Genomic DNA, 57,671 nt, shown 5'->3' on the forward strand with positions numbered 1-57,671 from the left:
AAAAACGGTCTGCCTGATTGAGTGGGAGGATACGGTGGCGATCCGCAAGCGCAGCAGCAAGGGATTGCTGGCGTCCCTCTACGAATATGTCAATCTGGACGGAAAAAAGAGTGCGGAGGAGGCAGCGAAAGAACTGGGAATCGCGGAGGCGGATATCAGGGAAACCGAGGATCTGCCGGATGCAGTCCACATTTTTTCCCATGTTGAATGGCATATGTGTGGACGCAGAATCCGCCTGAAACGGGCATCCGGCTATCAGGATAAAACAGTTTTGATGGTGCGCCGGGCACAGCTGCAGGACCGTTATCCGATCCCCAATGCATTTCGCGTGTATACAAATATATTAATATGAAATACTGTTAGTGTGGGGGAGCAGGAGAAATGGCGATTATGAAAAAAATGCTTTTTATCATCAATCCGAGATCTGGCAAAGAACAGATTCGAAGTCGTCTTCTTGAAATTTTAGATAGTTTTGTAAAGGCGGGCTATGGACCGTCTGTTTATATTACGCAGGGCCCGAAGGATGCGGAGTATCAGGCGGCACGTGCGAAAACGAAGGAACTGGTCGTGTGCAGCGGCGGGGACGGTACGCTCAACGAGGTGGTATCGGGGCTGATGACGATCACCCCGGAAAAGCGTCCGGAGTTAGGGTATATCCCGTCGGGTTCCACGAATGATTTCGCATCCAGTCTGGGACTTCCGAAAAATATGCGGAAAGCGGCGCAGACAGCTGCGCTGGGAAAACCATTTTTGGTGGATGTCGGTATATTCGGCAAAAACCGGTATTTCGTCTATGTGGCGGCGTTCGGAGCATTTACGGAGGTATCCTATTCGACCCCGCAGGAGACGAAAAATATTTTGGGGCATCAGGCATATATGCTGGAAGCCATCAAGCGCCTGACAGGGCTTAAATCCTACCGGATGCGCCTTACATGGGAACATCTGGGGGAACAGAGAGAATTGGAAGAGGAATTTATTCTGGGAATGGTGACCAATACGACATCGATCGGAGGTTTTAAAGGACTGGTTGGTATGGACGTGGCGCTGGATGACGGGGAGTTTGAGGTGCTTCTGCTCCGGAAACCGCGCACGCCGTTTGACATTGCAAGCATTGCCTCCTATCTGATTCAGAGAGAGGGCGAAAATGAATGCGTATTCAAGTTCCGCACATCGAAACTGACGGTACAGTCGGAGGAACTGGTGGACTGGTCGCTGGACGGTGAGTTTGGCGGAAGCCAGACAGAGGTTGTGATTGAAAACAAACCCAGAGAGATCGCGATCCGGGTGCCTGAAGTTACTGTTCACGGGTAGGCACTTTTGGAACCGAAAGTGCCGTAAGAAAACGTGGTGGCAGCAGGAATTTGCCGTATTTAAATGCGAAGCCACGGCAAATTCCATTACTGTGCACGTATGCGTGAACAGTAATTGCCTAAATAGAAATAGATCGAAAAATTTCGAAAATTGTTGAAAAATAGAATTTAATCGTATATAATGTACTTTCGGGATATTGCAGGGAAAGGTGCAGGGAAATAAAAGCACACAAACAATCGAGGGACAATATCACGTTAGATATAAAGAAACTTCTAAGCGAAATAAATCGAAAGGACGTTAATTCGTGGAGAAAGAAAATTTTTTAGGTAAGTTAAGGAAACTGGTAGAGTTAGCAAAGTCCAAGCAGAACGCGCTGGACGTGACAGAGATCAATAACTTTTTTATGGGCGATAATCTGCAGACAGAGCAGATGGAGCAGATTTACAATTATCTGGAGCAGAATAATATTGATGTCATTCCGGAGGTGATCGATGATTCGATCCTCAAGGAAAATGATTCGATGCTCGATGATGATGTGGATGATGAATTCCTCAAGAACGAGGAAGAGGATATCGATCTGGATGCGATCGATCTGTTAGAGGGAATCGGCACGGAAGATCCGGTCCGCATGTACCTGAAAGAGATCGGTACTGTTCCGCTTCTGAGCGCGGAGGAGGAGATCCGCCTTGCAAAGCGCAAAGCAGAGGGTGATGTGAATGCAAAAGAGCGCCTGATTGAGGCAAACCTGCGCCTGGTTGTCAGCATTGCAAAGCGCTATACAGGACGCGGCATGAGCTTCCTGGATCTGGTTCAGGAAGGCAATCTGGGTCTTATTAAGGGCGTTGAGAAGTTTGATTATACAAAGGGTTATAAGTTAAGTACATATGCGACCTGGTGGATTCGTCAGTCTGTTACAAGGGCTCTGGCGGATCAGGCGAGAACTATCCGTGTCCCGGTGCATATGGTAGAGACGATCAACAAGATGTCCAAGATGCAGCGTAAGCTGACGCTGGAACTGGGCTATGAGCCGTCGGTGGCAGAGCTTTCCGAGGCGCTTGGCATGTCCGAGGATAAGGTCATGGAGATCATGCAGATCGCACGTGAGCCAGCTTCCCTGGAAACCCCGATCGGTGAGGAAGACGATTCCAATCTGGGTGATTTCGTAGCGGACGGTAACGTGGTAACGCCGGAAGGGAATGTAGAATCTGTTATGCTGCGTGAGCATATCGATGCATTGCTTGGAGACCTGAAGGAGAGAGAGCGTCAGGTTATTATTCTCCGGTTTGGTCTGGAGGACGGACATCCGAGAACCCTGGAAGAGGTCGGAAAAGCATTCAACGTAACGAGAGAGCGTATCCGCCAGATCGAGGCAAAAGCACTTCGTAAATTAAGAAATCCGGTCCGGAGCAAACGGATTCGCGATTTCCTGTAAGAGTTGTATCATTTTGATAAAAAGGGGAATTTGTTTGGAATTTCCTGAAAGGTTTAATAAAAAGATAAAGCAGTTTGTACCCGTCCGTGGGTACAGGCTGCTTTTTCAAGTTTTGAAGAATATGAATTATTGTGCATATCTTCATATGACGTCTAAGGATGGAAATGATGTTTGTCAGGAAAGAAGCGTTTCGGATAGAAGTATCGTGTGCTGGATGGAAAATGCACGGACAGATGGGAATTTATAGAAAGAGGAGAGAAAAATGTCGGAACCAATGAAAAATCCGCCAGCCAGAAAGACACAGACGGCGAAACGGAATTATCAGAAAGAAATGGAAAAAGTGCTGGATGCAGCAGTCCGGGACGGCAGAGTTCCGACTTTATTTCTCCACAGCTGTTGTGCGCCGTGCAGCAGCTACGTGCTGGAATATCTGTCGCAGTATTTTTCAATTACGGTGTTCTACTACAATCCGAATATTTCACCGAAGGAGGAATATGAGGCGCGCACGGAGGAGGTACAGCGGCTGATCCGGGAGCTTCCAGCGGTGCATCCGATCCGGTTTGTAGAAGGAAAATACGACCCGGAATGCTACTATGAGGCAGTCCGGGGGCATGAGAAGGATCCGGAGGGCGGCGAGCGCTGCGGTATTTGTTTTGAGATGCGCCTACGGGAAGCGGCGAAGCTGGCAGCCGAGGGCGGCTATGACTGGTTCACGACGACCCTCACGATTAGTCCGCTCAAAAATGCCGGGCGCCTCAATACGATCGGGCAGGCGATGGGAGAAGAGTATCATGTGGCATTTCTGCCGTCGGATTTCAAGAAAAAAGAGGGATATAAGCGCTCGATCGAGCTGTCGGCGCAGTATCATCTATACCGGCAGAATTACTGCGGATGCGTGTTCTCGAAGCGGGAGCGTGAAGAGCAGATGCAGAAGGAGAGGCAGGAAACATCGTGATTTGCGGGGCGATATGTTTGGTTGAAGATGAGTTTGTATGGATGATTGCCTGTAGCTGCGAAAGTATGAATCGGCTGTGAGGGGGAAAAGTGGTACTGTTCACAGGTAGGCACTTTTGGAACCGAAAGTGCCGTAAGAAAACGTGGTGGCAGCAGGAATTTGCCGTATTTAAATGCGAAGCCACGGCAAATTCCGTTACTGAGCACGTATGCGTGAACAGTAACAAAAAAGTTACAAGAAAAGATGGAAACAGAAAGGAAGAAACGCAATGTACCGCTTATGTATATTTGATTTGGATGGAACTCTTTTAAATACGGTTTATGCGCTGACTTATGTGACAAATTTAACATTGGATGCATTCGGACTGCGCCATGTTACACCGGAGGAAACGAAACGGATCGTGGGAAATGGATACCGGATGCAGATGAAGCGCGCGCTGGTGCTGGCGGGGGACGAGAAGCTGGTTCATTATGAAGCGTCGCTTCCGATTTATATGGAGAATTTCTCTAAATACTGCCTGAAAGACGTAGAGCCATATGACGGTATCCGGGAACTGCTGGCGTCGTTAAAAGAGATGGGTGTACATGTGGCTGTCCTTTCGAACAAGCCGCATGATCAGGCAATTGTGAATATTGAGACATTCTTTGGGAAAGGATATTTTGATGTGGTGCGCGGCGAGCAGGCGGGAACGCCGAAAAAACCGGCTCCAGACGGGGCGTTCGCCATTTGCCGGGAACTGGGTATAAAACAGGAAGAGTGTCTGTATCTGGGCGATACGAATACAGATATGGAAACTGGGCTGAATGCCGGAATGGACACGGTCGGCGTGCTCTGGGGCTTCCGTGACCGGGAAGAGCTGGAAGGCTGCCATCCGCAGTATATTGTGGCACATCCGTTGGAAGTAGCGGAGATTGTGAAGAAAAAGAATGAGTCACATGGAAGAATGGAGTAGTGTCTGTGTTTGTTCATAGCTGTGAAAAGAGAAATAGTTGTGAAAGAAAATGATATTTGAAATAGTAATTCGAAATGTTTATTGAAAAACATTTACTGAAATAGAAGAAGTTAAGGGTAAAAAAGAAATATGGTAAAACACAAGAATGGATTTAAATGTAAATGGATATCATGGATGCTTGCTTTTTTGATTGCCTTTTCCTGTGTTCTTACAGCGTGTACGCCACGGCGGGGAACTGCATCGTCTGATTCATCGTCGAATCCGTTAAAAGGGGCAGATGCGTCTGGTGATACGCGCTTAAACGTTGTGACGACGCTATTTCCGTATTACGATTTTCTCCGGCAGATTGCCGGGGATTCGATCCGGCTGACGATGGTTGTTCCGGCGGGCATGGACAGCCATTCGTTCGAGCCGACGCCGGCGGACATGATCACGATCCAGAATGCAGATCTGTTAGTCTGCAACGGCGGTACGATGGAACAGTGGCTTTCGCAGGTGCTTGATTCCTTCGGGGAAGGCACCGGACCGAAGCGCGTCGTGACGATGATGGACTGCGTGGATGTAGTGCAGGAGGAGATCGTCGAGGGCATGGAAGATGGAGAGGCGCACGATCATGGACATACGCATGTTCATGCGGATGGAACAGTTCATGCGGGTGATCACGATCATGAGTCGGAAGCTCATGCTCACAGTGAAGAAGAACATGAGCCAGAGGACCATGTTTACAGTGAAGAAGAACACGACACAGAAGAGCATATTCACAGCGAGGATGAGCATGATATGGAAGATGTGGCGGTTCATGATGAAGATCACGCTCAGGAGTATCTGGATGAGGACGATGGTCACGGCGTCGAGATTGAATATGACGAGCACATCTGGACATCCCCGGTCAATGCGAAAAAGCTGGCCGGCGTGCTGGCGGAGGTGCTGGAACAGGAAGATCCGGCGCACGCGGCTTCCTATGCAGAAAACTGCGCGTCCTATCAGGATAAATTGACGGAATTGGATGCAGAATTCAGAGAAGTTGTCTCCCATGCCAAGCGCCGTCTCGTCGTTTTCGGTGATAAATTTCCACTCCGGTACTTTTTCGATGAGTATGGGCTGGAATACAGGGCGGCATTTTCAGGATGCAGTACGGATACGGAGCCGAGTGCCAAGACCATCGCCTACCTGATCGATAAGGTGCGGGAGGAACAGATACCAGCCGTCTATTACCTGGAGCTTTCCAGCCCGCGCGTGGCGGAGATCATCGGGGAAGAGACGGGCGCGGAACCACTGTTGTTCCACTCCTGCCACAATGTGACGAGACACCAGTTTGATTCGGGTGTTACCTATCTGGAATTGATGGAGCAGAACGTAAAGAACTTGAAAAAGGGATTGTCATAAAAAGAATAGATGATTATGGGAAAAAGTCTTTAGCCATGGTGAATGTTTATGACAATAGAAGAGTAGAGCAGTAGTGAAAGGAATTATAGATGGGATTACTCTTAAAATGTGAGCATGTAGGTTTTGGTTATGAAAACCAGGATGCGGTGCTGGATGTGAACCTGGAGGTAAATGAGGGCGATTACATCTGCATTGTCGGGGAAAATGGTTCGGGAAAAAGTACCCTGATGAAGGGCATTCTGGGACTTTTAAAACCGACTTCGGGCAGGATTGAATATTCGGAAGAGTTAAAAAAAGCCGGTATTGGTTACCTGCCGCAGCAGACCGACGCGCAGAAGGACTTTCCAGCGACTGTGTTTGAGGTGGTTATTTCCGGGTGCCTGGGAAAACGCGGCAGCCGCCCGTTTTATTCGATGAAAGAAAGGAAAGAGGCGCGGGCAAATCTGGATCGTCTGGGAATCCGCGATCTGGAAAAAAGCTGTTTCAGAGAGCTTTCCGGCGGTCAGAAACAGCGTGTTCTGATCGCGCGGGCGCTCTGTGCGACGGATAAGCTGCTGATTCTCGATGAGCCGATCACGGGACTCGATCCGTCGGCGATTCTGGACTTTTACCAGCTGATCCGGAAACTGAATCAGGAAGAAAAGGTTGCAATCCTGATGGTTTCCCATGATATGGCAAATATTGTGCATCAGGGAGGAAAAATTTTGCAGATGCGGCAGAAGCCGCTGTTCTGGGGTACGATGAAAGAATATGTGAAGAGTGAGATTGCTCATTCTTTCCTGGGACGGGAAGAGCTGGCAACTCTGGGGCACAGATGCGGAGTGCCGATGCAGAAGGATGGAATCAGGAAGATGCAGAAGCCGGAAATGGGTTCGGAAACTGATTCTGAAACGAAACAGCATTTGAAAGACAGAAATGCGGAGAAGGAGGTGTAGAAGATGGGAATCATATCTGAAATGTTATCATACCCGTTTATGGTGCGGGCGCTGATCGGCGGTCTTTTAGTCTCTCTCTGCGCCTCTCTGCTGGGTGTCAGCCTGGTGCTGAAACGCTACTCAATGATTGGAGACGGTTTATCCCATGTTTCGTTCGGATCCCTTTCGATCGCACTGGCGGCAGGCTGGTCGCCTTTAAAGGTTTCGATTCCGGTGGTCGTGCTGGCGGCATTTTTCCTGCTGCGGATCACGGAACATGGAAAAGTAAAGAGTGACGCTGCGATTGCGATGATCTCGGCCAGTGCGCTTGCAATCGGTATTATCGTAACTTCCCTGACAACCGGTATGACGACCGATGTCAGCAGCTATATGTTTGGAAGCATTCTCGCGATGAGCCGGGAAGATGTCCAGTTTGCGGCGGTGCTTTCCATGGTGGTGCTTGGATTATATCTTTTTTGCTATAACAAAGTATTTGCGGTTACCTTTGATGAGAGCTTTGCCAAGGCGACCGGCGTCAATGTATCGCTCTATAACGTGCTGATAGCGGTTCTGACCGCGATCACGATCGTGATTGGAATGCGGATGATGGGCGCGATGCTGATCTCCAGTCTGATTATTTTCCCGGCTCTGACCTCCATGCGGGTGTTTAAGAGCTTCCGGGGGGTGGTCATCGCATCGGGGATTCTGTCGCTGATCTGTTTCTTTGGAGGAATGGTGCTGTCCTACACGTACTCAACACCGGCGGGCGCGAGCGTTGTTGTGGTGGATCTGGCGGCGTTTCTGCTCTTTTCACTGATACAGAGAGGGATAGCTGTTACTGCCCGCAAATAGGATGTTTGTTGTAGAACATACACATTCTGTATGCTCATGTTTCTGTTCACGGGTAGGCACTTTTGAAACCGAAAGTGCCGTAAGAAAACGTGGTGGCAGCAGGAATTTGCCGTATTGAAATGCGAAGCCACGGCAAATTCCGTTACTGGACATGTATGCGTGTACAGTAACATGCTCATGCGTTTGCCGCGATGATTTTCCGGGGAGTGGTTGACAAATAAAATGGCTTGCGGTTATAATAATATTCAGTTGCCGGAATGGGCAGATCGCCAGCAAAAGCTTGCGGAGTTGCTGGTCGGCGATAGAAAACGAAAATCGAATAGCTTGTCTAAGCGTTAAAGAGACTATAGGGTTTGTACTGTTTCTGAGATAAACAGTAAAGTCCGTAGTCTCTTTTTTATTTGATAAGAAATGCTTTGCAGAAGAACCCCAGGTGTTTTTTTTCTGCGAAGAATGTGTCAGAAACGCTCATGAAAAGTGAAAAATAAAAAAGGAATGGAGATGGAAAAATGGATCAGACCTACATGAAAGAAAAACCAGTTGTCCCGCTGCTGCTTTCGATGGGAATCCCGGTCATCATATCGATGATCGCCGGGGCACTCTACAATATCGTGGACAGCATTTTCGTGGCAATGATCAGTGAGGACGCGATGACGGCGGTTTCGCTTGTCTATCCGATCCAGAACCTCGCGCACGCAGCCGGGGTTGGGTTTGGCGTTGGTATCAATGCGATGGTGGCGAGACGCCTTGGCGAAGGAAAAACACGGATGGCGAACCAGACAGCATCGCAGGGAGTATTTTTAAGTGCCTTACATGGAATGATTTTAACGATTTTAGGAATGGCGGTGATTCCGTATTTCCTGCGGATGTTTACGAGCGATGAGGTAACGATTTCCTACGGACTGACGTATTTTTGCAATGTGTTTCTGTTTTCAACGATCGACACGATGGGAATGGCATATGAAAAGGTCTACCAGTCGGTTGGAAAGATGAAAATATCGATGGCAGCCGTCTTGATTGGATGCGTCGTCAATATCGTGCTGGACCCGATCTTTATCTTTGGATTAGGCCCCATGCCGGAACTGGGAATCCGCGGTGCGGCGTGGGCGACAGGAATCGGGCAGACGGCGTCGCTGCTGTTTTATTTGATTTTAAACCATGTGAAACCGTTAAATGTGGAGATTTCGCTGCGGGAAATGCGTCCGTCGAAGGAGATCTGCGGCGGTATGTATTCAGTCGGAATCGCGGCAACACTCAATATGGCGCTGACATCCCTGCTTCTGACGGCGCTCAATGCGATTCTGGCACCATTTTCGCAGGTATATATTCTGGTGCTGGGTGTTTACTACAAGCTGCAGGCACTGCTTTATCAGGGAGCCAGCGGCGTGGTGCAGGGAATGCGCCCGCTGATCGGTTACAATTACGGTGCAGGCGAGCAGGAGAGGGTGAAAAAGATCTTCCGCGCGGCCTTCATGATTGTTGGCATTATCATGACAGCGGGAACCCTGCTTGGCGAGCTGGTGCCGGATTTCCTGATGGGGCTGTTTACGCAGACGCCTTCGACGGTGGAGATCGGCAGAACGGCGCTCCGGCTCATCAGCCCGGGCTTTGTCATGTCAACGGTTTCCGTCATTGCTTCTGGCGCGTTTGAGGGACTTGGAATGGGACTTAAATCTCTGAAAATTTCCCTGATGCGCTATGCTGTGATTATCATTCCGATCGCATGTGTGCTCAGCCGGATCATCGGTCCTATCGGTGTCTGGCACGCGTTCTGGCTGGCAGAGCTTATCACGGCAGTGTATGCTGGGGCGAGCTGGAAGCGGACGATTACTGTGTCTTTATAGGGCGTTTTTGGTCTCAAAAAGGCTGCATATATGTGAGGCTAAAAAAGTTACTGTTCACACGCGCCCAGTAACGGGATTTTGCCGATGCTTGACTTTACTAGGTATTTGTGTAAAATAATAAGTGGCTGATCGGAACTTCGGCAGATTCGGGCGATGTAAAGCTATGCATTGCCGGGATGCCAGGTACCGGGCGGACAATGATTTACAGTCAGTACACATTTGTACAGAAAAGAAGGTAAGTAAAATGACAAAGATTGATATTATTTCCGGTTTCCTGGGTGCAGGAAAGACTACGTTTATTAAACAGCTTTTAAAAGAAGCAATTTCAGGCGAGAAAGTCGTTCTGATTGAAAATGAATTTGGACAGATCGGCATTGACGGCGGTTTTTTAAAAGACGCTGGCATCGAGATCCGTGAGATGAACTCCGGCTGTATCTGCTGCTCTCTGGTCGGCGATTTTGGACGTTCCCTCGAGGAAGTTCTGACCAAATATCAGCCGGATCGTGTTATCATCGAGCCGTCAGGCGTCGGCAAGCTGTCTGATGTTATGAATGCAGTAAAAAATGTAGCTTCTGAGATTGAGGTTATGTTAAACAGTGCGGTTACCGTGGTAGATGTCAACAAATGCCGTATGTATATGAAGAACTTCGGTGAGTTTTTCAACAACCAGATCGAAAATGCAGGCACGATCGTGTTAAGCCGTACCGATGTAGCGGATCCGAAGAAGGTACAGGGCGCGGTTGAGATGCTTCGCCAGCACAATGCAAAGGCAACCATCGTGACCACTCCATGCAGCGAGCTGACCGGCGCACAGCTTCTTGAGATGATCGAGCAGGAAGACGATATGGCAGAGGAGCTGATGAAAGAGGCAAGAGAGCATATGCATGAGCATCATCACCATCATGATCATGACGATGACTGCGATTGCGGCTGCCATGACCACGATCATGAGCATCACCACCATGACGATGACTGCGACTGTGGCTGCCATGATCATGATCACGAGCATCATCACCATGACGATGACTGCGATTGTGGCTGTCATGATCACGATCATGAGCACCATCATCATGACCATGATGATGACTGTGGCTGTCACGATCATGACCATGAGCATCATCATCACGACCATGATGACGAGTGTGGCTGTGGCTGCCATGACCACCACCACGATCACGAAGGACACCATCATGCAGATGATGTATTTACAAGCTGGGGCTTGGAGAATGTCGGCGTGATGAAGAAAGAAGATCTGCAGAAGATTCTGGATGATCTGGCTTATGGTGATAAATACGGCGAGGTTCTGCGTGCGAAAGGCATGGTTCCGAGTGAAGAAAAGGGCGTATGGCTGCATTTTGATATGGTTCCGGAGCAGGCTGAGATCCGTGAGGGAGCACCGGATTTTACCGGAAAGGTGTGCGTGATCGGTGCCGAGCTGGACGAAGAGGGTCTGAAGGCAGCGTTCAACGCGTAAATACAAGGAGAATGAACTATGAATGAAGATAAGATGCCGTTGTTTCTCATCAATGGTTTTCTGGAAGCTGGAAAAACCCAGTTTATTAAATTTACAATGCAGCAGGATTATTTCCAGACCGAAGGAAAAACACTTCTGATTGTCTGCGAAGAGGGCGAGGAAGAGTATGATGAGGAGCTTTTAAAGCAGACTCATACAGCGGTTGTCTATATAGAGGAAGCGGAAAAGCTGACGCCGGAATACCTACAGGATCTGGAGCTTCTTTACAATCCGGAGCGAGTTCTGATGGAGTGGAACGGTATGTGGAATCTGGATGCCCTGAAACTTCCGAACGATTGGGATCTGTATCAGCAGATTACGATCATCGATGGTTCCACATTTGATTTATACCTGCAGAACATGAAACCATTGATTGGTGCCATGGTCCGCAACACGGAAATGATTATCATGAACCGTTGCGACGAGATCGAGGATTTGGATGTATACCGCCGTACTTTAAAGGGCATGAACCCGCAGGTTCAGATCGTGTTTGAGGACGCAGAGGGCGAAATTGAGGAAGTGACCGAAGCGGATCTTCCATTTGATGTCAATGCCGAAGTGATCGAGATTCCGCCGGAGGCATATGGTATCTGGTATATTGATGCGATGGATAAACCGGACCGTTACCGTGGAAAGACCGTTGAATTTACCGGCATGGTACTGAAAACCCCGGATTTCCCGAAGAACAACTTTGTTCCTGGACGTATGGCGATGACCTGCTGCGAGGCAGATATGACGTTCTTAGGTTTCATGTGCAAGGCAAAAAATGCCCGTCTGCTTGAGACGAAAGACTGGGTCAAAGTACGTGCCCGCGTAGAATATGAGTATATGCCGGAGTATGAGGGCGAAGGTCCGATGCTTTATGCAGATTATGTGGAAAAGGCAGAGCCGATTGAGGAGATTGTGCAGTTCTAAGATTTGCAACGGAAAGCTGTGCTTGAAAGAAAAGGTGTGCCCCGGAGTGTGGAAGACTCCGGGGTTTTTAAAAAAGAAAGAGAAATCGAGCATTCGTTCGATTTCTCTTTCTTTTATTTAAAATTGGAGTACAGCTTTATCTTACTCCGTCATCTTCGGCACCGGAGTAGGTCTTGACCGGTCAAATACCTCGTTGACATCAAACAGGTCACTCAAATGATCGCCGCCGACTCCACTTTCCGGAAGGTCGTAATACATCCGGTAGCCGTCGAGGTTCCGACGCCCCTGTCGCATATAATCGTCGCCGATCTGGACGAAATACTGGGAGGAATCTACGTTACAGAAGTAACGGAATCCCTTGTTGTACAGGTACTGGAAGCGCTCGCTGCTTGTATCATACGGATGCCAGTCCCCAATATCGCTTCCAAACGGGAAGAGGATGATATCACACGGACCGGTCAGCGTTTCGACTTCATTTGCCCATTTATCGGTATCTTCACGGAATTTATCCATTGGGATCGTACCCATGTTGCGGTGTCCCCAGCTGTGGGAGGCAATTTCAAAACCGTCGTCGCGCAGGCACTGGACGACTTTTGCTGCGTTGGCGCGTTCTTCCTCAAAGTTGAAATCCGGGTGTTCCGCTTTGTACTCGTCAGTATTGTAGGCGGAATCGGTGCGGTAGCCCAGGATGCCATTGTAACCGGTAAAAGCAATGCACGCTTTTGCGCCGCGGTAGGAGAAATCCGGGTGCTCTTTGATGAAATCATCCAGTAACGGCACCAGATCATAGGAACCGACGGAAACAGAACCGTCGTCCATCTTCATCTCGTTCGTTGGCTTGCCATCCTCGCCGATAATCATACGGGAGGCAAAGCCATCTCCATCCATGTATTCGTAGTAGCAGACATCATCCTGTGACATGACGAACGGCTTCTTACCTTCCGGAAGCATGATATCGCCCTCCTGGAAATGCCTGGAACCGTCCTCTGCGGTCACCTCATACGCTACATCGTGCAGACGTACCAGAACGAAACCGCGCTCATACATCGACTGGAGAATCTTCATAAATTCATCCTTGGTCGTCATGACCTGATTATAACCCTTTTCGCGGCTGTCGCCGTCAAATGCTTTCGAGGTATCCATAATCAGTGTATGGAAGAATACATGCGTTACCTTGCGCGGATCAGCGCGCACCAGTGTTTCTTTGGTGGCGTTGTATTCGTCGATCGCTGCCGTCACGGACTCGTCAGATGCGTATGTACTGCTGGACAGGAGATTGATTGCCCCGTCATAGTCATAACCGTCTGCCAGAAGCTTTGCCTGAGCGATGACACCCTCGAGGCTGTCATCAGCAGGTGCAGATGCATTATCAAGGGAAATTACTCCAGTTTCAGAATCCGTTTCGGTTGCCGCTGGAACCGAAGATACATGTTCTGCCGGAGAGCGGCGCACCCAGAGGAACGCGGCAATTCCAAGCAGTACAATCAGAATGCCGATTAAAATTAAATACGGAAGTTTGGAGGAACCGCCGTGCCGTCGCCTGGAACGTCCGCCACGTGCAGAAAATCCAACGCTTCCAAGGGAGGAATTTCTTCTCATCATAGTTTTCACCTTTTGTTTATTCATATTTATCTGTCGTTTTTTGCGTCAGATAGTAATAACAGACCGAGAAAGTTTGCCACCGACTCGACACAGCAAGAAAGAGGGCGGAAAACGTTTTTATAAGCCTGTCTGTGTTCTTATAGTATACCATAAAAAGGAAAGGTGGTCTATGACAGTTTCTTACAATTCTCTTTGGCATAGGGACGGGCGGATATGCCATATCTTGAGAAGAGAGTATGTGCAGACGGAGGAAGATATGAATGAAAAATGTATCATGCAGGGAGAGGCGTGGTATTTGAAATGGAAGCGTGTGGAAAAATGGTGTTGGTTTGTGAAAAAGAAGCTGTTTCGGGAAAAAGAATGTATGTGTTGGGACGAAGGGGGCAGAGACAGGAGAAGAGAGTATTTAAACAAAAATGCTTGGAGAGGGCTGGCAGCGATTGGTGTAGCGGTTGTGCTTACGATGGGAGAATGTGTGTCAGGCATACAGCTTGGAATTGGTAAATTGGGGGGAAGTGGTATGCTCACATCTTACGCGGAGGAACTGTGGATTCCCGTTTCAGTAACCGCAGAGACAGCGCAGGCAGCAGAAAATGCCGCTGAGCTTCCCGTCCAGGCACCGGAGGCGATCCTTATGGAGGCCTCCACCGGAACTATTTTGTACGAAAAAAATGCGGACGAGGCGCGAAATCCAGCCAGCGTGACGAAGATTATGACGCTGCTTCTGATTTTTGATGCGTTACATTCGGGAAAAATTCATTTGCAAGATGAGGTCACGACCAGCGCCCATGCGAAATCCATGGGGGGATCCCAGGTGTTTTTGGAAGAAGGGGAGGTACAGACGGTCGAAACACTGATCAAGTGCATTGTCATTGCATCGGGAAATGATGCCAGTGTGGCAATGGCAGAGTATATCGGCGGCAGTGAGGAGGCATTTGTTGCGATGATGAACGAGCGGGCGAAAGGGCTTGGAATGGAGACAGCAAAGTTTGAGGATTGCTGCGGTTTGACGGCGTCTACGACGCACGCGATGTCGGCGCGCGACATTGCCCTCATGTCGCGGGAATTGATCACGAAGTATCCGGAAATTTTTCAGTATTCAACGATCTGGATGGAAAATATAACGCACCGGACCAAGCAGGGAGAGAAGGAATTTGGACTTTCCAATACGAATAAGCTGCTGAAAATGGTGACAAATTTTGAGGTGACGGGACTGAAAACAGGTTCTACATCGCTGGCAAAATATTGTCTGTCCGCAACCGGGCGGAAAGAAGGCGTTGATCTGATTGCCGTCATTCTGGCAGCACCGGATTATAAGGCGCGGTTTGCGGATGCGGTCACATTATTAAATTATGGGTTTGCAAATTGTCATCTTTACAAAGATGACAATCCGGGAGCTGTGCCGGAAACGACGGTGGCAGGCGGCATCCAGGAACAGGTTGCAGGGCGTCTGCGGGGAACCTTTTCTTACCTTTCGATGGGAGGAGAGAATCTGGATGGAATCGAAAAAGAGTGGATGATGGAAGAATCCTGCAAAGCGCCGGTTCGGGAAGGTGATGTGATCGGACATCTGGTCTACCGGCTGGATGGACGGGAATTGGGAAGTGTGGAGATAGAAGCGGCAGAAACGGTGGAGAAAGCGGGACTATGGGACTATTTTAAGAAGGTAATGGGAGTGTTTGCGGCATAAAAATAAAGAGCTGTCATGTTTGAATAGTGATACATGACAGCTTTTTTGTGTAATAGGAAATTCCTTGGAATTTCCTATTACACAAAAAGGCACTAACGTGCCAATGATGCGCACTCGCGCGAAGATGTAGGTTGTCGCAAGCGACCGCGCGAGACGCCCGGATGTGCCAAGGCACATTCTTTTTTGCTGGTTATTCATTCTGCAATCCAGCCGCTTTTTCAGAATACGTGGTCGTTACCAGTTTTTCATAAGGAATCCGTTCCTTGAGTTCACCTGCTTCTTCCAGAATATTTTCCAGAAGCTCAAAGCTGTCCCTGTGGAAAATGGTATCATTTTTCCAGGTGTCCTGCGCTTTGTAGCGTTCAACAATGTGGGCGATTGCCGCGCGGTCTGTTTCCGGAAACTGAGGTTGGATTGTCTCGGCGATTTCATCCGCACTGTGGGAGTTGACGTAAGCTAAGCCCTTCTGGATGGCATTCGTGAACGACTGGATAATTTCCGGATGCCTATTTAGATAGCTCTGCTTTGCACAGTAGGCGGTGTAGGGGACATAACCGGAATCGACGCCGAGCGAGGCGACAACGGTGCCATTTCCTTCGGTTTCAAGGGTGGTGGCGAAGGGCTCGAACTCGACCGTGTAATCCGCATCATTACTCGTAAACGCCGCCGCTGTCAGCCCGAAATTGATACTCTGATCGATGGTCAGGTCATTTTTTGGATCGATGCCATTTTTCTTTAAAATATACTCAAAGACCATTTCCGGCATTCCACCCGCGCGCCCGCCAAGCACCTTTTTGCCTTTCAGATCCTGCCAGGAAAAGTCTGGTTCGGCACTTCGTCCAACGAGAAAGTTTCCGGCACGCTGGGTCAGCTGGGCAAAATTGACAGCATAATCGGCGGAACCTTCCTGGTAGACATAGATACTTGCCTCTGAGCCCATGAATCCGATATCGGCATCCCCGGAGATGAGCGAGGTCATAACCTTGTCGGCACCGGCACCGTTTACGAGTGTCAGAGCGATGCCTTCATCCTTAAAATAGCCCAGCTCGATCGCGGCGTACTGCGGCGCATAAAAAATCGAGTGGGCTACCTCATTGAGTGTGACCGGTTCAAGCGCCCCGTCCGCCTCCTTCGCCTGTCCACACCCGGTCAGGGTGGTAAGCAGAGTGAGCACAGCCAGGGCAGCTGCAAATTTAGTTCGTTTCATGGTTGCCTCCTGCGGTTCGTTCATACTATTAAGATATGGGGAATACAGGAAGGTGTGAGCGGTCTGCTGATTTTTCTTTCTGTCTCCAGAGAAGTCCAATACAAAGCCCGACAAGCGACGGCAGAATCCATCCGAGGTTCAAATCAAACAGCGGAAGCGTATGTCTGGCAAATGCGATGACGGGTTCCAGATGTAGGGCAGACTGCATTTCGTACGGCAGAGCTGCTAAAAAGTCAAAGATGGAAGCTGCCCAGGAACAAATGGTAACGCAGACATAGACTTTTTTGTTATGCTGGAATGCATTTCCAAGCAGCGCGAGGAGAATCAGCGTGATGGCTGGCGGGTAAATCAGCATCAAAACAGGAACCGAGTAAGTGATGATAGCGGACAGTCCTATATTTGACACAATGAGTGAAAAAAGGGTAAAAACGACCGCCCATGCACGGTAGGAAAGGGCATGGGGAAACAGTTTCACAAAGGTTTCCGCACAGCTGGTTACAAGCCCGATGGAGGTCTTGAGGCAGGCGAATGTGATCGCGATGGCGAGGATCCAGGAGCCCATCCGTCCAAGGTAGTAGTCTGCAATCTGGGAGAGGGCAATGCCGCCGTTTTCTGAAAGTTCGAACTGTCCCAGTGACTGTACTCCAATCAGGATGGTAAGCAGATAGATAAATGCCATCAGAAGCCCAGCCAGCATACCGGAATGCAGAACCTCTTTTGCAATGGTTGAATCTTCCCGCACGCCCATCTGGCGGATAACCGAAATGACCACGATCCCGAATGCGAGTCCGGCAATCGCATCCATGGTTTCATAGCCCTGGGAGAGCGCGGAAAAGAAAGCTCCATTCTGATAAGAGGCATCGGGAACTGCCGCTGAAACCTCGATGCTCGGATGAAGCAGGGCAGTCACAATCAGAACGCCTAGAAACAGAAGAAACAGCGGATTGATGATTTTTCCGATCCAGAGCGTGATGCTGCCTGGACGAATGGAAAATACAAACACCAGCGCAAAGAAGATCAGCGAAAACAAAAACAGCATAGTCTGTTCGGAAAGCTGTGTTCCTAAAAGAGGTCTGACTCCGGCGGTAAAGGAGGTCGTAGCGCACCGCGGAATAGCGAAAAACGGTCCGATTGTCAGGTAGAGCAGACAGGTAAAGAAATAGCTATATCTGTGTCCGACGCGGCGGGACAGATCCTGAAGTCCCTCCGAATGTGTGCTTCCGATCGCGGCAACACCCAGGATCGGAATGCCGACGGCAGTCAGAATAAATCCAATCGCTGCCGGGAGAAACTGGCGTCCGGCAAGCTGACCGAGATGTACCGGAAAAATCAGATTTCCGGCGCCAAAGAACATGCCGAATAATGTTCCGGCAACTAAAAGCCGCTGCTTATGGGAAAGACAGGTCTGCGTCATAGATATTCACTCCTTTTACATGAGAATTGAAAGTTACTGTTCACGCATACGTGTCCAGTAACGGAATTTGCCGTGGCTTCGCATTTAAATACGGCAAATTCCTGCTGCCACCACGTTTTCTTACGGCACTTTCGGTTCCAAAAGTGCCTACCCGTGAACAGTAACAATTGAAAACTCTTTTCTAATCATCATTATAAAGCCTTCCTTGTGGTTTGTGAAAATCTAGTTTATAATAGAAATATGACAAAATGTAATATTCTAAAAGGAGGTGCGGCATGGATGCCAAAAAACTGGAAATATTGATGACGGCGGTAGATCTTGGAAGTTTTTCGAAAGCATCCGAGGTAGTTGGCTACACGCAGTCGGGGCTGACCCATCTGGTGGACAGCCTGGAGCGGGAGATTGGATTTCCGTTGATCCGCCGCAGTTACAGCGGCATCGCGCTGACGGAGGCGGGAGAAAACCTGTTGCCGGATATCCGCCAGTTTTTGCAGGCAAATGCCACCCTGGAAAATAAGATTCAGGCGGTGCGGGAACAGCAGGAGGAGTCGATCCGTGTGGCGGCATATGCGAGCATCGCGATGTACTGGATGCCGGAGATTTTATACCGGTTCCGCCGCCTCTGCCCGAAGGTGGACGTTGATCTCCGCATGGTCGATCATGCGCTGGAACCATTTGAATTATTACAGAGCGGAAAGACGGATGTCATTTTTGCGAGCAGACAGAAAGAACCGAAATGCGAGTGGATTCCGCTGTATCATGAACTTTTGTATGCGATTCTGCCAAAGCAGTATCCCTTAAATGGGCGCAAAGAATTTCCGCTGCGTGAATTTGAAGGAAAAGATTTCCTGATGCCTTACGGGCGGTTTGACATCGATGTACACGCCGCATTTGCAAAAGAGGGAGTCAGGGCAAAGGAGCAGTCTGTCTATGTGGATGATGAGACGGTGATCCGCATGGTGGGAAAAGGGCTGGGCATTTCAATGATGTCTGAACTGATGATCCGCGGAAATACTGAAGATGTCTACTGCGTTCCGGTTTCCCCGACCTGCATCCGGGAAATAGGAATGGGTATGAAGCCGGGGGCGGAGGAAAGTGAAAGCATTGCGAAGCTGACGAAATGTGTGATGCAGTTTGTGAGTACGTTAAATAAAGGAAGAAACGTCTCTTTGAAATAACCGGAATCAAAGTCCAAACAGTCCCAGCCTTGCCATTTTCCCGGTATAGAGTATATAATTATTAAGAAGAAACGACTGAGACTGCCGGCTTTTCGTTTTTTGGAAGAGCTGGTAGTTAGGTGTTTTCAGATATTGAAATATTCAGGAAAATCAGAAACATAAATACAGATAAATATATGGAAGGAATACACCGTGAGTATAAATAAAAACCTTTTTGACGCTCTCCCAATCGGCTTTTTCAACTGCCTGGCAAGCGGCAGCAGCAACCGCATTTATTCGGACTGTCTTCTGCTCATTTATCATGAGTATGATCGGGAGATTACCTACCGCATTGCCCGCAGCCGCATCCGGGATGCGCTTGCCATCTATCTTCTGGAAAATCACATTGATTATTTGGACGATGAGATGACAACCGACCGGAATTACAACCAGCTTGCCAATTCCGTGATCCGCAAATTCTGCTCGAAAGAGGTCGGATGGCTGGAGGAGGACACGGACGATGCGACGTATGAGAAGCATATCATGATGACGGAGCAGGGCGTCTTTCTGGCAGAATTTCTCCAGAAGATGATGAAGCCGGAGTGGGAAGAATTTTCAAGTTATATTTTCAATATTTATAATATTTTGCAGAATCCCGACCAGTGGGAACCGGATATCTATGTCAATGCGCTGCGCTCGGTCTACCGCAACGCGAAACAGCTCTCCGGTGCGCTCAAGCGCCTGGCGACCTTTATCAAAAAAATCATCGAGCGGATGGTGCGCGAGGAAAGCCTGGAAAGTCTGACCGAGAACGTCCTCGAATACTGTGAGGGCGATTTTATCCGCGAGTACGCGCGTCTGACGAAACAGCAGAATATTCATATGTACCGTTCCTTTATCCGGTCAAAGCTGGAAGCGATGCAGAACCGGCAGGAGCTGTTTGAGGGCCTGGTGGCGGGATGCGCGAAGGAAGAAGAACTGGAACACATTGAGGCGGAGAATAAGGTGCTGGATATGATCCAGACGATTCTGCAGTTTTTCTCAGTCGATTACGACGAGATCATGCGGGATATCAAGCATAAAATTAATATCTATTTACAGATTGCGATTGGACGCGCGAGATTTCTTCAAAACCGGGACAGCGATGTGCGCGGGCATGTCGAGCAGACGATCCGCGTGATTGCGGCGGAGATGAACACACTCGGTTGGAAGGAAGAACTGCCGGAGTCGATGAACGGGTTGTTTTTGCTGGAAAATAATGAGTTTATCGATACCGACTCGATCCGTTATCCGCGACGGGAGCAGATGATCCGCGAGGCAACCTATGCAAAGCTGGAAGAAATGACACAGGAGGACATCGATCGTGCGAGGGAGGCACAGGAGAGGGAGGCAGAGAACCCGTATTCGAAGGATAAGATGAAGAATTATCTGGAGGCACTTTTAGGAGATCGGACGGAGATATCCAGCGAGGAGGTTCCGATGAAGAGCAAGCGGGATCTTTTAAGCGCGCTCTCGGCGGTTGCATATGGTTCGGAAAATGGGTATGAGATACAGGCGGAGGATGGTTATCTGGAAACGCAGCAGATGCTTCTGCGGCGCTTTAAAATCGAACGCCGGAAGGAGAAATAAAACATGGGATTTGAAGAAATATGGAATGAATATACATCCTCTGAGAAGGACATGTTCCAGAAAAGTGTCAGGCGTCTTCTGAAGCAGACCTTTATCGTGCGCGACCGTGACGAGGACAGCAAAAAAGCGTACTATTTTGTCTCCAAGCGTTCGGAACCATTTTCAGCGTACCTGGGATATATCGGATACGATATTGTAATTGACCGGGAAAATGGTGTGATTATGCTGCAGAACTGCCGGGATCTCGGCGAGAATGGAAAACTGCAGATCAACCATGTGACACTCAAAAAGATGGAGAGTGTGGTTTTATGCTGCCTCTGGACTCTCTATGCGGACCGGGTGCGTTCTGGAAGTCTTTCGAAAAATATTGAGATTTCGGTGACCGATCTGCTCTATGAGATGGAAAAATACGGCATTCGGGATCAGATTGACAAGAGCAGTTTTGCATCGATTCTGACGCTGTTTACCAAATATCAGCTTCTGCAGGTGATTGGAAAGCTCGGCGAGGAGGACTGCCGGATCTGTCTTTATCCGTCGATGCAGTTTGTGCTGGAACCACAGGAGTTTGGCAAATTTGTGGAAAATGTCAACCGGCGGATGCAGGAAAAGTGGAGCCGTGAGGACGAATGGGAAACGGAGCTGACAAAAGAGGAGGAAGACGGCGATGAAGAATCAGACGATCATGAATAGGAAATCGGCGAAAAAACTTTTGATGGTCCAGTGGTCGCGTTTCCAGAATGTCTGTATCGAGCTGGAAGGTTCGACCCTGGTGACCGGTGTCAACGGAAGCGGAAAATCGACGGTGCTTGATGCGATGACCTATCTCCTGACGGGCAACACGCAGTTTAACAAGGCGGCGAAGGACCGAGACCGGACGGTGCTTGGCTATGTGCGCGGCGACACGCGCAGTAATGGCGAGGCGCGTTATTTGAGAAATGGCAGCATTGTCAGCTATATTGCGATGGAATTTTCCGATCCGACGCTGGGAGTGCCGCTCACGGTCGGAGTATGCATTGAGTCTCCAAGTGAGTCTGGCAAGCCGGTCAGCAGCTGGTTTATCTGTCCAGGGGCGGCGATTGACGATATCGATTTTACACGGATTGAGGGAAATGCACTCCGCATCACGCCGAAAAATGAGCTGACAGTGAATGGCGAGGCGATGAAGCTTTCCTCTTTTATGGGACGGGACCGCGGCACGGAGGCGGTACTCCGGGCGCTGGGACTCCGCGTGGACGCAGCCAAATACCGGACAAAGCTTCTGAAAATGATGGCATTTAACCCGGAAAATAATATCGACCAGTTTATTCAGGACTGTGTCCTGGAACCGGGAAAAGTCCAGTCGTTGGAGGAACTGCGCGAGCAGAAGCGCCAGTTTGAGCGCCTGCGGGAACTCTATGAGAGTCTCAGACAGGGCAAAATCCAGCTCGAAGAGGTTCTTCGCCAGAGTGACGAATACGAGAAGAAAAAGCGGGTACTCCGCATCCGGGAGCTGATGCTTTCGTACCAGGCGCTCCGGGAGAAGGAAGAGGAAGAAAAGCAGACGAAAAACCGTTATCAGGCTTTAAAAGACCAGTACGGGCGCCTGACCGAGCGGGCGGGAGAGCTCGCAAGACAGCAGGAAGCCGCACAGGAACGCCTGCGAATTGCAGAAAATAACGATATGGTCAAGGGAATGCAGGAAAGCCTGGATTCCCTGAAACGCCAGATCGAGGAAGCGGATCGTGAGAAAAAGAACTGGGAGGACAAGCTGGCGCAGATTTTGAAATTGAAGAAGAAGATAAGCGCGCTTATCAAGCTTCTGGAAGCAGATCTTCCGTCCTTATCCTCGGAAAACACCTATCTGGAGACACTGGAACAGGCGGATGGGGAGACGGCGAAGAAGCGGGAGGCGTTTGACGCATTCCGCGAGAAGGTGCACCGTCAGGACGGCATCTATGAGGAAAATAAGATCCACCTGCAGGATCAGTGTAAAGAGCGTGAAAAAGAGATAGGGGCGCTGCAGGAGAAGATCCGCCGTCTGGAATCGAATATCCTTGTGTTCCCGGCGGAGGTGGAAAATGCCCGGAATAAGATTCAGAGAGGGTTAGAAAAACAGGGTATCCAGACCGAGGTCCACATTTTTGCCGAATTGGTCCAGGAGGTGACCGCTCCGGAGTGGAGAAAGGCGGTTGAGACATTTCTGGGAAGAAAGCGTTTCTATATCATCGTGGACGGCGCGCACTGCCATAAGGCGATGCAGATTTTACAGAAAGAGCGGATCTATGATGGAAATGTCGTGATCACGGATAAGCTTCCGGAAACAGAGGCGGTGGAAGGTTCCGCGGCGGAGATTCTGCGGATCCCGAACGTCTATGCGAGACGTTACGCCAATTATCTGTTAAACGGCATTCATCTCTGTGAAAATCTGGAAGAGCTGCATGAATACCCGAAGGGCGGACTCATGCGGGATGGCATGCTGGCGAAGAGCTATGCGGTTGCGATGATGGATATGAGACGGACCGAGCTGTGTCTCGGCGCAGACGCGATCCGCTGCCAGCTGGAACAGTCCAGAAAAGAACTGGAAGAATTACAGGTGGTTCAGCGGGCCGATAAAGAGGCACTTTCACAGGTTATCAAATACCGTGATGCGATCAAGGAGATCGACTGGGACGGCGGACACTACGATTTCGGCGCGGCATATGGGCTGAAGGACTGCAAAAAGCGCAGGGACAGCCTGGTAAAGGACCGCGAGGAGATCGAGGCAAATCCGGACTTTACCGCAGTCCTGAAAGAACTGGAGACGGCGGGACGGCTGGCACGCGAGGCAAATGAGAGTGTGAACCAGAACCAGAGTGAGCTTGGCGGCTGTAAGAATGATTTAAAGGGCTGCGAAGGAACACTGAGCCGTATCAGCACGGAGATCTATTTATGCCAGAAGGCATATGAGGAAAAATGCCTTGTCAACATGGAACTCAAAGAGGCGATGCTGGAGGAATATAACCGCGAAAGCGAGAAGCGCGGCACGATCCGTGTGACGACACAGCTTTCCATCGACAAGAGCAAAAATATGCTGGCAGAGCGGGAGCGCCAGCTGGAGGACGCACAGCTGGCGTATTGCCGCCTGGCGGGAATCGACGTCGGAAAGCGCGGCATCGGTTACATCCCGTGGTACCGGGAAGAATATCGGAACCTGGCGCACGTCAAGGTGGAGGAAGCCCAGCAGAAGCTGCAGGAGCAGGCAGGACGGTTGGAGAGCGCGTTTATGAACGATTTCGTGGCGGAGATTGACGAGAATGTCCGCGAGGCAAAACGTGAGATGGACGCGATCAACCGCGAACTGCGCCATATGCCGTTTGGCAACGATACCTACAAGTTTGTGATGAAAGAAAAGCCAGACCGCGCTCTCTTCTTCCGCATCTGCAGGCGTCTGGAAAAATATATGAGTTCCCCGCAGGTCTATATGAATTCGGCGCGCGACGACGAGGAGATGGAGAATGATATTCAGGAGTTTATGAGTATCATTCTGGCGGAAGAAGATGAGTGGGAATACACGGATTACAGGAGATATTTCTCTTACGATATGGAGATCAGCAGCCGTCAGGGACAGACTGAGATCACGGCAGAGTTATCAAAAAAACAGGGTTCCGCCAGCAACGGCGAGAAGCAGACCCCGTATTTCATCATTCTGGCGGCGAGTCTTTTGCAGTGCTACCCGGCAAACACCTGCTGCGCCCGTCTGGCATTCATTGACGAGGCGTTCTCGGCATTGTCGAGAGAGCGGATCGAGCAGATGGTCCATTATTTCGAAGAAAATCACTTCCAGGTATTCTATGCAGCCCCGCCGGAGAAGATCAACAGTATCGGTCAGTTCATCGATTCAACTGTCAGCCTGATCGTGACAGGACGGTATACGAATGCGGTAGAAGGATTGGTGAAGCAGGCATAGGAAACGAGGAGAAAAAATGGCGGATCGGAAAGAGTGGAAAGAACAGCTTTTAAGTAAATTGCTGGATCAATACGAAAAAAGCGTCACCTACGCCGGTGAAAACAAGGTAAAACAAGTGTTTTCGGTCAAACCATCCGATATTTTCAAGGGCTACAACAAAGATTTTCTCCCGCCGGAACAGCTTTTCCAGGAAAAAGAATTTGAACGACTGATCCGTCAGATGGAATCGGGGGGACTTATTCATGTAGTTCCTCCGAATACTGGTATTCTCCGTCAGATCTGTGCCGTCCCGGAACGCTGGAAAGATTACTATACCTGCCTGAACCGGACGGAAAAGAATATTCTAAAAAAACGGCTGGAAGAGGTTTATCATCGCTTCCGTCAGTGCGATTTATTGGAGGCATATGGAAAAGAAAAGCTTCAGACACTGAAAAACAGCCGTGCGAGAAAGCTGGATGAAAAGAAGGTAGAAAAAGAGATAACCGAGGTAGAAGCTATCTGGAATCTGGTGCAATTTTTAAAAGAAAATCAGGAAAAGCAGAGAACTACGCTGGAGCGGGAAATGTCAGAGGCAGTTCTGCATGACAGTAAACAGTGGGAAAAGATATACCGGAAAAAGGTGTGTGGAATTTTGGAGCACACGGGGCGGTATGATGAACCGCTTGCGGAGCTGGAGGAAGAACGGGAGCGGCAGACGGCGCTTCTGGAGGAATTTTACATTTATTCCAATCCGGCGTATATCTATCTGAAAGGGGATGCGCGGATCTGCCTTGAAGACGGACGCGAACTTCGGATTTATCACGATCTGCCGATGTCGATCCCTTTTGAGACATTCCAGAAGGCAAAAAGCATCCAGATCCGGGATGCGGCGCTGATGACGGTGGAAAATCTGACCTCGTTTCATCGGCTGGAGCGGGAACATATATTTTACCTGTTTCTGAGTGGTTACCATACCCGCACGAAACAGGCGCTTTTGCAGCGGATCGCCAGAGAAAATCCGGGACTTTCCTGGTATCATTTTGGCGATCTCGATCCAGACGGTCTGGCGATCGCGGGACATCTGATCCGAAAGACGGGACTGCCGTTTCAGCTGTGCGCGATGGGTGTGCAGGAATTGCAGCGGTTTCAGACATATGCGAAGCCATTGGAAGCACCCGATCGGGCGAAGGCGGAAGCAATGATAAAACAGGGCAGCAGCTATGCGGGAATATTGCGGTATATGCTGGAGCACAACTGTAAATTGGAGCAGGAGATTATAAGCTGGCAGGAGACGAGATTGGAGAGTTTTCTGTAAAAAGAATCTTTTCGGTTCAATCCGGATTTTTATCTCAGTCGAGAAGACTCCCACCTCTTCAGGTGGTGAGTAATAGCAAATTTGTCTCAGTGGGAGTTGGGTCTCCGACTGAGATAAACGCTCCGCGAGGATGCGCAGTGATTCTGATAGGAATATGTCAGCTTCGCTGACCAGAATCACGCGCCAAGTCTCACGGACGTTCGACTTGAAATATGATAAAGACAAAGTGAAAGGAATGCAGTGTCTATGGAAAAACAGGAAAAAGCCTACAAAGGCGTCATCGAATATTTCAAGAACCGCATCATGGCGGGCGAGCTGCGTCCGGGGGAGAAGCTTCCTCCGGAGCGGGAGATTGCGCAGATGCTGGAAGTCAGCCGCAATTCCGTCCGGGAAGCGCTGCGGATCATGGATATGACGGGAGTGATTTCCTCCCAGCAGGGATCGGGGAATTACATCACTTGTGAATTTCAGAAAAGCATTGCGGAGACGATGGGGATGATGTTTGCTATGTCCCAGATTAATTATCAGCAGATCAGCCAGATCCGCTATGCGCTGGAACAGCAGGCGTTTGCCCTGGCGGTTGAACATGCGTCGGAGAGCCAGATGGAGGCGCTGGAAGAACTGGTAAAACGTCTTGACCGGAGCATGGACGAGCAGGAAAACGCCCGGATTGACAAACAGATCCATTTTACACTGGCGCTGGCGTCGGGAAATGTGCTGCTGCTCAATATTTTAGAGGCGTGTTCCGGCGTGATCGATACCTTCATCCGGAATATGCGCGCGGAAATTCTGCGGACAAAAGAGGCGAAAGAAGCGCTGAATCTCTGTCACCGGCAGATTGCGGAAGCGCTGCGGAACAAAGATAATGCAGCGGGGAAGGATGCACTGGACCGGCATTTCCGGATGATAGATGAAATTTTGGAAAAACATGAAAAAACGCATTCTATGTGAAAAGATAAACAATCGTTGACAACTAGAACGCAGCCCACTATACTAACGAATAAAGAAAATTGGTTCTACCAAAATTCTTTTTCTTTTCAATAAATTGGTAGAACCAATATGCGGATTAAAAATTCTTTAAAATTTGTGAGGACCAGAAGAGCATCCATCATTTAAAGATTTTTACAAAGCATCCATATGAAGGAGGAAACAGAATGAAGATTCTTGTCTGTATCAAACAGGTACCGGAAAGCAATAAAGTAGAAGTCGATCCGGTTACCGGCGTGCTGAAACGAGACGGCGCGGCTTCGAAGATGAACCCATACGATCTGTACGCGCTGGAGACGGCGTTCCGGATCCGGGAAGAAGTGGGCGGAAGTGTTCACGTCATTTCCATGGGACCGCCGCAGGCGCAGCAGGTGATCCGCGAGGCATTTGCGATGGGCGCGGATGGCGGAACGCTTTTATCGGATCGCAAATTTGGCGGTGCGGATGTACTGGCGACCAGCTATACACTTGCGCAGGGCATCAAGAGCTGCGGCGATTTTGACCTGATCCTCTGCGGCAAACAGACAACGGACGGCGACACCGCGCAGGTTGGTCCGGAGATCTCCGAGTGGCTGAATATCCCGAGCGTGGCAGATGTTGTCAAGATCAATCAGATTGATGAGGACGGCATCACTGTCAGCATGGATCTGCCGGAAGAGGTCGAGGTGGCGAAAGTGCAGTTCCCGTGTCTCTTAGCCGTTGACAAGGATATTTTCCAGCCAAGACTTCCTTCGTATGTCCGGAAAATGAACACGAAAGACCGTGAAATCCGGATTCTTTCCCTGGCGGATATGGATGATAAAGACGCGATGCACTATGGACTCAATGGTTCCCCGACGCAGGTTCAGCGCATTTTCCCACCGGCTGTCAATGACAAAAAGGAAATGTGGGACGGAAGCGGCGAAGAGCTGGCGGACCGGCTGTATCAGAAGATCGTGGATATGAAATTCGTGTAGGAGGTGGAATCATGGCTGAGTTAATCATACATCAGGACAAAATCCCGGATAATCAGGAACTTATCAAGCTCTGTCCGTTCGGGGCGATGGAAGAAAAAGACGGAAAGGTGACGATCAGCGCCGCCTGTAAAATGTGCCGTCTCTGCGTGAGAAAAGGTCCGAAGGGCGCGGTTGAATATGTAGAAGACGCGGTAAAACCGAGCGTCGATAAGAGTGCATGGAAGGGCATTGCCGTTTACGTAGATCACGTGGATGGAAAGGTGCATCCGGTTACATTGGAGCTTCTTGGAAAAGCGAGAGAACTTTCCAAGGTAACGGGACATCCGGTTTACGCCCTGTTTATGGGAAATGGAATCGATGCGGCTGCACACGAACTGCTTCATTATAATGTAGATAAAGTATTCGTCTATGATGCACCGGAACTGGCACGTTTCCAGATCGAGCCGTACACGGCTGTTTTTGAAAACTTCATCCAGACAGTAAAACCATCGTCTATTCTCGTCGGTGCGACCACGGTCGGCAGACAGCTGGCGCCGCGTGTGGCTGCCCGTATGAAGACAGGTCTGACCGCGGATTGTACGATCCTGGAAATGGATGAAAATACTGATTTATCCCAGATCCGACCGGCTTTTGGCGGCAATATCATGGCGCACATCAAGACCCCGAACCACCGCCCGCAGATGGCGACCGTGCGCTATAAGATCATGAACGCACCGGAGCGTGCCGAGAAAGAGAGCGGTGAGATTGTGGTCTGTACAATTGAGAAGGAAAAACTGCTTTCCCACGTGAGGGTTCTGGATATCGTAGAAAAGCCGAAGGAAACCTTTATCGAAAATGCTGACGTCCTGGTGGTAGCCGGACGAGGCGTGAAGAAGCCGGAAGATTTGAAAATGCTGGAAAAACTGGCAGATCTGCTGGGAGGTCAGCTTGCCTGCACCCGTCCAATGGTGGAAGCCGGATGGCTGGATGCCAAGTGCCAGATCGGTCTGAGTGGCCGTACGGTCCGCCCAAAACTCATCATCACCTGCGGCGTGTCCGGTGCGGTCCAGTTTACTGCCGGCATGAATCACGCGGAGACGATCGTCGCGATCAATAAAGATCCGAAAGCGCCGATTTTCAAGACGGCACATTACTGCCTGACTGGTGATCTCTATGAGATTCTCCCGAGACTGATTGAGAAGATTGAGATGGGAAGATAAAGATTCACAGGAAGGAGAGCAGGATATCATGGGAAATTACAAGAAAATAGATAAAGATGATATTTTATATATAAAAAACACAATTCAGGATGACGAGCGTGTCCTCGTAGGTGAAAATATCAACGAAGAGTACAGCCACGATGAGCTGAGCGGCACCAGCAGTTATCCGGATGTGGTGGTAAAGGCAAAATCAGCCGAAGAGATCGCGGCGATCATGAAATATGCATACGAAAATACGATTCCGGTGACACCGAGGGGCGCCGGAACGGGTCTGGTTGGTTCTTCGGTTCCGATGGAACATGGCATCATGATCGATACCACCCTGATGAACCAGATTCTCGAATTGGATGAGGAAAACCTGACGGTCACGGTGGAACCGGGCGTCCTTTTGATGGAATTGTCCGCCTATGTAGAAGATCACGATTTCTTCTACCCGCCGGATCCGGGTGAGAAATCAGCGACCATCGGCGGCAACATCAGCACGAATGCGGGCGGTATGCGTGCGGTCAAATACGGTGTGACGAGAGACTATGTCATGGGGCTGGAAGTGGTTCTGCCGGATGGCACGATCACTCAGTTTGGAGGCAAAGTCGTAAAGAATAGTTCAGGCTATGACTTGAAAGATCTGATTATTGGTTCCGAGGGAACGCTTGGCTTTATTACCAAGGCTATCTTAAAGCTTCTGCCGCTTCCGAAGCGTGTCATCAGCCTTCTGATCCCGTTCCCGACCCTGAAACAGGCGATCGACACCGTCCCGGTTATCATCAAATCTAAGACGATCCCGACCGCGATCGAGTTCATGCAGCGGGAAGTTATTGAAGACGCCGAGGAGTATTTAGGAAAAGCGTTCCCGGATAAACAGTCGGATGCGTATCTGCTTTTGAAATTTGATGGTAATTCTATCCAGGAGATCGAAGAAGCGTATGACAAGGTGGCCAAACTCTGCCTGGAACAGGGCGCACTGGACGTGCTGATTTCCGATACCCAGGAGCGTGAGGAATCCATCTGGAAAGCCAGAGGTGCTTTCCTGGAGGCAATCAAGGGATCCACGACTTACATGGATGAGGTCGATATGGTTGTTCCGAGAAGCCGCGTCAATGAGATGGTGACGTATCTGCACGATCTCCACAATGAGATTGATATCCGTATCAAGAGCTTCGGTCATGCGGGCGACGGAAATCTGCACGCGTACATCCTGAAAGACGATTTGAGTGATGAAGAGTGGGAAAAACGGATGTCTGCTGCAATGGAGAAGATCTATCAGAAAGCCCATGAACTCGAAGGTCAGGTGTCCGGCGAGCACGGCATCGGATATGCGAAAAAGCCGTATTTAAGAGAATCCCTGCCGGAGAAGAACCTGGATCTGATGAACGGAATCAAGAAAGTGTTTGATCCGAAGAATATTCTGAATCCGCATAAGGTGGCGCAGAGATAGAAGAAAATAACTGCATTGATATTTTTTTGAGCACCACGCGGTAAGTCTGATTCTAGGAACTGCAGAAGATTTTTGGCAGAAAAACAGAATAGAACAGCAGGTTTTTGAGAAAGCCACGATCTGAATCAAAGAGTTCAAATCGTGGCTTTTTATAGTTGTTGAACTATTTTATAGTTTATATCTATCGACCTATCTTTTCTTCTTCAACGCCTGCATCACCCGAACCAGCGGAATCGTCTTCCTGTAAATCCGTTTCCCACTCTTATTTTCCAAAAATTCCCGAAACGCGCCAATTGCTTTCAAATTCTGGCTCTCATCCGAATTTGAACGGGACCCCGCGCTTGCGTCAATCCCCTTTTTCGGCACCATATACCCGCCGTAGGAATCGCGGAACAGATAGAAATAATCGCGGTCCTCACCCAGCTTTTCAAATTCATTGTAAGCCAGTGTGCTTTCGCGGGTGTTTTTCGGAAGAGAATAGACTTCCAGATGATTTTCACGGAATTCATAGCGGGACGCCGGGAACGGCATGCCGCTTTTTTTGATCTGTTCGGCGAGCTTGTGGGCGGTGTGGTTGGCGGAGCTGTAGGTGCTGGTCGTCAGATAGCAGCCGTAGGCGGCTAAGAGGATGCCCCACCACTCGCTTAGATTGATGATACCTCCGGCGATGAACAGGATACTTAAGATCGTCCGCGTGATCCGGTTGGAAGCGCAGAAGAGATCGTACTGCATCCGGGACAGGGATTCGAAGGTTTTTTCGTTGTGGTGCATTTCTATTTTATAGTAAATCATGGTAAGCCCTTTCATATAAAAAATCAATCATCACCTATATAAAAACAGTATATAGAAGCATAGAAAATATCTTAAGAAGTAGTATACTGTTTCTTCCCTGTTTCCGCAACTGGATCTGTTAAAGCTGTAATGTTGATAAAAAATAAACAAGATTGTTACAAAAATATCACACAAAAATCGACTAAAATCGAGAAAAAATTATATAATTTCGACAAAATAGCTTGCCTAATCGTAAAATAAGTGTTAAAATTAGGTAAAAGATGAATAAAGGACCAAAAGCAGAGACGAAGAGATGCGCCATGGTTAGAAACAGCTGGAAAAGACTGTTTTTTAAAAATGGTGCTATTTTTTTGCCTAAATGCTGAAATGGTAATTTATTTAGAAAGTAGTAGAAACTGTTGATGAACCGGTCAGAAAGATGACTGGGGGAGGTTAAGAAAAAGGAGAGAAAACGTATGAGAAAAGTATTATCAGTAGTACTGGCAGCAACGATGGCGATGAGCCTGGCGGCCTGCGGCGGCAGCGGCGCAAAGACTGACACAAAGGCAGCAGACGCAGGAACGGCAGCAGGTGACGAGGCATCTGCAGATGATTACTACATCACCATCAAGTTTTCCAACGTATTTCAGCCGGCAGAGTGGAACTACAAAGCCAGCGAATATCTGGCAGACCTGGTAAAAGAGAAGACCGATGGTCATATCACTCTGGAGTATTACGGACAGAACCAGCTTGACTGCTACGCGGAGTCTGTAGCACAGGCACACAACGGCGCTGTCTGGATGGGTCTGGAGGAGCCGTCCTACTTTGCTGATTACATCGGCGATTATAACGTATTAGTTGGACCGATGCTTTACAAGAACAATGCAGAGTATAATGCAGTGATGGATTCTGATATTGTAAAAGATCTGAATGCAAAACTGGCAAGCGAGCACAACATCCACGTTCTGGATACACATTATTCGTTCGGATTCAGAAGCGTATGTACGAACAAGGTAGTTGAGAAACCGGCTGACTTAAATGGTCTGATCATGCGTTCGACCGAGTCTCCGCTGTTTGTTAAGACGATTACCTGTCTGGGTGCTACCCCGTCTGCAATGAGCTTTACGGAGTGCTTATCTGCTATGTCCAGTGGTGTTGTTGATGGTTTCGAAGGTTCCATCTCCACCCTGAAGGATACAGGTGCTTATGAGTACACCAAGAAAGTTGCAAACACGAACCACTTCATCGCAACCCGTTGGTTATTCATGGCTGAGGATGTATATCAGTCCATCCCGGAAAAATGGAGAAACATCCTGGATGAGTGCTGTGTAGAAGCTGGTAAGTGGGAGCAGGAAAATGCTGAGAACGACGAAGCTTCCATGATCGAGTTCCTGAAAGACAAAGGCGTTGAGTGGAACGATGTAGATATTGATGCATTCACAGAGGCTTGTGCTCCGGTTTATGACTGGATCGTAGACGAGTACGGCGCAGATCCGGAACTTCATCAGAAACTGGTTGATTTCCTGAATGACTACCGTGCAAAGAACGAATAATGTAGATTATTCCGAACAAATACAGTATTTTAAAGCAATTATGAAATGGTAAAACGTAACGGTTATCAGAACCGCTGCGGAGAAGAAAGTATATCTGCCCGGGCTGTCAGAACAAAGAAGATTGTCTGAGGTCCGGGCAGACTTCCGACAAACGTATAGTGCCGGAAATATGAAACTGCTGGTAACTGTTCAGTAGGTCTGCGCATTTACTGCGCTGACCGTACGAAAACATGGGCCAGCAGGCAAAAATCCCATTGCCGTAGGCAATTTTTAATGGATTTTTGCGCGTGACTGTGAAGGTACTGAACAGTTACAACTGCTGGGAAGATGGCTGTATGACAGAACAGTCGTCGGTTATGCAAAACTGACTGCCATTATGAATGCATGAGGATAGACTATGGAAAAGAAAAAAATCACACTGGGGTCGGTGCTGGTAAACCTGGATGCAATTATTACCTGCGTGACACTGACACTCTGTACAATCGTTGTAAACGCAAACGTCCTTATGCGCTATTTCCTGAAAAGACCGTTGTATTGGTCGGAAGAGGTCGCTACGGGGCTCTTCGTCTGGACCGTCTTTATTGGAAGCGCATATGCGTACCGTAAGCACGCACATCTGGGCGTAGACATCCTGATCAACATTCTTCCGGAGAAGATAAGAAAAGTTGTTAAGGTTATTATGGATCTTCTGGAGCTTGTTACTCTGATTATGCTGACCAGAACAAGCGTCCAGTATGTGATGAACACGATGGATAAGCTGACGAATACGCTGCGTGTTCCGAGCTGGTATATTTCCGGCGCGGTTCCGATCGGATTTGGGCTTTCACTGATTTTCTGTATTTACTTTTTGGTTAAGGATATTATCAAGGTATTTAAAGGGAAAGGGGGAAATAACTGATGGGACTCGAATTAATTGAACTCGTTCCGATTTTTATGGTATTTATTCTCTATTTCCTGGGAATGCCGATTGTATATGCACTGTTTGGTTCAACCTTCTTTTATTTTACATTTATTGATACAACCAGTAAAAACTGGCTGATCTTACAGAAGGTTATGACCTCTACACAGTCGTTCTCGATGTTAGCGATTCCATTTTTCGTTATGGCTGGTTCCGTCATGAACTACGGCGGCATCAGTGACAAGATGATGGATTTCGCGGAAGTGCTGACCGGTCATATGAAAGGCGGTCTGGCACAGGTAAACGTAGTACTTAGTATGCTGATGGGCGGATGCTCCGGTTCGGCCAACGCAGATTGTGCGATGCAGTCCAAGATGCTGGTTCCGGAGATGGAGAAGAGAGGTTACTCCAAGGCGTTCTCCGCAGCGATCACAGCGGCTTCCTCGGCTGCTACACCGGTTATTCCGCCGGGAGTAAACCTGATCGTTTTTACACTGATTGCACAGATTTCCCTGGGTCGTACGTTTGCGGCTGGTTATATTCCGGGTATTCTGATGGCAATCTCGATGATGATCGTTGTTTCGATTATTGCACATAAGAGAAACTACCCGACCACCCGTGAAAAATTCCCGTCTCTGAAAGAGATCGTGAAACAGGGTATTACCTCTTTCTGGGGTCTGTTCTTCCCATTTGGTATCATCCTGGGAATGCGTTTTGGCATGTTTACCCCGTCTGAGGGCGGTGCGGTAGCCGTTCTTTACTGTATTATTATCGGACGTTTCGTTTACAAGAAACTATCCCTGAAAGAGCATCTGGTTCCGATCCTGCTTGACAGTATCGCCGGTACTTCCAGCGTTGTCCTGATCATGGTTGCAGCGAATGTATTCGGTTACTACATGACCTGGATTAACCTGCCGAGAGTCGTGGCAACTGGTATGTTAAGCCTGACAACCAACAAGTGGCTGTTCCTTATGGCATGCAACGTAATTCTTCTGATTATGGGTATGTTCCTGGAAGGCGGCGCGGCGCTGATGATTATTACACCTCTGCTGCTTCCGGTTGCAAGACAGCTTGGAATCAATGATTACCACTTTGGACTGGTAGCGATCGTTAACATCATGATCGGTGGTATTACACCTCCGTTCGGTTCGATGATGTTCACGACCTGTGGTATCACGGGATGTCCGATCAGTGAGTTCCTGAAGGAAGTATGGCCATTTATCGTGTCCCTTCTGGTTGTTCTTCTGCTTCTGACTTTCTGCCCGTTCTTAATTACATGTGTACCAGATCTTCTGTACGGCGCAGCATAGAAACAGATTGACAAAACGTTAATAAATTGGATATAATAAAGCCTGTGAGATTAAGAGCAGAAAGGCAAACGTAGAAATACGGATGCTTTCTGCTCTTTTTTGTTCCATAAAAGATACCGGTATCGGTCATGGAAGAGTCTTGTGGAGCGAAAAAGAGCTGTGTTCTAGAAGCTTTACGGGCTTGCAGAGGGAGAAAAAATGGCAGTTTGGAAATGGATTGTGGAGACAGCGGCGACCTGGACAGCGGTCGGCATCTGGATTCGTCTGCTGTTTTCGCTGGCAGTGGGAATGTTCATTGGAATTGACCGTGGTTTGAAACGGCGCGGTGCGGGCATCAAGACGCATGTGCTGGTCTGCCTGGGTTCAGCGCTTGTCATGCTGACGAGTGAATATATGTTCCGGACATTTCCGTCCGCGAAAGCGGACATGGCGCGGATGGGCGCACAGGTTATCAGCGGCATCGGATTTTTAGGAGTCGGCACGATCATGGTAACCGGGCGCAATCAGGTGCGTGGATTGACTACAGCGGCGTGTCTCTGGGTCTGCGCCTGTGAAGGACTGGCAGCCGGTATCGGATTTGTGGACGGTGCGGTTTACGGTCTGATTCTGATTGCGGTTACCTTGAAGCTCCTGACACGTGTGGATACAATGATTCATGAGCATGCAAAGGTGTTCGATTTCTATCTGGAATTTACCAGCAGCCGGTGTGTTGGGGCGTTCATGGATACCATGCGTTCTAAGAATGTGAAAATCGTGTCTTTTGATATTGCCAAGAATAAGTTAAAGGGCGAGGGTCCCTCCGCGACGATGTCGGTGGAAGTGCAGGACAAGTCGCTTCGAAAAACACTTCTGAGCGATATTCAGGCGATGGAGGAGATCCGGTTTGCAGAGGAGCTGTAGCAGCTAAAGGGTTCAGATGGGCTTACGCACGAAATGCAGCAGAAATAGGATGAATTGTCTAAACAAACAGGATAGTTGAAACGAGAACAAGAAAACATTTAGTATAAATAATGGAGGATCACAGTATGAACGGAAATACATACGACGTAGTGATTATCGGAGGTGGCGTCATCGGCAGCAGCATCGCCAGAGCGCTTTCGAAATATGAGTGCCGCACCGTGCTTCTGGAAAAAGAAGAGGATGTCTGCTCCGGCACATCGAAGGCAAACAGTGCTATCGTCCATGCGGGCTATGACGCAAAGACAGGTTCTTTAAAAGCAAAGCTCAATGTAAAAGGCAACGCCATGATGGGAGATTTATCCAAAGAACTCGATTTTGATTTCAAGCGGAATTCCTCCCTGGTACTCTGCTTCGCGCAGGAGGACCTCCCGGCGCTGCAGGCACTCTATGAGAGAGGCGTGGCAAACGGTGTGCCGGATATTTCCATTCTGACCGGCGATGAGGTCCGCAAGATGGAGCCGAACGTCAGCGGGGAGGTTGTGGCAGCGCTCTATGCACCGACTGGCGGCATCGTATGTCCATTTGGTCTGACGATCGCGCTGGCAGAGAATGCCTGTGATAACGGCGTTGAATTTGTATTCAACACAAAAGCAGAAAAAGTTGAAAAAACGACAGAAGGATACCGTGTGATAACCAACAACGGTGTCTTCGAGACAAAATATGTCGTGAACGCAGCCGGCGTGTATTCTGACGAGATCCACAACATGGTTTCGGAAAAGAAGCTTCACATTGTGCCGCGCCGCGGCGAGTACTGCCTGCTCGATAAAGAGGCAGGCAACCACGTATCAGCGACTGTCTTCCAGCTTCCGGGCAAGTATGGCAAGGGAATCCTCGTCAGCCCGACGATTCACGGAAATCTCTTAGTCGGACCGACCGCGGTGGATCAGGAAGATAAGGACGGAACCTACACGACCGCCGAGGGACTGGCAGAGGCATGTGAGAAGGCAGCCAAGAGTGTCAACAACATTCCGTTCCGTCAGGTCATCACTTCCTTCTCCGGCCTGCGTGCCCATGAGGACGGCGATGATTTCATCATCGGTGAGGCGGAGGACGCACCGGGCTTCTTTGATGCAGCCGGAATCGAGTCTCCGGGACTTTCCTGCGCACCGGCGATCGGTGAATATCTGGCTGGGATGATCGAGGAAAAAGCTGGATTTGGCAAGAATCCGAATTTCAATCCGATCCGCAAGGGCATCGTGAAAGCAGCACGTTTAAATACGGAAGAACGCGCAGAACTGATCCGCAAGAACCCGGCATACGGCGCAATCGTCTGCCGCTGCGAGACAATCAGCGAGGGGGAGATCGTGGATGCGATCACCCGTACACTCGGCGCACGCTCGATGGATGGCATCAAACGGCGCGTCCGTCAGGGTATGGGACGGTGTCAGGCAGGCTTCTGCACTCCGAGAGCGATGGAAATTCTCTTCCGTGAGACGGGAATCCCGATCACAGAGATCTGCAAAAACCGCAAAGGTTCCGAAATGATAAAAGGTGAGGAGGCATAACCATGATTCAGCATGACATTGTAATTATCGGCGGAGGTCCGGCTGGACTGGCAGCGGCAGCAGCGGCAAAGAAAAGCGGCGCAGAGGATATTCTGATTCTGGAGCGCGACAGCGTGCTGGGCGGTATCTTAAATCAGTGTATCCACAATGGTTTTGGTCTTCATACCTTTAAAGAAGAACTGACCGGACCGGAGTATGCGGCACGTTATGAGGAAGAAGTGAAAAAGCTGGAAATTCCGTACCGCTTAAACAGCATGGTACTGGATATCAATAAAGACAAAGAGATCACAGTCGTAAGCCGGAGCGAGGGACTGGAGCTCATCAAGGCAAAAGCGATTATCCTGGCGATGGGATGCCGCGAACGTCCGAGAGGCGCCCTGAACATTCCGGGGTATCGTCCGGCAGGTATCTACACTGCTGGTACGGCACAGCGTCTCATGAACATCGAGGGACATATGGTCGGTAAAGAGGTTGTCATCCTCGGTTCCGGCGATATCGGACTGATCATGGCGAGACGTATGACACTGGAGGGCGCAAAGGTTAAGGTTGTAGCGGAGCTGATGCCGTATTCAGGCGGTCTGAAGAGAAATATCGTACAGTGCTTAAATGACTTTGATATTCCGTTGAAGTTAAGCCATACGGTTGTGAATATCGAGGGAAAAGAGCGCGTGAAAGGCATTACGCTGGCACAGGTCGGACCGGACCGCAAACCGATTCCGGGTACCGAAGAGCACTATGACTGTGATACGCTTCTGTTATCCTGTGGTCTGATTCCGGAGAATGAGCTGACGAGAAATATGGGCGTGGCGATGAACCCGGTTACCTCCGGCCCAATGGTCAATGACCGTCTGGAAACAGGCATCGAGGGTGTATTTGCCTGCGGCAACGTGCTTCATGTACATGATCTGGTTGACTATGTATCCGAGGAGGCAGCGCTGGCAGGACAGAACGCAGCGAAATATGTGAAATCCGGCGAGACGAAGAAAGGTCACAGCGTGACACTCAAGGCAGAAAATGGCGTCCGCTACACGGTACCGCAGTCGATCGATACCGAGGCGATGGCAGACAAGCTGACGGTTCGTTTCCGTGTGGCAGATGTTTATAAAAACCGCAGCATTTCCGTTTATTTTGACGGAGAGCGTGTGAGCAGCCGCAAAAAACGCGTGCTGGCACCGGGTGAGATGGAGCAGGTAATCCTGACGAAGGAAAGTCTGGAGAAATATCCGGATCTGAAAGAAATAACCATTTGCACGGAGGTGGATGAGTGATGGAAGTAAGAGAACTGACCTGTATCGGATGTCCGCTGGGCTGTCAGCTCACTGTGACGATGGGAAATGACGAGATCAAGGTAGAAGGAAATACATGCCCGCGCGGCGAGGCGTATGCAAAGAAAGAGGTAACCAATCCGACGAGAATCGTTACCTCAACGGTACGCGTCGAGGGCGGCACGATCGAGAGAGCAGCGGTCAAGACGGCTTCGGATATCCCGAAAGGCAAAATCTTTGATTGCATGAAGGAGATCCGCGCCGTGAAGGTGGCAGCTCCGGTGCATATCGGGGATGTGATTATCGCAGACTGCGCTGGAACCGGGGTTGCGGTTGTGGCGAGCAAGAATGTAGGGCGGGCGTAAAAAAACGTAAAAGTGACGCCGCCAGCCTGTCGCAGAATATAAAGATGAGAGATGGGAGGTTGTACAGACTCATAGAAGAGATTTGTACGGCTTCCCATTTTTGAAATTGAAATATATGAAAAACCTGCTTGCATATTTGGGCAGGATTGGATAAAGTTGTTTTGAAGAAAATCTTTTTTACAGGTACATATTTACAGAGATAAATTACAAGGAGAGAGGCATGGAAAAACGTGAAATTTTAAAGGAGACAGAACTGTTTGTCCTCGATATGGACGGGACGTTTTATCTGGATACGGATGTGCTCGACGGGGCGTTGGATTTCCTGGAGGAAGTGAAGAAAGCAGGGAAGAGATATGTATTTTTTACGAATAATTCGTCGAAATCTCCGAAAACATATATTGACAAACTGGCAAAAATGGGGTGTTATATTAAAAGGAATCAGATCATTACATCCGGGGATGTGATGATTCAGTATCTGAAAGAGTATTATCCTGAAAAGAAAGTCTATCTGGTGGGAACGCCGGATCTGGAGGAGAATTTCCGTGAAAATGGCATTCTTCTGACAGGGGAGATGCCGGATGTGGTCGTGATTGGCTTTGATATGACATTGACCTATGAGAAGCTGGAGCGTGCCTGCACGTATATCCGCAACGGCGCTGTGTTTCTGGCAACGCATCTGGATATCAACTGCCCGACGAAGGATGGTTTTATCCCGGACTGCGGCGCAATGTGCGCGGCAATCTCCTTATCGACCGGAAAGGAGCCGAAGTATGTCGGAAAACCATTCAAGGAGACCGTGGATATGGTTCTGGAGATGACCGGGGCAAAGCGCGAGGCAATGTCGTTTGTCGGCGACCGGATCTACACGGATGTGAAAACCGGCGTGGTAAATGGGGCACACGGAATCCTGGTGCTGACCGGCGAGACGAAGCTGGAGGATGTACCGAAGGCGGATGTCGTGCCGGATGCGATTTTCACAGGGCTGAAAGAGATGGGAGAAATACTCAAGACTATGAGAGAAGAGGAAGCATAGAATGACAATGCTTGAATTACTGGAGGAATCTCCGATAATCGCAGCGATTAAGAGCTGGGAAGGGCTGGAAAAAAGTCTTAAATCTGAATGTAAGGTAGTATTTGTGCTGTTTGGCACGATCTGTGATATTGATCAGATTGTAGCGCGCATCAAGGACGCCGGGAAGGTGGCGATCGTCCACGTGGATATGATCCAGGGACTGAGCACCAAGAGGGTGGCGGTCGATTTTATCGCCCACAATACGCGGGCGGACGGTATTATCAGCACAAAAAATACACTGGTGGAGCGCGCGAAGGAGATGGGACTTTATGCGATCCAGAGAACCTTTGTTGTGGATTCGATCGCACTCGATACATTGAAAAAACAGATCGAAATGTTCCGACCGGATGCAGTCGAGATCATGCCGGGGGTGATGCCGAAGATTCTTAAGATCATGCGCGAGTACACCGATATTCCGCTGATCGCCGGGGGACTGCTGTCTGACAAAAAAGATGTGATGGCGGCCTTTGAGGCGGGTACGGATGCCATTTCAGCGACGAATGAAGCGGTGTGGTACGTGTGATTTTAAAACTTAAACGATTTAGACGCTGTGAGTGACAGATATATTTGAAATAATGAAATTGATAAAAAAATATCAATCATTTCGCGATTTCGCTTGATTTTTTACCATGAATGCATTAGAATGATGAAGTAATCTCTTTTGGTAAAAATAGATAAAGAGAAGAAAAGGCGAGTTTTCGCATTGTACAAAATATAAGAACCGTGAAAAGGTAAAGCGGTTGCAAACTATACACATGTACAGTGGGGGACACTGAAATCCCCGGTTCGGTGAGAAATGTCAGACAAAATTTAAGTCGAACGTCCGTGAGACTTGGCGCATGATTCTGGTCAGCGAAGCTGACAATTTCACACAGACGGGAGCCGCCGGATAACAGGAAAGGGGTATTAAGATGGCTAAGATCGATTTAAGCAAGTACGGAATCACAGGAACAACGGAGATTGTTTACAACCCTTCTTATGAGATGCTGTTTGAAGAAGAAACCAAACCGGAGCTGGAGGGCTATGAAAAAGGTCAGGTCAGCGAGCTTGGTGCAGTAAACGTTATGACAGGTATTTATACCGGACGTTCCCCGAAAGACAAATTCATCGTTATGGATGAGAACTCTAAGGACACAGTATGGTGGACTTCAGACGAGTATAAGAACGACAACCATGTAGCATCCAAAGAGACCTGGAGCGCAGTAAAGGATATCGCTTTAAAAGAGCTCTCCAACAAGAGACTGTTTGTAGTAGATGCTTTCTGCGGCGCAAATAAAGACACCCGTATGGCGATCCGTTTTATTGTGGAGGTTGCTTGGCAGGCTCATTTCGTAAAGAATATGTTCATCGTTCCGACCGACGAAGAACTGGCTGATTTCGAACCGGACTTCGTAGTATACAATGCTTCCAAGGCTAAAGTTGAGAACTACAAAGAGCTTGGATTAAACTCTGAGACAGCTGTTGTCTTCAATATCACAAGCCGCGAGCAGGTTATCATCAACACCTGGTACGGTGGAGAGATGAAGAAAGGTATGTTCTCCATGATGAACTACTACCTTCCGTTAAAGGGCATCGCTGCTATGCACTGCTCCGCTAACACCGACTTAAATGGCGAGAACACCGCTATCTTCTTCGGACTTTCCGGAACTGGCAAGACTACCCTTTCTACCGACCCGAAACGTCTTCTCATCGGTGATGACGAGCACGGCTGGGATGACAACGGTGTATTCAACTTCGAGGGCGGCTGCTATGCGAAGGTTATCAACCTGGATAAAGAGTCTGAGCCGGATATCTACAACGCTATCAGACGTGATGCGCTGCTTGAGAACGTTACCCTGGATGAGAACGGCAAGATCGATTTCGCTGATAAGAGCGTAACCGAGAACACCCGTGTATCCTACCCGATCGATCATATTCAGAATATTGTACGTCCGGTATCCTCTGCACCGGCAGCTAAGAACGTTATCTTCCTGTCTGCAGACGCATTCGGAGTACTTCCGCCGGTATCTATCCTGACACCGGAGCAGACACAGTACTACTTCTTATCCGGATTTACAGCAAAACTGGCTGGTACCGAGCGCGGCATCACCGAGCCGACCCCGACCTTCTCTGCTTGCTTCGGACAGGCTTTCCTGGAGCTGCATCCGACCAAATATGCAGAAGAACTGGTTAAGAGAATGGAGAAGAGCGGAGCAAAAGCTTACCTCGTAAATACAGGCTGGAACGGAACCGGCAAACGTATCTCCATCAAAGATACCCGTGGTATCATCGATGCTATCTTAAACGGAGATATCCAGAAGGCTCCGACCAAGAAGATCCCGTACTTCAACTTCGAAGTACCGACCGAGCTTCCGGGCGTAGATCCGGCTATCCTGGATACCCGTGATACCTATGCAAACGAGGCTGAGTGGGAAGAGAAAGCAAAAGACCTGGCAAGCCGCTTCATCAAGAACTTCGCTAAATACGAAGGCAACGAAGCTGGCAAGGCTCTGGTAAAGGCTGGTCCGCAGTTATAATGCCAGAAATAAATGGTAAATAAATCCAAGAGGTAAACTTGGTGAGATAGAAAACCTCCGGTTTGTTTGGATGAGAAATGTGATTCTCATTCGAATGAACCGGAGGTTTTTTTGTTTCATAGGAAATTACATCCTATGAAACAAAAACGCTCCGCGAGGATGCACACTCGCGCGAAGCAGAAACATGTCGCAAGCGACCGCGCGAGACGCCCGGATGTGCCAAGGCACATTTTTTATTGCTGCTGCAAAACACATGTTTGGATTTGAGTATTTCGTGAAGCTGATGGTTATGCTATAATAGAAGCACTTAGTGAGTTTTTAACTGGATTTTCATGTGTACGCTCGGAATCTTTCTGTGCTTGATTTTGTGAGATGATTTTTTACCAGTGGCGCTCAAATTTTAAATTCATAGAGAAGGGAGGATCCTGCCATGCAGAAAACAGTTTCCAGGCGCGCGTACATTGCCATTGATTTAAAATCGTTCTACGCATCGGTCGAGTGCGTCGAGCGAGGTCTGGATCCGTTGACGACGAATCTGGTCGTGGCGAATCCATCGCGGACGGAGAAAACGATCTGTCTGGCGGTATCGCCGCCGCTGAAATCCTATGGTGTGCCGGGGCGTCCCAGGTTATTTGAGGTGATTCAGCGGATTAGGGAAGTCAATGAGGAACGCCGCAGACGGGCGCCGGGACGCCAGTTCCGGGATAAATCGTGGAGAAATGATGAATTAAAGGCGGATCCGTCGCTGGCGGTCAGCTATCTGGTTGCGCCGCCGAGAATGGCGCACTATATGAAATGGAGCACGCAGATCTACCAGATTTATCTCCGGTATGTGGCACCGGAGGACATCCATGTGTATTCGATCGACGAGGTATTCATGGATGTTACGGAATATCTGGGAATTTACAAGGTTTCGCCGCGCGAGCTGGCAAAGCGCATCATCCGCACGGTGTTAAAGGAAACAGGCATCACGGCGACGGCGGGGATTGGGACGAACCTGTATCTGTGCAAGGTGGCGATGGATATTGTGGCGAAGCACGTGGAAGCGGACAAGGACGGCGTGCGGATTGCCGAGCTGGATGAGCAGAGTTATCGGGAGCTTTTGTGGACGCATGAGCCGCTGACTGATTTCTGGCGGGTTGGACCGGGCTATCAGAAGAAACTCTGGCAGGCGGGACTTCGGACAATGGGCGATATTGCGCGTTGTTCACTGGGAAAACCGGGCGAGTTTTACAGCGAGGAACTGCTGTACCAGATGTTCGGCATCAACGCCGAGCTTCTGATTGACCATGCGTGGGGCTATGAGTCGTGCACGATCGCACAGATACGGGCGTACAAGCCGCAGAGCAGCAGCCTGGGCTGCGGACAGGTGCTTCACTGTCCGTACACGGCGGACAAGGCGCGGATCGTGGTTCAGGAGATGATTGACGGGATCTCGCTGGAGCTGGTGGAAAAACGGCTAGTGACCGATCAGCTCGTTCTAACGGTCGGATATGACATCGAAAACCTGACCCGCCCGGAGATACGGAAAGTATACAAGGGACCGGTGACAACCGATCGCTACGGGCGGCGTGTGCCGAAGCATGCACATGGAACGTGGAATCTGCCGCGTGCGACTTCGTCCTCAAGCGAGCTTCTGGAGGCGATGGCGGCTCTGTATGATAAGATTGTCAACCCGGCACTTCTCATCCGCCGGATGTCGCTCTCGGCATGCCATGTGGTAAATGAGAAAATGGCGAAAGAGCGTGAACAGAAGGAAACATTTGAACAGCTTGATTTGTTTACCGATTACGCAAAGAAGGAAGCAAAAGAGAAGGAAGAACAGAAAAAACGCGAGCGGGAGCGCCGGATGCAGGAAGCGCTTCTGACGATCAAGAAAAAATATGGAAAAAATGCGGTGCTGCGCGGGATGAACTTTGAGGAAGGCGCGACCGCCAAGGAGCGGAACGGGCAGATCGGGGGGCATCAGGCGTAGATGGAAGATCAATATAGAGTGAATGAATTTGAAAACTTAAAAGGTGGACGAAGCCAAACCCAAAAAGGGCAGGAAAGTGACGCCCAGCGCCGCTACGGCGATATCCTCGGTCATTCTTACCCATTTCCCTTGCGCCATGCACGGATGCCGGTGGAGGACCGGGCGGCGCAGTTTGCCTCGTTTGCCGCACTGAATGGCTATGAGGAGGCGGTAGAGGAGGAGGCGCGTCTGACCGAGCGGGAGATCGATCTGGATGACAGCGTGCGTGAGATGATCAATCAGACGCTTGTGGAAGCGGAGGAGCAGCTGATGCGTGGCGAGACGGTTCGGCTTTCTGTGACCTGGTTCCAACCGGACGTGCACAAGGATGGCGGCGCTTACCGAACGGCAGCAGGACGATTGAAGAAAATCGACTATTACCGGCAAGTTTTGTGGTTGGCGGAAATAAGGAGTGGAAATCAGCCTGGACTTGAAAATATAGGCGGGGAGATCGCGGTAAATTTTCCACAGATCTGCCGTGTGGAGCTGATAGAAGAGGAAGTGGAGTGAAATGTTACATGGCAGCACAGTTGCTGAAGCTTTGTATGGACCTCCTGACCGGCAAAGGAAAATATCGTTACTGTTTACGGGTAGGCACTTTTGGAACCGAAAGTGCCGTAAGAAAACGTGGTGGCAGCAGGAATTGCCGTATTTAAATGCGAAGCCACGGCAAATTCCGTTACTGGGCACGTATGCGTGAACAGTAATAAAATATCAGAAATCCGTAAGAAAAAAGCACTTTTACTTTTGAATGAAATAGGGTAGACTGTTAGAACAGAGAAAACCAGATAGAAGAGCTGAATACAGAGTATAAAGAAAAATATTTCACTGGTTTTAGAAACTAAAAAGTGCCTGGGAAGTTTTGAAAAATTTCAGAGAAGTCCCTGGGAACAGATAGGGAGCAGGCATAAGAACAGTCGGAAGGAGATTCAAATTATGAAAAAAAAATCGTTATATATTGCGGGGATTTGTGCAGCACTGTCGGTAGGTGCGCTTGGGTGCGCTTCCAGTGCAAAAGCGGGCGATGAGGAGAATAAGACGGCTGTCGAAGATACGAAGGCAGCTGGGGAGACTACTGCAGCGGAAACCAGCGAGAGTAATACGGTTATCGAGAAAAACGCCCCGTCCGGTCCGGCATCCGGTACAGGAAAGAAGGTTTCATCCGAATTTATTTGTGTTTATGGTCCGGTTTCGGAGGTTACCAGTGATTCCGTCACGATTGACAATCAGTCGGGAATCAGCAGTGCCGGCGAGATGGTGATCACATTTTCACCGGAAACGCCGATTTTTGACGCAGAGACAGGCAATCCGGTCGATATGACCGAGGCGGAGACGGGAACCGTTGTATATGCCTACATCGGGGAGGCGATGACGATGAGCGAGCCGCCTATCACGAACGGACAGCTCTTCTTCGTCCATGTAACCGATGTGAGCGCCGTGCCGGTTTACACAGAGATCGAGTCGGTGAAAAAGAGTGCCGAGAATGATGATACCGTCTATGTGAAAGCAGAGGATGGCGTGACTTATACTATCAGCGCTGAGACACATATTCTGCCGTATTTAACCCGGAACATCGTGACCGCAGACGATCTGGAATCGGGAAAGAAATGCGCGATCTGGGCGGACGCGGAAGGAAAGGTATCGAGACTGGTGCTGTTTCAGCAATAAGGGCGGATGTGCATAAAGCGATAAAATTATAAATATGTCATGTAGATCGGACGGTTTGAACAGTGAAAAACACAGCGAAAAACCGTCCGATTTTTGGTTTGACTTTTTGTTGCACAGTAAAATACATTTGTGAAACAAAAAAATTGCATAAATGCATATTGGCTGCTCTGGTTGAAGCGCCGGAAAAGCAGACGTTCAGTCTGTATGTAGATGAATTGCTATATGACAAGACAGATGTAATAAAAAGTGTCAAAATTTCATTGACACAGCTTTTCTCTTAGAGGTATAATCACAGAAGTTTACCGTGTGGAAGCTATATGGACAGAGAAATATGGCGTGGCAAAGATGTCGGATACATAGTAAAGAAGAAAATGAACCGCAGCTGTCGGAAAAATGGTATGGTTTCTGTCAATCGATGGGGATTCGGAAGCGTGAACAGAGCGGTGAAAAAAGGAGAGGGAAAAGAGATGGATCAGGAGATAAAGCAGCGGATCGAGACATTAAAAAAAGAGAAGGATGCCGTGATTCTGGCACATTATTACGTAGATGGAGAAGTGCAGGAGATTGCCGATTATGTGGGCGATTCGTATTATCTGGCGGAGCTGGCGACGACGGTGCCGCAGAAGACGATCATTTTCTGTGGCGTGTCATTTATGGGCGAGAGTGCGAAGATTTTAAGCCCGGAGAAGACGGTTATCATGGCAGACCGGAGCGCGGACTGTCCGATGGCTCACATGGTTGAGGTGGAGAAGATCCGCGAAGTACGCAAAGAGTATCCGGATGTAGCCGTTGTCTGTTATGTGAACTCGATGGCGGAGATCAAGGCAGAATCGGATGTCTGTGTTACCTCATCGAATGCACTCAAAATCGTGAAAAAACTGCCGAACAAGGATATTTTCTTTATTCCGGATGAGAATCTGGGACGTTTTATCGCAAAAAAAGTGCCGGAGAAACATTTTATTTTCAATGACGGTTTCTGCCATGTACATAAGAGTATTCATGCGGAAGATGTAAAGAAAGCAAAAGAGCTGCATCCGGAGGCAGTTGTGCTGGCGCATCCGGAGTGTACCGGCGATGTGCTGGAGCTGGCAGATTTTGTCGGAAGTACCTCCCAGATTATTGATTATGCGACGAATTCGGATGAGAAAGTCTTCCTGATCTGCACCGAGATGGGCGTGTTCTATGAACTGCTGCAGAAGAACCCGGAGAAGAAGTTTTTCTCCGTAGGTCACCGTCAGTTTTGCCCGAATATGAAGAAGATTCATCTGGACAGCGTACTGCGGGCGCTGGAAAATCCGGAAGAGGAAGTGGAGATGGATGAGGCGATGCGGCAGAGGGCGGTTGGTCCGCTGGCGCGGATGCTGGAATTGGCAAAATAAAGGAATAAATAAAGACACAATATAAACAAATAGACCCAAAAGGATCATTCAAAGGATTCCCACAGAAAATGCTGCAAATCAGCGTTTCCTGTGGGATTTAAATTTTAAATGGAGCGGCTCTGCTTATTCAGCCACAACCGCTTTCACAATCTCCGCAATATACATATCATGATAGTCCTTCTCCGGATAGAACTTGCTGTCAGCGTCCTTATCGATAAAATCTGCCGGATTCATGGATGTGCGGTACATTTTGCGGCAGATGAGGATGGTGTCAGCTTCTTCAAATGCCGGTACGCCGTCGATGAAGACCGGGGTCAGGCCGGCTTCCTTGATTTTGTCGTGGTCACGGCCGGATACGGAGCCGCAGAGTTTGAGGGCATCGCGGTGTCCGTCTTTTAAAAAGCTGACGGAGAAGAGTTCTTCTTTGTCTATAAATTCTTTGGTGTAGCGCTGGGGACGGATATAGCAGGTAACAGCCGGTTTGCCCCAGAATACGCCTGCGCCGCCCCAGCTGGCAGTCATGGTGTTGAATTTATCCTCGGTGCCGGCGGTTAAAAGCATCCAGTCGGAACCGATGCGGGTAAACGGGTTAAAATTTAATTCTTCTGGCTTTATTTCTTTGAAGCTCATCGAAAAATCCTTCCTTTCCTGTCTGAATTGATTATTCTGTGAGTACCTTACCATTATCAGAGAAGAAAATCAAATATATTTTCGAAAATTCATTGACAGATGAGAAAAAAAGAGGTAGTCTTTAAATTAAGGTTAGAGACATCTAACTTGAGTTGCGGCATTCTAACCTGAGTTTGTTCATGCTAATTATGTTTTGTTTTTGATGAAACACAATATAATATGAGCACTTAGTGCGAGTCGTATCTAAGGACTTAATGAGGCTGAGCCAGAGGCAAAAGCGGAATTTAGTACTTGCAAAAAGAGTGGCAAGCAGAGTATGCTATATATTTTAAACGAACAGTTAGTCTGCGCTAATAAAAAGCCGGGTTGTGGACGGAAACGGCAGATGTGCGGAAAAATAATTTAGAAGATATGGAAAGAGAGATGATACGATGCAGCAGAGAGAGCAGATTATCAGCGAACTGAAGAGACGGGGGAAACGGATGACCGATCAAAGAAAGATCATGTTGGATGTGATCCTGGAGGGAAGATGGAGCAGTTGTAAGGAGATCTACTACGAGGCATCCAAGCGCGACCCGGGGATCGGCAAGGCAACGGTGTACCGGATGATTGCAGTGCTGGAAGAAATCGGCGTTTTAAACCGTTGCCGCCAGTATTCTCTGCGGAATGAGGATGAGCTGTCAAGTATAACTTCGGATGCCAGTTGATAAAAAATCTCAATAAGGAAAGTTAGGTTTGACTATCATGGGGGTAAGCTGTTACCATCTACTTGTACCTCAGAAATGAGTCATTAAACGCAGCTATATTCGCATTTGAAATGGAATAAATAGTTTTCAAAAATCATATGTGAATATAATTTAGATAATATCAGAGGAGGAGTAATCATGATGGACATTTTCAAATTAAAAAAATTAGGTTTATTTGCAGGCGGCGTTTTGTTCGGAACAGCAGGTGTTAAGATTCTTGGCAGCGAGGATGCAAAGAAATTTTACGTAAACTGCGTAGCAGCCGGACTTCGTGCACGTGATTGTGTGATGACCACCGCTACCAATATTCAGGAGAACGCTGAGGACATCCTGGCTGAGGCAAAGCAGATCAACGAGGCTCGCGGCTATGAGAGCTTTGGTGAGGATGAGGATTTCAACGAGACTGCTGAGGCAACCGAGGCCGCACCGGAGGCTGAGAAGGCAGAGCAGTAATAGCAACTCCAAGAATACATGAATCTAAATAACAGGGGGGCTGCCGCAAGATAGCATGGGATGCTGTCTCGCGGCAGCTCTTCTATAACCGGAGGAAGATGAATCATGAAATTCATTATAAAGCATGAAATCAAAGGAAGAATCCGTATCAGCCTTGCCCGGAAATTCCATACCGTGCGCGAAGCGGATGTTCTGGAACAGTATCTGCTTGGTCTGGACGGCGTGACGGCGGCTAAGGTGTATGAGCGGACAGCAGATGCGGTTATCTATTATAAGGAGGATCGGGAGGCGGTACTCGTACAGGTAGCGGCGTTTGATGGTCAGATTACCGAAAAACAGGAGATGGCAGTTAAAAGCAGCGGACGCGCCCTGAATCAGGAGTACAAAGAAAAGCTGATTCAGAAGGTACTGACCCGCTTTGCGACGAAGACATTTCTCCCGGCGCCGGTCCGTGCGGTATACACGTCCGTGCAGGCGATCCGTTATATCGTGAAAGGTATCCACTGCCTCGTATTTAAGCGCAAGCTGCATGTGGAGGTGCTGGATGCGACGGCGATCAGTGTTTCCCTTCTGCGCCGCGATTTCAATACGGCTGGCTCCGTTATGTTCCTGCTCGGCGTCGGTGAGCTTCTGGAGGAGTGGACACATAAGAAATCCGTTGGGGATCTGGCGCGGAGCATGTCCTTGAACGTGGAGAAGGTCTGGAAAAAAGTGGACGGGACCGAAGTCCTTGTACCGCTTTCGGATGTTACCGCGGGCGACGAGCTGACCGTCCATATGGGTACAGTGATTCCACTGGATGGTGTCGTAGTAAGCGGCGAGGCGATGGTAAACCAGGCTTCGATGACCGGCGAATCCCAGCCGGTCAGAAAAGAGCCGGGCAGCTATGTTTACGCAGGAACCGCGCTGGAAGAGGGAGAGATTACCTTCAAGGTAGAAAAATCCGCCGGTTCCACCCGTTATGAGCGTATCGTACAGATGATCGAGGATTCGGAGAAGCTCAAATCATCCGTTGAAGGCAAGGCGTCGAACCTGGCAGATGCACTCGTTCCGTGGAGTCTGGGCGGTACCGCGCTTACCTATCTGCTGACCCGCAATGCGACGAAAGCACTGTCGATCCTGATGGTTGATTTCTCCTGTGCACTGAAACTGGCAATGCCGCTTGCAGTCCTGTCTGCGATGCGTGAGGCAAGCCAGCATCACATTACGGTCAAGGGCGGCAAGTTTCTGGAGGCTGTTGCCGAGGCGGAGACGATCGTATTTGACAAAACCGGAACCCTGACCAAGGCAAAACCGGTTGTATCCGATGTAGTATCTTTCAACGGCATGGAGAAGGAAGAACTGCTTCGTATCGCAGCCTGCCTGGAAGAACATTTCCCGCATTCGATGGCAAACGCGGTCGTACAGGAAGCGAAAAAACGTCATCTGGTACATGAGGAGATGCACTCGAGAGTGGATTACATCGTAGCGCACGGTATCGCTACCTATGTGGGCGAAGAACGCGTCGTGATTGGAAGCCACCATTTCGTATTTGAGGATGAGAAGTGCACACTGCCGGAGGATGGAAAAGAGAAGTTTGAGAACCTTCCGGAAAATTGTTCCCATCTTTACATGGCAATCGGCGGACAGCTTGCAGCCGTTATCTGCATCGAGGATCCGCTGCGTGAGGAAGCACCGTCTGTCATCCGCCAGTTAAAAGAGGCTGGATTTAAGCGCATTGTCATGATGACCGGCGACAGCGAGCGGACCGCAGCGGCGATCGCGAAGAGGGTCGGCGTGGATGATTATTTCTCCGAGGTACTTCCGGAGGATAAGGCGCGCTTTGTTGAGGAGGAGAAGGCGAAAGGCCACAAAGTTATCATGATCGGTGACGGCATCAACGATTCACCGGCCCTGTCAGCGGCAGACGCGGGCATCGCAGTCAGCGAGGGCGCGGAGATTGCCAGAGAGATCGCGGATATCACGATCAAGAAAGATTCCCTGGATGAAGTCGTGCTTCTGCGTCATCTGAGCATGGATCTGATGAAACGTGTCCATGGAAACTACCGTTTCGTCATCAGCTTCAACCTAGGTCTGATTCTCTTGGGGGTGGCTGGTATCATCACACCGTCTATGTCGGCGCTGCTGCACAACAGCTCGACACTGGCGATCAGCTTAAAGAGCATGACGAACCTGCTGCCGGAGGAAGAGCGGGAAGAGGCATAAAAATGCGCCCTGCTTAGTTGGCTTTTAATAAAATATAATAAAAATAGACGGGCAGAAAGAATGGAGAGGAAATTTTATTCTTTCTGTCTGTTTTTTTGCGTTGAATTGCGAAAAAGTAAAACTAAATGCTAGACTATATTCTGTAAAAATCCAACAATGAATCAAATAACATTAGACACATAAATATGTGTTTATAACAGTTATAAATTTTAATATTGACATACAGGAGAAATGTGATATGATCATAGTGTAAATGGACTTACCAATTTACCATTATACCAAAATGACAATCAGAGAAATAAAAAGATAATTGAAGGAGGAACGGATATGTATAAGTTATCACAGTTGACAGAAGATGGTTCTATTATGTTACACGGACAGAAAATTGCAGATACAATCCTTTATGTAAATGGAGATTTTGTTAAAAAATCAGAAGCCGTTATCTCCGTATATGACAGTGGTTTTCAGCATGGAGATGGCGTATATGAAGGAATCCGTGCATATGGACGAAAAGTATACCGTCTGGATGAGCATATCAAACGTCTGTATGAGTCCTGCTACACGCTGGGAATCGATATAGGAAAGACCAAAGATGAGATGAAGGAAATTGTAAAAGAGCTGATTCGTCGAAATCTGGATGCAGGATTTACTGATTTACATATGCGTTTACAGGTGACGCGCGGATTTAAAGCACAGACAGGTATGCATCCGACTTTAAATGTGACGAATGCGTCGATCGTTATCTGTGTGGATCAGAAACCCCCTATTTTCAATAAAGAGGGAATTACGCTGGTAACAACCTGGCTGAAACGCTATTCCCCGTCTTACATGGATCCGAAGATTCATTGCTGTAACCAGCTGAACCAGATTATGGCGGCGTGTGAGGCAATCCGTCAGGGAGCGGATGAAGCAATTATGCTTGACCAGAATGGTTATGTGGCGGAGACAAACTCTACGAACTTACAGATGATTAAAGATGGAGTATTAATACTTCCGACTTTAGATTCACAGCTTCCGGGAATTACGAGAAAAACAATGATTCAGATAGCAAAAGAGATGGGAATGGAAGTACAGGTAAGAAACGTATCTGTTTCAGAGTATTATAATGCGGATGAGGTATTTATCTGTGGTACAGTCGGAGAAGTGGTTCCGGTTAAAATGATCGATGGAAAGAAGATTGGTACACAGATTCCTGGTCCGATAACAGAAAAGTTTTCACAGGAATATAAGAAGATGACAGAAACGCTGGGAGTGTCGATTGATGATTGAACATCATAAAAGAAAGTGCACTCTGTGAGGGAACGGGTAAAACCGTAAGCGTGAGATTCATATAGGGGTTTATAAAGAGGGATGGTAGAAGAGAAACATATGATTCGAGCGAAAGGACGGAATGAATATGAAAGAGAAAAGAAAACCGGGTTTTGGGGCTGCGATGCTTCCAATATTGGTGATGGCGTTCGTGTTGGGAATTGGTTTTGGAAAGTTCAGACTAAGTGTGGAAGTACTCTTACTTGTTTGTTCCTTCTTTACGGTGCTTTTAGGATTGTTTTATGGAACAACCTGGAATGAGATTGCAGATGCGGTTTCGGAAAAGATAGGAAAGTCATTTATGGCGATTTTTATCTTTGTATTTGTTGGAATGATTATCGGAACCTGGATGTTATCAGGAACAATTCCTATGTTGATTTATTATGGCCTGAAGCTCTTAAATCCACAGCTGTTTCTGATATCGGCTTTTGTGATTACAGTAATTGTTTCTGTGTGTACGGGAACCAGTTTTGGCTCAGTTGGAACCGTCGGGCTGGCACTTATCGGAGTAGCTCAGGGATTGGGCGTTAATCTTCCGGCAGCAGCGGGCGCAATTATTTCAGGTGCTTATTTTGGAGATAAAATGTCACCGCTTTCAGATACGACAAATCTGGCTCCGGTAGCAGCCGGAACCACATTGTTTGAACACATCCGGCATATGTTTTATACGACGGTCCCGGCGGCGCTTGTCTGTTTAGTGGTATATTTTATAGCTGGACGTACTGGAATGGTGGTTTCATCGGTCGATGCATCTGCGGCAAATGAGATGACGGAGGGACTCGCTTCTATTTATCATTTTAATGTGTTTTTATTGCTTCCTCTGGTGGTTGTGCTGGTTGGTTCAGCGATGGGAAAACCAACGATTCCGGTTATGTTTACAGCATCGGTTCTGGCAGGAGTGTTAGCGATTGTATTTCAGGGAGCGACGGTTGCAAAGGTAATTTCGGCAGCATATAGCGGATTTTCTTTATCGATGCTGGGGATTGATCCGGAAACAGTGACAGGAAGCATTAAAATGCTGGTAGAGCGGGGCGGAATGACAAGCATGATGGCAACGGTGCTGAAAGTGCTCTGCGCATTTCTATTTGCAGGTGCTATGAGTGCGGCTGGTTTTATGAATGCAATCTTGGAAAAATTGAAAACATTCGTACACAGTGACGGAACTTTGATTCTGGTAACGGTTATTTCAGTCTTGATTATTGCGCTGATTGTTGGAAATGCATATATTCCGATTTTGATGGGCGGAGAATTGTTCAGTGAGTCCTTTAAGGAAAGAAATCTGGCACCGCAGAATCTTTCCAGAACACTGGAAGATGCAGGAACCTGTTCCATTCCTCTGGTTCCGTGGTCAGCGGGCGGCGCGTATATGTCGGGAACGCTGGGAGTCTCTACGTTCGCATATGCTCCGTGGGCAATCTTTTGTTACGCAGGTTTTTGTTTTGCGGTTCTCTGGGGCTTTACCGGGTTTGGAATCAAGAAATTAAACAAGGATAAATAAGACATTTCATTAAGTAAGTCAAACAGATGTAGGATGGGGAGAGAAAAACTGTTCTACATCTGTTTTTCTAATTAAAAGGGTTATTTGAACATTGCAGTGGAAAAAAGAAACAGGAGGAATGATGGGGGCGGAAAAATTAGATAAAAAACGATCGGGAGCTTTGGTGGGAGGAATTTTCCTGATTCTGGCAGTTCCAGTATGCGGAATCCAAGTACCGGTGCAGGCATTCTTTTTTCTTGCATGGATCTACGTGATTCTGTTTTTAGAAGCAAATTCTTATTCTTGGAATGAGCTTCAGGAAGCAATGGTTCATTCTTGCACAAGGGCAGTTTCACCTATCTTTTTTCTTTTATGTGCAGGAGCGATGACAGGAATATGGAATCTGTCAGGTACGATTCCAGGACTGACGTATACAGGAATTTTGTGGATTCGTCCGGAATGGTATCCGGTCACCGCGTATGCAGGATGCTTTCTGTTTAGTTTTCTGACTGGCAGTGTGTTTAGTTCCTGTGGAACCATGGGAATCCTATTTTTAAATATTGGAACAAGTATGGGATATGAAGAGAAAATAGCAGCAGCTGTTATAATAGCCGGAGCATTTTGCGGCTATGGGATTTCTCCGATGTCGGATTTTGTGAATTTACTTTCATCCAGTGTTGAAATAGAACTGGCGAAAACCTTGAAAGCAGAACGAAATAGTATCATTCCAACTATATGCGTTTGTCTGGCAGGCTGTTTTTATGCGGGATGGAAGAATGCAGAACTGGCAGGAATATCGATACAGGAAAGCAGTAAAATGATTCAAATATTCGGGGAAATGTGCCTGGGAATGCCCGTGTATATACCGGCTGCAGTGGTTCTTATATTTATGTTAATGAGAAAAAACGCCATCCATGCGTTGATGGCAGGCTGCGTGTCCGGGATGGCAGTGGCATTTTTTTACCAGAAATATCGATGGCAGACAATTTTGAATGTTTTATGGAATGGACCGGACCAAGGATCCTATTTTCACAGCGGAGGTATCAGCAGCATGGCTGGGACGGTTCTTTTGTTCCTTTTAGCGTTTAGTTTGTTTGGAATGCTTGAAAAAAGCGGGGCGATCCGATGCATGATGCAGCCGTTGTTTAAGTGGGCAGATACAGAGAAAAAAGGAAATATAGCAGCAATTTTATTTGCTTTTGTAGTAAATGTTTTTTCAGCATCGGCGATGTGTTCCCTGGTGATATCCGTCTCCTGCCTGATGCCGGTGTATGATGAAAAAGGCTGTAAACGGGAGAAAATGATTCATTCGCTCTTTCTGGGCGCTTTATACATGAGTCTTCTGGTCCCGTGGCATTCCAATGTTGTAACGCCGATGGGACTGTTGGGAGTAGCACAGGGAGGCGCTTGTATTTTTTGGATTGTGCCGGTGCTGGAGGTTGTCTGCTATCTATTAACATTTGTTTTTTCACATAAATAATGATATAATCGATAGGCGTTAGGGAACGTAAATCAGCAGGAGGGAGACTGAGAATGTTTCAGCCAATCGAAGAAAATGTTTCAGTATATAAGAAGGTAGTCGCACAGATCCAGGAAATGATCATGCACGGCGAATTAAAAAAAGGTGACCGGCTTCCGCCGGAGCGCCAGTTAGCCGAGATGCTCGGAGTTGGGCGACCGGCGCTCAAGCAGGCGATCAGTGCGCTGGAAGTGCTGGGGATTATCCGCAGCCGTCAGGGAGACGGCAATTATATTACGGCGGACACGGTCGAGGTGATCAATCCGCTGGCAATGCAGTTTTACTTAAAAAACGGCAAGATGGATGATATTCTGGAATTCCGCTATATCATGGAGGTGCAGATGGCGTCGCTTGCGGCCGCCAAGATCACGGAAGAGGAGATCGGGGAGTTTCAGGCGCTGATGGATTCGATGAAAGAGGCGATTGCGGGCGGAGCCGATCTGAAGACGCGCCAGTATTACAATAACCTGTTCCATTTCCGGGTGGTGAACCTTTCTGGAAACCAGCTGATCCGCCTGATTTATTCGAGCATCATGGATCTGGTGTCGGATCAGATCCGCCAGACGGACGGCATGTATTTCTATGAGAGCCATCTGAAGATTTTCGAGGCAATCAAGAACCGGAACCCGAAAGAAGCGGCGTACTATATGGCAGAACACTTCCAGAATAAGTTCCCAAATTATCAGTATTATATGGATGTTCATGCGTTGTAGGAAATTGTAGGAAAGAAGAGAACGGAGGACAAGTATTTCATGAAAAATGACTTATTCACAATCGGCAGCATCACGATCCACGGCTACGGTCTGATGATTGGCATCGGCATTATCGCTGCGTATTACCTGGCAGAGTACCGGGCAAACAAGCGGGGGATGGATGTCGATATGATCCTCTCGATCGCGATCTGCGGTGTTGTATGTGGAATTTTAGGTGCAAAACTTCTGTACTATGTCACAATCTTTGACGAAATTCTGGCAAACCCGAAGAAATTGTTAGATATCAGCGATGGATTTGTTGTGTATGGCGGCATCATCGGCGGCGTGCTGGGCGGCTATGTGCTGAGCCGGATCAAGCATATTTCCTTTTTCCAGTACGCAGATCTGGTCATGCCGTCGGTTGCGCTCGCGCAGGGCTTTGGACGGATCGGCTGTTTTCTGGCTGGCTGCTGCTACGGTATGCCGACCCACAGCCATTTTGCGATCGTGTTCCACGATTCGGACTTTGCTCCGAACAACATTCCCCTGGTTCCGACCCAGCTCATCTCAAGCGGTCTGGATTTTCTGCACTGCCTGCTGCTTCTTTATGCGGCGAAAAAGTGCAAAAAACAGGGGCAGGTGGTATCCCTGTATCTGATCTGCTACAGTCTGGGACGCTTCGTGCTGGAATTCTTCCGGGGGGATTTGAACCGGGGATCGGTCGGATCCCTATCAACTTCACAGTTTATCTCACTGTTTATCTTTGCGGCGGGCGTGGCGATGTTTGTGGTTTGTG

General features: G+C 48.7%; 47 protein-coding genes and 1 pseudogene (2 of these 48 cut by a window edge). 43 read left to right on the top strand and 5 right to left on the bottom strand.

Going from position 1 to position 57,671, the window contains the following annotated elements; genetic code table 11:
- From DXB70_RS03325 to DXB70_RS03375, 11 genes and pseudogenes are all read left to right on the top strand, one after another.
- A protein-coding gene (locus tag DXB70_RS03325) for an A/G-specific adenine glycosylase (protein WP_118672650.1) crosses the window boundary here: on the top strand, positions 1-352 show its 3' end. 839 nt of this gene lie to the left of the window's left edge; only the last 352 of its 1,191 coding nucleotides appear in the window; the start codon falls outside the window, past its left edge; the stop codon is at positions 350-352.
- Positions 353-390: 38 nt separating this feature from the next.
- Positions 391-1,311 (top strand): YegS/Rv2252/BmrU family lipid kinase, encoded by a 921-nt coding sequence (locus DXB70_RS03330; RefSeq protein ID WP_118672651.1) that lies wholly within the window; start codon positions 391-393, stop codon positions 1,309-1,311.
- A gap of 304 nt (positions 1,312-1,615) precedes the next feature.
- Positions 1,616-2,743, top strand: coding sequence for an RNA polymerase sigma factor RpoD (gene rpoD / locus DXB70_RS03335; protein ID WP_022359808.1), 1,128 nt, complete (start codon positions 1,616-1,618; stop codon positions 2,741-2,743).
- Between the two features lie 262 nt (positions 2,744-3,005).
- Positions 3,006-3,698: an epoxyqueuosine reductase QueH gene (locus DXB70_RS03340; protein ID WP_022359809.1), complete on the top strand. Its 693-nt coding sequence runs from the start codon at positions 3,006-3,008 to the stop codon at positions 3,696-3,698.
- A 268-nt stretch (positions 3,699-3,966) separates the two neighbouring features.
- Entirely contained in the window at positions 3,967-4,650 is a 684-nt protein-coding gene (locus tag DXB70_RS03345) for an HAD family hydrolase (RefSeq protein ID WP_118672652.1), read from the top strand.
- A 174-nt stretch (positions 4,651-4,824) separates the two neighbouring features.
- The gene (locus DXB70_RS03350; RefSeq protein ID WP_182448408.1) at positions 4,825-6,036 is read left to right on the top strand and encodes a metal ABC transporter substrate-binding protein; all 1,212 of its coding nucleotides are present in this window, start codon (positions 4,825-4,827) and stop codon (positions 6,034-6,036) included.
- 89 nt (positions 6,037-6,125) lie between these two features.
- Positions 6,126-6,827: pseudogene (locus tag DXB70_RS03355) on the top strand (ABC transporter ATP-binding protein); the annotation flags it as partial.
- Between the two features lie 147 nt (positions 6,828-6,974).
- Positions 6,975-7,802 carry a metal ABC transporter permease gene (locus DXB70_RS03360; RefSeq protein WP_118491945.1) on the top strand — a complete coding sequence of 276 codons (828 nt, stop codon included), beginning with the start codon at positions 6,975-6,977 and terminating at the stop codon, positions 7,800-7,802.
- A 509-nt stretch (positions 7,803-8,311) separates the two neighbouring features.
- On the top strand, positions 8,312-9,646 hold the full coding sequence (locus tag DXB70_RS03365; RefSeq protein ID WP_118672655.1) for an MATE family efflux transporter: 1,335 nt from the start codon (positions 8,312-8,314) through the stop codon (positions 9,644-9,646).
- A gap of 244 nt (positions 9,647-9,890) precedes the next feature.
- Positions 9,891-11,120: a CobW family GTP-binding protein gene (locus tag DXB70_RS03370; protein ID WP_118491949.1), complete on the top strand. Its 1,230-nt coding sequence runs from the start codon at positions 9,891-9,893 to the stop codon at positions 11,118-11,120.
- Between the two features lie 18 nt (positions 11,121-11,138).
- Entirely contained in the window at positions 11,139-12,074 is a 936-nt protein-coding gene (locus DXB70_RS03375; protein WP_022359817.1) for a GTP-binding protein, read from the top strand.
- A gap of 141 nt (positions 12,075-12,215) precedes the next feature.
- Here the strand turns inward: DXB70_RS03375 and DXB70_RS03380 are convergent, their stop codons facing one another.
- Entirely contained in the window at positions 12,216-13,676 is a 1,461-nt protein-coding gene (locus tag DXB70_RS03380) for a polysaccharide deacetylase family protein (RefSeq protein ID WP_118672656.1), read from the bottom strand.
- Between the two features lie 256 nt (positions 13,677-13,932).
- Between DXB70_RS03380 and DXB70_RS03385 the strand changes: the two genes are divergently transcribed.
- On the top strand, positions 13,933-15,366 hold the full coding sequence (locus DXB70_RS03385; RefSeq protein WP_243099895.1) for a D-alanyl-D-alanine carboxypeptidase family protein: 1,434 nt from the start codon (positions 13,933-13,935) through the stop codon (positions 15,364-15,366).
- A 190-nt stretch (positions 15,367-15,556) separates the two neighbouring features.
- On the opposite strand, the gene DXB70_RS03390 is transcribed toward DXB70_RS03385, so the two are convergent.
- A complete protein-coding gene (locus DXB70_RS03390; protein WP_118672657.1) occupies positions 15,557-16,573 on the bottom strand; it encodes an ABC transporter substrate-binding protein in 1,017 nt (338 codons plus the stop codon).
- Positions 16,574-16,601: 28 nt separating this feature from the next.
- Positions 16,602-17,987, bottom strand: a complete 1,386-nt coding sequence (brnQ, locus tag DXB70_RS03395) for a branched-chain amino acid transport system II carrier protein (RefSeq protein ID WP_118522131.1) — start codon at positions 17,985-17,987, stop codon at positions 16,602-16,604.
- A gap of 275 nt (positions 17,988-18,262) precedes the next feature.
- Here brnQ and DXB70_RS03400 point away from each other — a divergent pair, with 275 nt between their 5' ends.
- The 9 genes from DXB70_RS03400 to DXB70_RS03440 all read left to right on the top strand — a co-directional run bounded on the left by DXB70_RS03400 (position 18,263) and on the right by DXB70_RS03440 (position 30,569).
- The gene (locus DXB70_RS03400) at positions 18,263-19,165 is read left to right on the top strand and encodes a LysR family transcriptional regulator (protein WP_107000149.1); all 903 of its coding nucleotides are present in this window, start codon (positions 18,263-18,265) and stop codon (positions 19,163-19,165) included.
- Between the two features lie 192 nt (positions 19,166-19,357).
- Positions 19,358-20,773, top strand: coding sequence for a Wadjet anti-phage system protein JetA family protein (locus tag DXB70_RS03405; protein ID WP_117796427.1), 1,416 nt, complete (start codon positions 19,358-19,360; stop codon positions 20,771-20,773).
- Between the two features lie 3 nt (positions 20,774-20,776).
- Positions 20,777-21,463, top strand: a complete 687-nt coding sequence (locus tag DXB70_RS03410; RefSeq protein ID WP_118672658.1) for a DUF4194 domain-containing protein — start codon at positions 20,777-20,779, stop codon at positions 21,461-21,463.
- Positions 21,438-24,698, top strand: coding sequence for an SbcC/MukB-like Walker B domain-containing protein (locus DXB70_RS03415; protein ID WP_118672659.1), 3,261 nt, complete (start codon positions 21,438-21,440; stop codon positions 24,696-24,698). Before DXB70_RS03410 ends, DXB70_RS03415 begins: the two co-directional genes overlap by 26 nt.
- Positions 24,699-24,714: 16 nt before the next feature.
- Complete coding sequence (locus DXB70_RS03420; RefSeq protein ID WP_118672660.1) at positions 24,715-25,992, top strand: Wadjet anti-phage system protein JetD domain-containing protein; 1,278 nt, start codon at positions 24,715-24,717, stop codon at positions 25,990-25,992.
- A gap of 246 nt (positions 25,993-26,238) precedes the next feature.
- Positions 26,239-26,943, top strand: a complete 705-nt coding sequence (locus DXB70_RS03425; RefSeq protein WP_118672661.1) for a GntR family transcriptional regulator — start codon at positions 26,239-26,241, stop codon at positions 26,941-26,943.
- Between the two features lie 203 nt (positions 26,944-27,146).
- A complete protein-coding gene (locus DXB70_RS03430; RefSeq protein WP_022359830.1) occupies positions 27,147-27,935 on the top strand; it encodes an electron transfer flavoprotein subunit beta/FixA family protein in 789 nt (262 codons plus the stop codon).
- An 11-nt stretch (positions 27,936-27,946) separates the two neighbouring features.
- Complete coding sequence (locus tag DXB70_RS03435; protein WP_118672662.1) at positions 27,947-29,134, top strand: electron transfer flavoprotein subunit alpha/FixB family protein; 1,188 nt, start codon at positions 27,947-27,949, stop codon at positions 29,132-29,134.
- A 28-nt stretch (positions 29,135-29,162) separates the two neighbouring features.
- The gene (locus DXB70_RS03440) at positions 29,163-30,569 is read left to right on the top strand and encodes an FAD-linked oxidase C-terminal domain-containing protein (protein ID WP_118672663.1); all 1,407 of its coding nucleotides are present in this window, start codon (positions 29,163-29,165) and stop codon (positions 30,567-30,569) included.
- Between the two features lie 189 nt (positions 30,570-30,758).
- Here DXB70_RS03440 and DXB70_RS03445 read toward each other — a convergent pair whose 3' ends face one another.
- Entirely contained in the window at positions 30,759-31,361 is a 603-nt protein-coding gene (locus DXB70_RS03445) for a YcxB family protein (RefSeq protein ID WP_182427276.1), read from the bottom strand.
- A gap of 455 nt (positions 31,362-31,816) precedes the next feature.
- Here DXB70_RS03445 and dctP point away from each other — a divergent pair, with 455 nt between their 5' ends.
- From dctP to nadA, 14 genes are all read left to right on the top strand, one after another.
- A complete protein-coding gene (gene dctP, locus DXB70_RS03450; protein WP_107000141.1) occupies positions 31,817-32,893 on the top strand; it encodes a TRAP transporter substrate-binding protein DctP in 1,077 nt (358 codons plus the stop codon).
- 397 nt (positions 32,894-33,290) lie between these two features.
- Positions 33,291-33,791, top strand: a complete 501-nt coding sequence (locus DXB70_RS03455; protein WP_107000140.1) for a TRAP transporter small permease — start codon at positions 33,291-33,293, stop codon at positions 33,789-33,791.
- Positions 33,791-35,101, top strand: coding sequence for a TRAP transporter large permease (locus tag DXB70_RS03460; RefSeq protein ID WP_181357154.1), 1,311 nt, complete (start codon positions 33,791-33,793; stop codon positions 35,099-35,101). The genes DXB70_RS03455 and DXB70_RS03460 overlap by 1 nt, the downstream gene beginning before the upstream one ends.
- Before the next feature lie 198 nt (positions 35,102-35,299).
- On the top strand, positions 35,300-36,001 hold the full coding sequence (locus DXB70_RS03465) for an MgtC/SapB family protein (protein ID WP_118672664.1): 702 nt from the start codon (positions 35,300-35,302) through the stop codon (positions 35,999-36,001).
- Between the two features lie 125 nt (positions 36,002-36,126).
- Positions 36,127-37,566, top strand: coding sequence for an NAD(P)/FAD-dependent oxidoreductase (locus DXB70_RS03470; protein WP_118672665.1), 1,440 nt, complete (start codon positions 36,127-36,129; stop codon positions 37,564-37,566).
- A 2-nt stretch (positions 37,567-37,568) separates the two neighbouring features.
- Complete coding sequence (locus tag DXB70_RS03475; RefSeq protein ID WP_022359839.1) at positions 37,569-38,834, top strand: FAD-dependent oxidoreductase; 1,266 nt, start codon at positions 37,569-37,571, stop codon at positions 38,832-38,834.
- On the top strand, positions 38,834-39,196 hold the full coding sequence (locus tag DXB70_RS03480; protein WP_022359840.1) for a DUF1667 domain-containing protein: 363 nt from the start codon (positions 38,834-38,836) through the stop codon (positions 39,194-39,196). The genes DXB70_RS03475 and DXB70_RS03480 overlap by 1 nt, the downstream gene beginning before the upstream one ends.
- Before the next feature lie 220 nt (positions 39,197-39,416).
- Positions 39,417-40,229 carry an HAD-IIA family hydrolase gene (locus DXB70_RS03485; RefSeq protein WP_117796436.1) on the top strand — a complete coding sequence of 271 codons (813 nt, stop codon included), beginning with the start codon at positions 39,417-39,419 and terminating at the stop codon, positions 40,227-40,229.
- Between the two features lies 1 nt (position 40,230).
- The gene (locus DXB70_RS03490) at positions 40,231-40,791 is read left to right on the top strand and encodes a glycerol-3-phosphate responsive antiterminator (RefSeq protein ID WP_107000135.1); all 561 of its coding nucleotides are present in this window, start codon (positions 40,231-40,233) and stop codon (positions 40,789-40,791) included.
- A 388-nt stretch (positions 40,792-41,179) separates the two neighbouring features.
- The gene (gene pckA / locus DXB70_RS03495; RefSeq protein WP_107000134.1) at positions 41,180-42,784 is read left to right on the top strand and encodes a phosphoenolpyruvate carboxykinase (ATP); all 1,605 of its coding nucleotides are present in this window, start codon (positions 41,180-41,182) and stop codon (positions 42,782-42,784) included.
- Positions 42,785-43,214: 430 nt separating this feature from the next.
- On the top strand, positions 43,215-44,759 hold the full coding sequence (locus tag DXB70_RS03500) for a DNA methylase (RefSeq protein WP_117796437.1): 1,545 nt from the start codon (positions 43,215-43,217) through the stop codon (positions 44,757-44,759).
- Entirely contained in the window at positions 44,760-45,308 is a 549-nt protein-coding gene (locus DXB70_RS03505) for a hypothetical protein (protein WP_117796438.1), read from the top strand.
- 426 nt (positions 45,309-45,734) lie between these two features.
- Positions 45,735-46,466, top strand: a complete 732-nt coding sequence (locus tag DXB70_RS03515) for a hypothetical protein (RefSeq protein WP_117796440.1) — start codon at positions 45,735-45,737, stop codon at positions 46,464-46,466.
- A 467-nt stretch (positions 46,467-46,933) separates the two neighbouring features.
- Complete coding sequence (nadA, locus tag DXB70_RS03520) at positions 46,934-47,845, top strand: quinolinate synthase NadA (protein ID WP_117796479.1); 912 nt, start codon at positions 46,934-46,936, stop codon at positions 47,843-47,845.
- 123 nt (positions 47,846-47,968) lie between these two features.
- Here the strand turns inward: nadA and DXB70_RS03525 are convergent, their stop codons facing one another.
- Complete coding sequence (locus tag DXB70_RS03525) at positions 47,969-48,475, bottom strand: flavin reductase (protein WP_107000129.1); 507 nt, start codon at positions 48,473-48,475, stop codon at positions 47,969-47,971.
- Between the two features lie 431 nt (positions 48,476-48,906).
- On the opposite strand from DXB70_RS03525, the gene DXB70_RS03530 reads away from it, so the two are divergent.
- The 8 genes from DXB70_RS03530 to DXB70_RS03565 all read left to right on the top strand — a co-directional run.
- Positions 48,907-49,182, top strand: a complete 276-nt coding sequence (locus DXB70_RS03530) for a transcriptional repressor (RefSeq protein ID WP_107000128.1) — start codon at positions 48,907-48,909, stop codon at positions 49,180-49,182.
- Positions 49,183-49,359: 177 nt separating this feature from the next.
- A complete protein-coding gene (locus DXB70_RS03535; protein ID WP_022359851.1) occupies positions 49,360-49,674 on the top strand; it encodes a DUF6110 family protein in 315 nt (104 codons plus the stop codon).
- 105 nt (positions 49,675-49,779) lie between these two features.
- A complete protein-coding gene (locus DXB70_RS03540; protein WP_118468044.1) occupies positions 49,780-51,879 on the top strand; it encodes a heavy metal translocating P-type ATPase in 2,100 nt (699 codons plus the stop codon).
- Positions 51,880-52,206: 327 nt separating this feature from the next.
- On the top strand, positions 52,207-53,148 hold the full coding sequence (locus tag DXB70_RS03545; RefSeq protein ID WP_118468046.1) for an aminotransferase class IV: 942 nt from the start codon (positions 52,207-52,209) through the stop codon (positions 53,146-53,148).
- A gap of 127 nt (positions 53,149-53,275) precedes the next feature.
- On the top strand, positions 53,276-54,685 hold the full coding sequence (nhaC, locus tag DXB70_RS03550; protein WP_118468048.1) for a Na+/H+ antiporter NhaC: 1,410 nt from the start codon (positions 53,276-53,278) through the stop codon (positions 54,683-54,685).
- Between the two features lie 121 nt (positions 54,686-54,806).
- Positions 54,807-56,144, top strand: a complete 1,338-nt coding sequence (locus tag DXB70_RS03555) for a Na+/H+ antiporter NhaC family protein (protein ID WP_243022806.1) — start codon at positions 54,807-54,809, stop codon at positions 56,142-56,144.
- Between the two features lie 53 nt (positions 56,145-56,197).
- Entirely contained in the window at positions 56,198-56,896 is a 699-nt protein-coding gene (locus tag DXB70_RS03560) for a FadR/GntR family transcriptional regulator (RefSeq protein ID WP_118468051.1), read from the top strand.
- A gap of 39 nt (positions 56,897-56,935) precedes the next feature.
- A protein-coding gene (locus tag DXB70_RS03565) for a prolipoprotein diacylglyceryl transferase (RefSeq protein WP_117796442.1) crosses the window boundary here: on the top strand, positions 56,936-57,671 show its 5' portion. 32 nt of this gene lie beyond the right edge of the window; the window shows 736 of its 768 coding nt (coding positions 1-736); the start codon lies at positions 56,936-56,938; the stop codon falls past the right edge of the window.

This window comes from Clostridium sp. OM05-5BH (genome assembly GCF_003481505.1).
In the GTDB taxonomy this organism is placed as follows: domain Bacteria; phylum Bacillota; class Clostridia; order Lachnospirales; family Lachnospiraceae; genus Otoolea; species Otoolea fessa.

Coding starts and splice junctions, on each gene's coding strand:
- DXB70_RS03330 (WP_118672651.1), top strand. CDS start 391: ATGAAAAAAATGCTTTTTATCATCAATCCGAGATCTGGCAAAGAACAG.
- DXB70_RS03340 (WP_022359809.1), top strand. CDS start 3,006: ATGTCGGAACCAATGAAAAATCCGCCAGCCAGAAAGACACAGACGGCG.
- DXB70_RS03345 (WP_118672652.1), top strand. CDS start 3,967: ATGTACCGCTTATGTATATTTGATTTGGATGGAACTCTTTTAAATACG.
- DXB70_RS03350 (WP_182448408.1), top strand. CDS start 4,825: ATGCTTGCTTTTTTGATTGCCTTTTCCTGTGTTCTTACAGCGTGTACG.
- DXB70_RS03360 (WP_118491945.1), top strand. CDS start 6,975: ATGGGAATCATATCTGAAATGTTATCATACCCGTTTATGGTGCGGGCG.
- DXB70_RS03365 (WP_118672655.1), top strand. CDS start 8,312: ATGGATCAGACCTACATGAAAGAAAAACCAGTTGTCCCGCTGCTGCTT.
- DXB70_RS03370 (WP_118491949.1), top strand. CDS start 9,891: ATGACAAAGATTGATATTATTTCCGGTTTCCTGGGTGCAGGAAAGACT.
- DXB70_RS03375 (WP_022359817.1), top strand. CDS start 11,139: ATGAATGAAGATAAGATGCCGTTGTTTCTCATCAATGGTTTTCTGGAA.
- DXB70_RS03380 (WP_118672656.1), bottom strand. CDS start 13,676: ATGATGAGAAGAAATTCCTCCCTTGGAAGCGTTGGATTTTCTGCACGT.
- DXB70_RS03385 (WP_243099895.1), top strand. CDS start 13,933: ATGAATGAAAAATGTATCATGCAGGGAGAGGCGTGGTATTTGAAATGG.
- DXB70_RS03390 (WP_118672657.1), bottom strand. CDS start 16,573: ATGAAACGAACTAAATTTGCAGCTGCCCTGGCTGTGCTCACTCTGCTT.
- brnQ (WP_118522131.1), bottom strand. CDS start 17,987: ATGACGCAGACCTGTCTTTCCCATAAGCAGCGGCTTTTAGTTGCCGGA.
- DXB70_RS03400 (WP_107000149.1), top strand. CDS start 18,263: ATGGATGCCAAAAAACTGGAAATATTGATGACGGCGGTAGATCTTGGA.
- DXB70_RS03410 (WP_118672658.1), top strand. CDS start 20,777: ATGGGATTTGAAGAAATATGGAATGAATATACATCCTCTGAGAAGGAC.
- DXB70_RS03415 (WP_118672659.1), top strand. CDS start 21,438: ATGAAGAATCAGACGATCATGAATAGGAAATCGGCGAAAAAACTTTTG.
- DXB70_RS03420 (WP_118672660.1), top strand. CDS start 24,715: ATGGCGGATCGGAAAGAGTGGAAAGAACAGCTTTTAAGTAAATTGCTG.
- DXB70_RS03425 (WP_118672661.1), top strand. CDS start 26,239: ATGGAAAAACAGGAAAAAGCCTACAAAGGCGTCATCGAATATTTCAAG.
- DXB70_RS03430 (WP_022359830.1), top strand. CDS start 27,147: ATGAAGATTCTTGTCTGTATCAAACAGGTACCGGAAAGCAATAAAGTA.
- DXB70_RS03435 (WP_118672662.1), top strand. CDS start 27,947: ATGGCTGAGTTAATCATACATCAGGACAAAATCCCGGATAATCAGGAA.
- DXB70_RS03440 (WP_118672663.1), top strand. CDS start 29,163: ATGGGAAATTACAAGAAAATAGATAAAGATGATATTTTATATATAAAA.
- DXB70_RS03445 (WP_182427276.1), bottom strand. CDS start 31,361: ATGATTTACTATAAAATAGAAATGCACCACAACGAAAAAACCTTCGAA.
- dctP (WP_107000141.1), top strand. CDS start 31,817: ATGAGAAAAGTATTATCAGTAGTACTGGCAGCAACGATGGCGATGAGC.
- DXB70_RS03455 (WP_107000140.1), top strand. CDS start 33,291: ATGGAAAAGAAAAAAATCACACTGGGGTCGGTGCTGGTAAACCTGGAT.
- DXB70_RS03460 (WP_181357154.1), top strand. CDS start 33,791: ATGGGACTCGAATTAATTGAACTCGTTCCGATTTTTATGGTATTTATT.
- DXB70_RS03465 (WP_118672664.1), top strand. CDS start 35,300: ATGGCAGTTTGGAAATGGATTGTGGAGACAGCGGCGACCTGGACAGCG.
- DXB70_RS03470 (WP_118672665.1), top strand. CDS start 36,127: ATGAACGGAAATACATACGACGTAGTGATTATCGGAGGTGGCGTCATC.
- DXB70_RS03475 (WP_022359839.1), top strand. CDS start 37,569: ATGATTCAGCATGACATTGTAATTATCGGCGGAGGTCCGGCTGGACTG.
- DXB70_RS03480 (WP_022359840.1), top strand. CDS start 38,834: ATGGAAGTAAGAGAACTGACCTGTATCGGATGTCCGCTGGGCTGTCAG.
- DXB70_RS03485 (WP_117796436.1), top strand. CDS start 39,417: ATGGAAAAACGTGAAATTTTAAAGGAGACAGAACTGTTTGTCCTCGAT.
- DXB70_RS03490 (WP_107000135.1), top strand. CDS start 40,231: ATGACAATGCTTGAATTACTGGAGGAATCTCCGATAATCGCAGCGATT.
- pckA (WP_107000134.1), top strand. CDS start 41,180: ATGGCTAAGATCGATTTAAGCAAGTACGGAATCACAGGAACAACGGAG.
- DXB70_RS03500 (WP_117796437.1), top strand. CDS start 43,215: ATGCAGAAAACAGTTTCCAGGCGCGCGTACATTGCCATTGATTTAAAA.
- DXB70_RS03505 (WP_117796438.1), top strand. CDS start 44,760: ATGGAAGATCAATATAGAGTGAATGAATTTGAAAACTTAAAAGGTGGA.
- DXB70_RS03515 (WP_117796440.1), top strand. CDS start 45,735: ATGAAAAAAAAATCGTTATATATTGCGGGGATTTGTGCAGCACTGTCG.
- nadA (WP_117796479.1), top strand. CDS start 46,934: ATGGATCAGGAGATAAAGCAGCGGATCGAGACATTAAAAAAAGAGAAG.
- DXB70_RS03525 (WP_107000129.1), bottom strand. CDS start 48,475: ATGAGCTTCAAAGAAATAAAGCCAGAAGAATTAAATTTTAACCCGTTT.
- DXB70_RS03530 (WP_107000128.1), top strand. CDS start 48,907: ATGCAGCAGAGAGAGCAGATTATCAGCGAACTGAAGAGACGGGGGAAA.
- DXB70_RS03535 (WP_022359851.1), top strand. CDS start 49,360: ATGATGGACATTTTCAAATTAAAAAAATTAGGTTTATTTGCAGGCGGC.
- DXB70_RS03540 (WP_118468044.1), top strand. CDS start 49,780: ATGAAATTCATTATAAAGCATGAAATCAAAGGAAGAATCCGTATCAGC.
- DXB70_RS03545 (WP_118468046.1), top strand. CDS start 52,207: ATGTATAAGTTATCACAGTTGACAGAAGATGGTTCTATTATGTTACAC.
- nhaC (WP_118468048.1), top strand. CDS start 53,276: ATGAAAGAGAAAAGAAAACCGGGTTTTGGGGCTGCGATGCTTCCAATA.
- DXB70_RS03555 (WP_243022806.1), top strand. CDS start 54,807: ATGGGGGCGGAAAAATTAGATAAAAAACGATCGGGAGCTTTGGTGGGA.
- DXB70_RS03560 (WP_118468051.1), top strand. CDS start 56,198: ATGTTTCAGCCAATCGAAGAAAATGTTTCAGTATATAAGAAGGTAGTC.